A 53,321-nucleotide genomic window follows, 5' to 3' on the forward strand; every position below is an offset into this window, starting at 1 on the left:
GTGACGCTTTCCTTCTCTTGTGTGTAGGCCAGCCAAATGGTTTGGCGGTGGTGTGGGGTGAGGCGGGTGTTTTTGTGCATGTTCATGTTTCAGTATTCTCCTGGAAATACTGTAAACAACGCTACTGGTTTCTATAGTGATTTAAACCAGTACAGCGTTGCCTCGCCTTGCCGTACTATCTGTACTGTCTGCGGCTCGTCGCCTTGTCCTGATTTTTGTTAATTCACTATACATAAAGGCTACATGAGACCAGAGATAAATGGTTTCAGGTAGCCTTTTTGTATTCCAACCGTGCTGTTTATTCCACCACAATCTGCGGGAAGCGGTTGCTGAAGTCTTTGCCTTTGGCGGCCACGGCTAGGGCGGTTTGCCAGGCGGCTTCGGTGTAGATTTGGGCGATGGCGGGGTGGGCTGCCTGCATTTGGGCGGCGCTGCCGTTATCCATGGCTTCGCGCACGGGCAGGCTCAGGGGCAGCTGGCCCAGCAGCGGCACGCCGAGGCGTTCGGCCAGCGCTTTGCCGCCGTCTTGGCCGAAAATGGGCTCGTGGTGGCCGCAGCGGCTGCAAATGTGCACCGACATGTTTTCCAGCACGCCGAAAATGGGGATGTTGACTTTGCCGAACATATCCACGGCTTTGCGTGCGTCGATCAGAGCGATGTCTTGCGGGGTGGTGACCACGATGGCGCCGGTAACGGGGATTTTCTGCGACAGGGTGAGCTGGATGTCGCCGGTGCCGGGCGGCAGGTCGACAAACAGGTAGTCCACATTGTCCCATTCGCTTTGAAACAGCAGCTGCTGCAGGGCCTGGCTCACCATGGGGCCGCGCCACACCACGGCTTGGTCGGTGTCGACCAGAAAGCCGATAGACATCACTTGGATGCCTTCGGCCGAGCGCACGGGGATGAAATGTTTGTTTTCCTGCTGCGGCTTGCGCTCGGGCACGCCGAGCATGGTGGGCTGGCTGGGGCCGTAGAGGTCGGCATCGAGGATGCCCACGCGCGCGCCCATGTTGTGCAGCGCCACGGCGAGGTTGGCGGCAGTGGTGGATTTGCCCACGCCGCCTTTGCCGGAGGCAACGGCGATGATGTTTTTCACGCCGCTGATGGTACGCACGCCGGGCTGGACTTTGCGGGCAGTGATTTCGCTGCGGATGTTGGTTTGCACGTTTTGGGTGCAACCGGCTTCGGCCAGCGCGGCGGCGATGTTTTGCTTGAGCCGGTCGGCAATGTGGCCGACGGGAAAGCCGAAGCAAAGTTCGATTTGCAGGTCGCCGGCGGTTGGTTCGATGGCTTGCAGGGCATGGCTGCTGCCGATGGTGAGGCTGCTGTTGGGGATGGCGACGGCCTCGATGGCGGCGCGCAGGGCATTATCGTTGTGCATGATGTTTTCCTTGAGGTGTGTGGATTGGGGAAACAGGCTACCTGAAAACGGGAAATGCCGTTTCAGGTAGCCTGTTTGGCTGGTGTGCTAGCGGGTTGGCTACGAGAACAGCCGTTTGGCCAGCTCGCTGCCGGGCTCGATGCCGACCCGTTTCATCTCGTCTTGCCGCGCCACCACATAACTGCGGATTTCTTTCAGCCATTGGGTGGAAAGCTCTTCGAGTTTGTCGTTGACCAAATCCAGGCCGAGCATGCTGGAAAGCTTAACGGCGATATCCATGAAGCGGTTGAAGTTTTTCTCGCCGTCGGGGATGTGCGGGGCATCGAACAGCATGCTGATGCCGCGATAATTTTGGGTGGAGAGCAGGGTGGCGGTGAAGGCGCTGTTGTCGAGGGTGGAGATGGCAAACAGCGGCTCGCCTTTGGCATCGTTCAGGTAGAACATACCGTCGTGGGAAAGTTCGAAGCCTTGGCGTTCTATGGCGTTGCGCAATTCCACGCCGCTCACGTTGTTGCGGGACACCAAATGGATGGCGATGGTTTGATCCACGCGGGCGCACAGATCGTCCAGCGGGCGGGCGATGGAGAGGAAGGTGTCGATGTCGGTGAGCAGCAGGCCGCCGTCCATTTTTTCGGCAAAGGCGTTGGCCTGTTCGCCGAATTGTTCCAAATCGGCAATGCTGGCCAAACCATTGCGGCTGATGGCTTGCAGGCCGATCACGAAGCCTTGGTAGTACACGCTGGGAATCGGCTCGGCGATTTGGAAGCGGTCGTCCATGGTGCAACCGGCGATGCGGAAGCGGTGGCGGCTGGAAAGGCGCGGCATGGCGTGCAATTCCTGCGGCTCTTTCAGGGAAATGTAGCAAAGGTAGTCGAAGCGGCTGTCGAACCAGGGCAGCTGTTGTTTGGCCAAGTCCTGCAAATCGAGCAGCAGCTTGCGTTTGGCGGGCGCTTGGGTTTGCGAGGGCGCGGCGGCCGGAACGGGCTGAAAGTTGAAAGCGGGGGTTTCGTCGGCGGGCTCGCTGGAGCGGTTGAATTTAACAAAGGCCGGCTGCAGGCGCGGGGCGGCTTCTGCTTCGGCAGCGGGAGCTTGCTGCTGGCCGTCGCGCACGGAATGGGTGTGGCTTTCCATCAGCGCGTCTTTATCGGCATGGCCGAATTGGGCGCGGATGGAGTCGCGGTATTTCTTTTCCTGATAGGTGTTGTACAGCAATACGCCGAACACGGGGGCGAAAATAAGGATGGCAATAATCAGAATGGTGTTGGTGCTCATTGATACTTCCGAATGGGAGCTGTCGAAACAGCGGAATTATATAGCGAAAAGGCTTTCTTTCCCATAGACGGCCGTTTCAAACCCGGCCATATTGTGTTGGCTCGGTTTGATTTGAACGATTACTGGGGCATTAGTGGGAGTAAGGCTACCTGAAAAATACGCGCTCCTGCTGCGGCAACGGCTTCCGGTTTATTTGCCTTCATCCTGCCCGCGCTCTTTTTCTTCGCGTTCTTTTTCTTCCAGCTTCTGCTGTTTGGCGGTGAGCTCGGGCAGCTCGAAGTGGATGTTCAGGCCGTTGGGCTGCACATTGGCGGCGCTGATGCGGCCGTTGTGTTTGCCGATTACATGGCGGGCAATGGCCAGGCCAAGGCCGGTGCCGGGTTTGTGCGCGCCGCTGTCGGCGCGGTAGAAGGCGGTGAAGATGTGCGGCAGCTGGCGTTCGTCCACGCCTGGGCCGTTGTCGGCAATGTCGATGTACCAATGGTGTTTGTGGCCGGAGAGGCGGATCTGGATTTTGCTGCCTTCGGGGCTGTAGGCCATGGCATTGCGCAATACGTTGTCGAAGGCGCGGTAGAGGTAGCCCTCGTTGGCGGAAACGGTGGCATCGGCATCGGCCGGGTCATAGGCAAAATCGATTTGCTGATTGTTCTGCACGGCGATGGCGCGGCAGTCTTCCACCAGGTTTTCCAAGAAGGGCACGAGCTTGAGTGGGTCTTTTTCCATTTCCACGTTGGCGGTTTCCAAACGGGAGAGGGTGAGCAGCTCGCCCACGAGTTTGTCCATGCGGGTGAGCTCGGATTCGAGGCGCTTGATGTTTTGTTCCTGTTTGTGCGGCTGCACTTGCAGCAGGGCAAGCAGAGCCTGCATACGCGCCAGCGGGGAGCGCATTTCGTGCGAAACGTGGTGCAGCAGGTGGCGTTCGCGTTCCACCAGTTTTTGCAGGCGGCCGGCCATGTGGTCGAACTGGACGGCGAGTTTGGCCAGTTCGTCGCGTCGGCCGAGCAGCTGGTGGGAAATACGGGTTTCGAGGTCGCCTTCGGCCAGGCGGCTCATGCCGCGCTCCAGCGTGCGGATGGGTTGGGAAATATTGCGGGCAAGGATATAGGCCAGAAGCAGGCCGACGATGATGATGAAGCTGAGGATGATGAGCTCGTGCCACACCGGCGCCATTTCCACGCCGGGAATCATCAGCGGGGAAGGCAGGCGGGTGGGCTGTTGTTTGTCCCAATCGGCCAGCATGAAGATATATTCTTCGCCCAAGGGGTCGTAGGCCACGCGCACGGCGCGTGTGTTGGGGTATTCGGCGGCGAATTTGCGGGCGGCCAAGATGCGCGCGGGCTCTACCTGACGCTGGAAAATATCGGTTTTGCTGTCGCCGGAAATCACGAGGATGTTGTCGAACGTGGGGGTGTTGTTCCAGTCTTGCAGGGTTTCGCGCACGCCGGAGAGGCCGCGGGTTTGAAACACGGTAACGGTGCTGTTGAGCAGGCCGGTTTCGAAGGCGCGCTGCTGTTTGAAACGGCTTTCGGCCACTCTGTCTTGCACCAGCCAGAAGGAGAAGCTGGCCACGAAAATGGCGGCGATGATGACGAAGAAGAAGGTGAGGAAAATCCGCTGGAACAGTTTCATGAATATGCTTTGGCGGGAAAGTTTGCCCGGCCGCAAAACAATGCCGCCGTCAGTCGGTTTAGGCTTGGCGGCGGCCGTTGGGTGGGGGCAAATGAAGGAACGGTGTTTTCAGGTAGCCTTTATCCCGTTCGATGGAGGCTACCTGAAAGCGTAAGCTTCAAAAATAAAATCGAAATATCAGTTTTTCACAAACAGATAACCCAGGCCGCGCACGGTTTGGATGAGCGAGGCGTCGCCCAGTTTGTGGCGGATGCTGGAGATGTGCACGTCGATACTGCGGTCGAACTTGGCCAGCTTGCGGTCGAGCGCTTCAAGCGAGAGGGTTTCTTTGTTCACCACCTGGCCGGCATGGCGCATCAGCACTTCCAACAGGTTGAATTCGGTGCTGGTGAGCTCCAGCGGGGCATCGTTGATGGTGGCTTGGCGCTTGGCCGGATAGAGGGTAACGTCGCTCACGGAAATCACGTTGGGCGTGCTGTTGTCCGGCTCGGCCAAGCGGGTGCGGCGCAGGATAGCGTTGATGCGCGCCAAGAGTTCGCGCGGCTGGCAGGGCTTGGGCACGTAGTCGTCGGCGCCCATTTCCAAGCCGATGATGCGGTCGATGTCGTCGCCTTTGGCAGTAAGCATGATGATGGGGGTTTTGCTCTGCTGGCGCACGGTTTTGAGCACGTCCAGCCCGCTGAGCTTGGGCATCATGGAATCCAGCACCACCACGTTGTAGTTGCCGTTGAGAATTTCGTTCACGCCGGCTTCGCCGTCGGGCACGCTGCTGACTTCCAGCCCTTCGGCGCTCAGGTATTCGGTTAAGAGCTCGGTGAGCAGGGCGTCGTCGTCTACCAATAAAACACGGTTCATGCTTACTCCTTAGTATTTTATGTGCCGTTGCGGCACGGAAATTTTGCCGCCGGGCATGCCCGGCAATTTGGCCAACCAACATGGTTCTTTCCAGCTCAGGCAGCTGGGATTAGGCTGGTTGGCCGTTGAATTTCAAGCGTCTTAACACTTTGCCTGATACGAGCGAACAAGCCAAATTCTTTTGCGTATCTTTGCGTAAGCCGGGTGGGATATCACGGATGTTACGCTTGTTTAAGCCGGACGGGAAATTTGGCTAAGCGAAGGCATTGGTTTGGCTGCGTTGAAGCCCGCGTTTTCAGGTAGCCTTTCCCGCCAAGTCAAACCCCACTGCCGCTGCGCGACGCCGGGCGGCTGCCGCTGTTGCCGGCAGGGGCGGAAGCATTGCCGCAAGTGAGGTTGCCGGCGGCCTGGGGCATGGTTTGCACATACAGCTGGCACTGTTCGCGCAGGGGCTGCACCACTTCGGGCGCGGCGCGGAAAGCAGCGGCGGTGCTGAGCAGACCGGGCATTTGTTTGGGGTAGTAGCGCCCCATGTTCACCAGCCAATCGGCGGCTTCGCGCGGGCGGCCTTCCTGCTCCAAATAGAAGGCGCGCACGGCGGTGTTGGCATAGGGGCGGAACAGGCTGGCGCGCAAAGCAGCATCGCGCCCCCACTCCGGCAACGGGCGCAGCCAATCCACTTTGCGGATTAAGCCCATCTGTGCGTAGTATTTGAGGAAATAGTGTTTGCCTTCCAGCTCGCGCAGGGTATCCACTTGTTTGTATTGCGGGTAGCTTTCGGTGGGATTGGCATAGGCGAATACCAGGCGGTGGTAGGCAAAGCCGTATTGCACAATGATAACGGACGCCAGCGCGGCAAAGGCCATGCCGAAGCGTTGCGGCCACTTGCCCGCCTGCGCGATATACCAGCCGGGCGCTTTGGCCGGGGTGAGGCTCATCATCACGGCAAACGGCGTGAGGAAATACACATACCACAGCGGATACTCCAGCAGGCTGTGGCACAACGATACGGTCATCAAGGCCAGCATCAGCGCCGAAGATGCGCCCAATCCCTTTTTCAGGTAGCCCTTGGCCACCGCCAACCAGCCGCCGAACACCAAGATGGCGCCCGCCACACCCATCTCGGCCAAAATTTCCAGCATACTGTTGTGGCTGTGGGTGAACAACACGCCCACGTCATAATTGCGAAACGCCGAGCCGCGCATGACCAGCGCGAAACTCTCGTGCGCATAGCCCTGCCAGCCCACGCCCAGCCACGGATGCTCCATAAACACCATCCACGCCTTCGCCCATTCCGAAGCGCGCCCCGGGCTGGCCGCATCGCCCGACACCAAACGCCCCACGCCCGAAGACTGCACATCAGGCGCCAGCCACGTATCCACCAGCCAAGGCATAATCAACTGCGCCGCCAACACACCCAAAACCAACAGCCCTGTCAGCGCGCACCAACGGCGCAGCGGGCGGCCGCCCAACACATACAGCAGCGGCATCAGCAGCAGCAACGCCCCCACATACACCATAATCGTGCGCGAAGTAATCACCCCGATTACTTGCAGCAAAAACACCGCCAGCGCCAACGCAATCAGCCCCGGCAGCCGCCGCCTGCTCCACAGGTAGCCCAGCGCCAGCACGCCCCACATCATGTAGTGCCCCAAATGATTGCGCTGCCCCACCTGGCCGAACACAAAATACTTCTGCGGCGCGCGCATCAGCCCCGGCAGCCAAGACGTGTGGCCGATAAACTGAAACACGCACACCAAGCCCTGCAACACCGCCCCGCAAAGCAGCGCCCAGGCAAAAATCTCCGCCACCCTGTCTTGCCCCAGCCGGGCTACCTGAAGCCGGCAAGCCCAAGCCAGCAGCGCCATCACGCAAAACACCGCCGCCGTCAAATCCGACATTTCCGGATACGGCAGCCGCAAAATCCGCGCCTGCACCAGCCAAAATCCCGCCAGCAGCACAAAAAACACCATCGCCCCCGGCAGCCGTGCGCGCGCCGGATTGCGCCACAGCGTGAGCAAGGCAAACAAAGCGGCAAACAGCAGCGAGCCGCTCTCAATAAACCAGCCCCCCTGCGGCCCCGTGCGCCACGACGACAAAAACGGCACCACCGCCATCAGCGCCATGCCCAGCCACACCACCCAGCTTTCCTTAAACCGTTCCCACATCATGCCTGCTCCCGTTTGCCTGAGCGCAGAAAACCCAGCGCCGATACAAAAAACAACACAGCCGAGGCCAAAGCCGCCGCCGCACAAACCCGGCTCGCCGGCTGCGCGTCAAACAACCGCACCACCGCCTCCGCCGCATAAAACAGCACCAACATCCCGCCCAGCAGGAAAGTTTGCCGGTTGCGCCGCAACACCCCCGGCAACAGCAGGCACAAAGGCAGCACCTTCAAAGCCAGCCAAGAGCCGCCCGGGCGCAGCGGCGCCAGCCACAGCTCCCAAGCCAGGGAAAGGAAAATCAGCGCAAACAGGCTGCACACAGCCGCGCGGTAGGCAAAAGATGGCGAAATCGGCATTGCTTGTTCGAATTAAAAGAGAATCGGGTTGAATGAATAAAGAGGCTACCTGAAACCGGCAGGCACGATGCCGCGCCCGTCCGTTTCGGCAGAAATTATAGCCAAAGCAATCATGTTTTCATACAAACGGCAGATACAAAAACTGCCCGAAATCCGCCTCCTCGCCCGAGGAGCGATAGAGAGGGTGGCAAACCGCAGCTTGGTTTTCATTTCTTTAGCGCTGAATTTTTCAGGTAGCCTGATGGACGCAGGCTGTTGGCGATAAATCGGATTTGTTGCGCGGGCCGGTTGGCACATTCTATTGGCAGGGGCGGCGCTGGCTCGGATTTTGTTGATTAGTCATTTTGTAGTCTCCGACTAAGATTGGATGGGATTAAAACTTTAATTGCAAAGGTAACTGTTCTCTGCTCGAACTCGCTTTCCCCAGCAGGGCAACGCATACCCCTGCCCCAAGGGTTTGGATTCTGCTCAAATTTGGAATAGCCTAATTCCGGCACAAAGGCATACATGGTTTTCTCAGCCATCAGTTCATTGGTTTTTGTATCGATAACCTTGATGGTTGTTCCCGCTATCCAATGTTTGCGGTTTTCCCAGGAAATATCGTTTTCATAGGTAACGGCATAGCGGGCACGGGGATGGGGATTCAGTTGTTTATCCTCAACCCACTCCTGATTTACCTTGTAAATGCTGTACCGAATAATTGAATTATCTTTCTGTAAAACGTCGGCATAGATATATCTTGGAAAGCTAAGATTAGAGCGGAGAAGAAATTCCTCAATATATCCCTCTCGCTTCGACTCACTCTCTACCGCCGCATCCTCCCACATCTGGTCTTTCAGCGGGTTGTAGCTATTATCCTGATACTTTTCATCATCCCCGCGCACTTTCAGCAGCAGGATGCCGTCCACATTGTCCGCCGTACGGTAGATCTTCTCGCCGGCGTTTTGGCACAGCTGGTCAAAGCGGGCTTTGGCGGGCTCATAGTATTGCTTGCGCCATGCTGCGCGTTCGGCTCTCGCCTGCTGCAATTCCTGCCGCCGCTGCGCATCCCGCTCTTTTTGCAAAAAATACGGGATAACGAGGAATACAAACAGCACAATCAGCGCGGGAACGGGCACCAGCCAGCGGTGTTTCTGCATCCACTGCGGTTTGAGGTGGTAGCACACCACTGAGGCAATGATTGCTATCATGATGGCAGCCACGATGCCGATAACTTCCAAAACATTAAACAGGGAATAGAGGAATTGGCCGAGATCGCGCGAGGTGAACATGGGGTAGGGTGTCCTTTGCTTAATTTGGCTGGGTTTTGAATCGGTCTGCCTATAAGTCTGCCTGAAAAGTTTTCGGCATGTGTGGGAGGTGCTTTCTGATTGCAGACTTGGCTTTTAAGTTTTCACTTTGCTGAAGTTTCTTATTTTCAGGTAGCCTCTTCCGCACTTGTACCCATCAAACAAAAACATCGCTGTGCGCAGCATGAAGGCCATGCTGGCGGCAGCGGTGTTGCTGTTGGTACGGCGGTACGGCGTGTTCGCGGGGGGAATCCATCTGCGCTCCGGATTGGGTCGTATCGGTTGATGTGCGGTATGGTAGCTTGGTGGCAAAATGTATTTTGGTTTTCCCTTCGCTTGCCGCAATGGAAAGGCTACCTGAAAATGCAAACGAAGGGCTTGGCGGCGCTAAAGCCGATGTTTTAGCTTCGCAGAAGCTCAGCCTTGGCCTCGCCAAGATTTCGCTTTCAGGTAGCCTCATCCGCTTCCGTGGCTTCCGCCGCATCCGCATTCGGCTTAAACAGTCGGCACATCAGCAAACCCGCCTCATACAGCGCAATCAGCGGTACCGCCAGCAGAAACTGCGAAATCACGTCCGGCGGCGTTACAATCCCCGCCACCACAAATGCCACCACCACCACATAAGGCCGCGCCGTTTTCAGTGCCGCGAGCGACACCGCCCCCATCCGATACAGCAGCACCACCAACACCGGCAGCTCAAACGCCATACCGAAGGCCACAAACATGCCCAGCACGAAGGAAAGGTAGCGGTCGATGTCCGTCATCATGCTCACCCCTTCCGGGGTGGCTGAGGCAAACACTTTAAACACCAGCGGGAACACCAAAAAATAGCAAAACGCCATCCCCGCAAAAAACAGCCCCACGCTCGAGAGCAACAGCGGCAGCACCAGCCTTTTCTCGTGCCGGTAGAGCGCCGGCGCCACAAACGCCCACAGCTGGTAGAGCGTATGCGGCAGCGACACCAAAAACGCCGCCATCAGCGCCACCTTCAGCGGCACAAACACCGGCGCAATCACATCAATCGCCTGCATATGCGCCCCCGGCGGCAGGCTCGCCATCAAAGGCTTGGCCACCAGCGCATACAGCCGGTTGGCAAACGGCACCGCCGCAAACAGGCACAGCAGCAACACCGCCGCCACCCACATCAGGCGGCGGCGCAATTCCTTCAAATGTTCCACCAAGGGCTGCGCGTTCATCTGCCCCCTCCCGCTTGTTTACGCACCCGCAAACGCGGCCGCACCCGCACGCGCAGCTGCAGCTTGCGCCGGGTTGCGCGCGCGCGCTGCCCCAGCGAAGGCGTGTGGAAGCCCGGCGCAGTCGGCGCATCCCGCAGGGCGGGCAGGCCGTCTTCGTCCAAGCCGAAATCCGCCGGCGTGCGCTGCGGCGGCAAACTCTCCCAGGCCGGCACATCCGGCGCGGCCGAAGAGCGCAGATACTGCATTTCCTGGCGCAACTCGTTGGCCGTATCCGACAGCGTTTCCTGCATCCGGCGCAAATCGGCCATATCCGCATGCTGCGCCAGCTCCGCCTTCAGGCTGCCGGCCAAGCGTTGGAGCTTGCCCGCCATCCGCCCGGCAGCCCGCGCCGCCTGCGGCAGCCGCTCCGGCCCGAGCACCACCAGCGCCACCAGCGCCGCCAGCAGCATCTCGCTGAACGCGAAATCAAACATCGCCTATTCGCCCGGCTTCTCTTCTTTGTGTTCAACAATCTGCTTGGGCGCAGCCGTTTCGCTCTCGCCCTCGCTGCCTTCGTTTAAGCCCTTTTTAAAATCGTGAATCGCCCCGCCGAGGTCTTTGCCCACATTGCGCAGCTTCTTCGTGCCGAAAATCAGCACCACCACAATCAAAATCACCAGCCAATGCCAGCCGCTAGAAATACCCATCATTCTTTCCTTTCCATTCAACGGCAGCACACATGAGGCTACCTGAAACCGGCGCGGCAGGTTTCGCCAAAACGTTGTTTCCGGCCGAATTAAACAGCCCGCCGCCAATCTGCAAACAGCCGCGATTGTAACAGCGGGCGCGGCAAACCGAAAGAACGGCGCGGCGGGCGGATGAGATGGCGGCGCGGCAGCACGCAAGCTGCGGGTGTCGGGCAAGCCATGCTGTGCCAATTTCAGGTAGCCCTTGTTAGGGCGGCGGGCAGGTATCAGGCTTATTCCGTCGGAACGGTTTTATCCTGCCAGCCTGAATGAGGCTACCTGAAAACGGGAGGCAAACCAAAAACTGACTTGGCCGCACCGCCATGTATTCCCGCCAAGCCCGCCGTTGCCATTTCAGGTAGCCTTCCGCCGCGCCGCCAAACCCGGCCGTTCGCTATATAATGCCGATTCTTTCTTCTTGCTTACTCCCGCCCGCGCTATGCTCCACCTTTATTCTTCCAACCGCCTCGAATTCCTTGCCGAAACCGCCGTTGCGCTGATGCAGGCCGCGCCACCGGAAGCGGTGTTTGCGCCGGAGGAAATCGTGGTGCAGAGCCAGGGGATGCGCCGTTATCTCAACCACTATTTGGCCGAGCGCAGCGGCATTGCAGCCAATTTGAATTTCAGCTTGCCGGCGGCATTGAGCTGGCAGCTCACGCGCCGCTTCCTGTCGGATGCGCCGCGCCTGAACCCGTTTGCGCCGGAAGTGTTGCGCTGGCGGCTGCTGCCGTTGTTGGAAAGCGCCGATTCGGCTCTGCCCGCAGTGTTGCAGGGCTACCTGAAAAGCAGCACGGCGGCGGCTTATCATTTGGCGGGGCGGCTGGCGGACGTGTTCGACCAATATTTGGTGTACCGTCCGCACTGGCTCGCGCAATGGGAGCAGGGCAAACTCAACGGCTTGGGCGCGGACGAAGCCTGGCAGGCTGCGTTGTGGCGCACGCTCGCTGCCGACACCCCCGCCGCCCACCGCGCCGCGCAACACGAACGGCTGCTGGCCGCGCTGAATCCGGCGCGCTTGCCGCAGCGTTATTTGGCGTTCGGCATTTCCACGCTGGCGCCGGTGTATCTGGATTTGTTGCAGGCCTTGGCCGAGCACACCGATGTGCACCTGTTTGCGGTTAATCCCAGCCAGCAATACTGGGGCGACATCCAAAGCCCGAAACGGCTGGCCGCGCAGGCCGAACCCGCAGCCGAAGGAGCCGGCCACCCGCTGCTCTCTTCGCTGGGTAAACAGGGGCGCGACTTTTTCGACCGCCTGGCCGTGAGCACCCGCGCCATGGAGCAGGTGGAACTCTTCCCCGCGCTGCCCGAATCGCCCAGCCTGCTGCAACGCCTGCAAGCCGATATCCAGCTGTTGAGGCTACCTGAAAAAGGCAGCGCGCAGATGGACGGCAGCATCGTGATCCAAGCCGCCCACAGCCCCTTGCGCGAGCTGCAAATCCTTAAAGAACACCTATTGCGCCGTTTGGCGGACAAGCCCGAGCTGCAGCCGCACCACATCGCCGTGCTCACCCCCGCTGTGGAAGACTACCTGCCCTTCATCCACGCCGTGTTCGGCGAAGCCGCGCCCGGCAGCCGCGCCCTGCCGTATTCCGTGGCCGACGTGCGCCTCAGCCGCAGCCAGCCTTTGATGCTGCTGGCCGAGCAGCTCATCGCCCTGATGCAGAGCCGATTCGAAACCGAACGCCTGCTGCCCCTGCTCGATGCCCAAGCGGTGCGCCGCCATTGGCAGATTGACGAAACCGATGCCGAATTCCTACGCCGCAGCGTGGCCGAACTCAACGTGCATTGGGGCGCGGATGCCGAAATGCGCGCCGAGCACGGCGGCAGCGGCAAAGCCTTCACTTGGCAGCAGGCCGCAGAACGCAGCGTGCTGGGCTGGCTGCTGCCCGAGAGCGAAGATACGCTGTGGCAGGGCGTGCACCCCTGGCCGGCCGATTTGGCCCGCCAGCCTGCCCAAGCCGCCTGGTTTGTGCTGCTGGGCAAACTGCGCGAGCACCACCGCCGCTGGCAAAGCCCCGCGTCCATCGAAGGCTGGATCGAACGTTTCCGCGCCCTCCTGGCCGATGCCGCGGGCGATACCCCCGCCGAAGCCGACCAAGCCGCCTGGCAGCAAATCAGCCAGGCCTTGGCCGCCTGGCAGGAAGAAGCCGCGCTGACAGGCTATGCCGCGGCTCTGCCGCCCGACACCGCCTGTCAGCACCTGAGCCGCTTCTTCGGCCAAAGCAGCGAAGCCGCCTTTTTGCGCGGCGGCATCACCTTCTGCAGCATGGTGCCCATGCGCAGCCTGCCGTTCGACACCGTTTGCCTGCTCGGCCTGAACGACGGCAAATACCCGCGCCAAACCCCCGCCCCCGCCTTCGATCTCATCGCCCGCCATCCCCAATCCGGCGACCGATCCCGCCGCGACGACGACCGCTACCTGTTCCTCGAATCCCTGCTCAGCGCCCGCAGCCACCTCTATCTGTCCTACATCGGCCGCGACCACCTCAAAGACGAAGCCCAAGCCCCCTCGCCGCTGCTGAGCGAACTCATCGACACGCTGGCGCAAATGGCCGGCCAGAGCAGCGCCGATTTCGCCGCCGCCCATGTGCGCCAACACCCCCTGCAAGCCTTTTCCACCCGCTACTTTGCCCCGCAACAGGATGGGGAAAGTTCGGCCGAATTTAGCAAAAACGGGCTTTCAGGTGGCCTATCCGGCCTCCGCCAAGACTACGCCCAAGCCCTCAACCAACCCGCCGCCGAAGCCGCCCCTTTTATCGGCGATACCCTGCCCGAAGCCGACACCGAGCCCGCCATATCGCTCGACAGTTTCCTAAACTTCTGGAACAACCCCGTGCGCCATTGGCTGCGCCGCGCCCTGCAATGGCAGCGCCCCTATGCCGACCGCCCCGCCGATTCCGCCGAGCCCTACGCCATCGAGCGCTCCGACGAAGTGAAACAGCGCTACCTCGACGCCCGCCGCCACCGCGAAGACTTCGCCCAAACCGAAGCCAAGTTGCAGGCCGACAGCCTCCTGCCCGCCGGCCTGCTCGGCGAAATCCTGCAAGAGCCCGAACGCACCGCCGCCAAGCAGCTCGATTCCGTACTGCTCGCCAGCTCGCGCGAGCCAGATTTCCCCTTCCGCTTCGCGCACGGCGGCCACACCCTCGTCGGTAGCCTCACCCGCCTGCACCAGCACGGCCAAATCTTCTACCGCGCCGCCGAACTCAAAGCCCCCGCCGAAATCGGCCTGTGGCTGCAACACCTGGTGTATTGCGCCGTTCACCCCCAAGCGCAAGCCACCCACCTCGTCTCCCTCGACAGCCCGCAAACCCTGCCGCCGCTGCCGCAAGCGGAAGCCGCCGAGCAACTTACCCGCTGGCTCGACTACTACCTGCTCGGCCAACAACAGCCGCTGCCCTTCTTCCCCCGCACCAGCCTGGCCGCCGCCAAAGCCTGCACCGCCGAAGACCTCGCCGCCCAAAGGCTACCTGAAAAAGCCCTCGCCGCCGCCCGCGGCAAATACCGCGACAGCCGCGACTACCCCGGCCAAAACCAAGACCCCGAAGTCGCCCAAGTGTACGGCCGCGATGAAGATGAGCCGATTAACAGCCCCCTGTTCGCCCGCCTCGTTTTAGCGCTGCTCGCCCCGCTATATTTGCGCTTGGCCGCAGAAGAAGGCACAGACAAAAAGGCCGGTTAAACAGGCAGGCGGCACCGGGAACACACCGCGCCAAAACAGAGGCTGCCTGGAATTGGCTTAGCCGCATTAGGCTGGCAAACAAGTTTCAGGTAGCCTCACTGAAAATTGCGGCATAATATAATACGCTGTATTTATATCGAATTTTTCAATTTGCGCGCAAGCTGTTAAAAAATTTTCTCATCCATGCCAAATTTCTATTGACAACGCCACCCCTCCTCTCTAAAATGCGCGCTTCCTTTCCCCGATAGCTCAGTCGGTAGAGCGACGGACTGTTAATCCGCAGGTCGCTGGTTCGAGCCCAGCTCGGGGAGCCAAGGGTCGTTAGCTCAGTCGGTAGAGCAGCGGACTTTTAATCCGTTGGTCGAGCGTTCGAATCGCTCACGACCCACCAAATTTCAAAAAGCCTAAACATCCCGTTTAGGCTTTTTCTTTATCCTCTGCCCATCATGCCCTTTCGCCACACCCTCCCCGCCCGCCGTTTATCCGTTGCTCCGATGTTGGATAGGATGGATATTTAAAAAATATTATATAAGTATCAGCTATATAAATTTTATAGAAATAAAATGGTGCAAATATGGCACATCTACACGGCTATTTTTTGGCTTGGTAAAACTGGTATAGTTTGCGCAGGGCTTCGGGGCGGGTGCCGCCGATTTCTTCCAGCATGGTTTTGAAATTATTGATTGTTTCAGAATCTGCGCGGATGAGGATTTGGGCGAGTTCGCCGCGCTCGAGTTTTTCACGCTGCCATTTGGCGGTTGTGGCTTTACGGAGGGCTTTGCTGTGTTTGGTGTTGGCGTTTGACATGGTTTTTTCTTTCGGGTAAAGTGATTGCAGAAAGGTGGTTGGGAATGGGCGGCGTTGCCGCCGCCCTTTGGTTAATCACACAGTTTTATTAGTAGGCTGGGTAGCTGATTACTAGTAAAACCACCAAGATTAGGAATCTTATCATCTTCATCACCTCCTTTCTTTTTCGGATTTCCCGCTGTTCCCGCAGCGGGATTTCTTTATTCCTAATCGTTGGAGTAATTATAGGATAACCTATAATAAAAGTCAAGCGTTTTCTTCAGTTTTTGTAAAAAGTATCCGGTTCTGCAACAAAAAAACAGGCTGCGTTTGCAGCCTGTTTGTGCTTTTCAATCTCCTTCAGGCGGAGCGGGAAGCGGTTGCCAGTGTGTAATATCCGAATACATAAAACCATACCACTTTTGCTCTTCTTTAGGTTTTTCGCGGTCATAACATAATCTGATTTTATCCACACATTGAACTAATTTGCCTCTCCAGTTTCTGCACACTAAAACAAATTCATCAATTTCAGGCAGCCTGTCCTCCACGCTTATCCAGTCGGATTGTGCGGCTTTGGCTTGCCAGCCTTCCCATTTGTACTGCGTGCCGAGGCGGCTGTATTCGTCGCCTACTCGTTCCGTCTGCGGATTGGTTGGATATAGCTCGGCCATCCACGCCTCAAACGCCAGGCGCTCTTGTTCGATTCTTTCGGGTGTCATGCTTGCTCCTTGATTTGGTTTACTTGCTGAATGCGCTCACCTATCCAGTGCATCACCGGCACGGCCATACTGTTGCCGATGGCTTTGTAGCGCGGCCCGTCTGGGCAGTCGGCGGCTGGTTTGCCACGCCAAGGTATTTGCGTGTGCCCGGCGGGAAAACCCTGTAGGCGCTCGCACTCGGTAGGTGTAAATCGGCGCACCTGGAAGCCGTCGGAAACGGCGTGCCGGTCGGTGGCGGTGAGGGTGTAGGCGGTGCCGTCTTGGATGGCGCCCATGCCGTTGCCGCCACTTGTTCCGTTTGGGTCTTTGCCTATGATGTTGCCGTTGATGCAGACAACATTAGTATTACCACTGTGCTGGCAATCGAGTGCAAATGCGCGGTTGTCGGTGCAGGGGTCTTGCCGGCCATGTACTACTAACAGGGTTTCACTACCGCCCTGCTGTGCACCGCCGCTGGCTTTTAGTGTGCCGCCGGTAGCGCTTTGGCGATACGTGCCAAAGCTGCCTTCAATAAAGGCGGCAGGGTTTTCTTGCGGCGCTCCGCCCTGTCCAGGATGCCATTGCAGGCTCTCGCGCTCAAATAGTACCGCTGCGGCACGTTGCCAGCTTCCAGCACAGCCGACAACGAAGATGCGGCGGCGGCGCTGTGGCACTCCGAAGTATTGAGCGTCAAGAATGCGGTAGGCGAACCCATACCCGAGTTCTGCCAGCCCGTTGAGGAAGGTGGCGAAATCCCGCCCCCGGTTTGACGACAGAACGCCGGGGACGTTCTCCCATACCAGCCACTCGGGGCGATATTGGTTAGCAATGGCAAGATAGGTAAGCATGAGGTTGCCACGAGGGTCTGCCAATCCGCGCCGCAATCCGGCAACACTGAAGGATTGGCAGGGTGTTCCTCCGACAAGAAGGTTAATTGGCTCATTCGGCCACTCCTTAAATTTGGACATATCGCCGCGATTGGGGACGTGCGGCCAATGGTGTTTTAAGACGGCGGCGGGAAACGGCTCGATTTCGGCAAACCATGCGGGCTGCCAGCCGAGCGGCTCCCACGCCACGGATGCGGCTTCGATTCCGCTGCACAGGCTGCCGTAGTGCATTTCAGGTAGCCTTTTCAAAAATCTGATAGCGACCGTCAGGCAGGCGTTCGGCTTCTCCGCGCGCCACCATCTCTTCGAAGTGGGCTGTGAATTTGATGGCAACGGCTGCGATGCACGCCTGCATAGCTATATCTATAGCGGTGCGCAGGTCGGGCTGCTTGAGGTTGATGACGTTGCCTAGTGTGATATCGATGTCGTCTTGTGCGGCCAGCCAGTCGATACGCTCGGTGTCGGGATGGGGGGTGAGCTCCAAATCGGCGGGATTTGCTAAGGTGTTATAGTTACCACGGCTATTCATAATGTAAGCGAAATGTTCCGATGTGTTAATGACTACACACACGCCTAGGCTCGCATCTCGTACAATGTCGCCGAATTTAAATTGCTGTGTCATGGTTGCTCCTTGTTTATCGGTTGCCCAGTGATCAGGCTCCGCGTCACGTCTTTGCCTGCCGCTGCCTTTTCTTTGTTGTTAAAAATCTCTTCGAAGATGACAAATAGTCTGCCTGATTGGGTTTTTCCGTATTTGCGCTCTAGGTAGGTTGGTGAGCTTATGATGGCGTCGATGGCATCACGCAGGCTGTCATATTCGCCGGAGCACCAACCCGGCAACATAACTTTGCCGATGGTATTTTCCTGGTCGGCAAGCCAATCCAGCCGGGCGGTATCGGCCCAGCCTTGATCTATGCTGGGGTGGGTTTCGAGGGTGTCGGCTTCGAGGTCGATTATGCGGTTGCTCGGCAAAAATACGGCTTCGAGGTTGCCGGCGGCGCGGGTGATGTGGGCGCTCTCCGCAATCTCAAGCAAGCGGATCAGGCAGCGGCGGCAAATGTCGAGGGATTCTTTTTGCAGGGATACGGGGGTGTCGTCGTGCAGGATGTTGAGGAGGTTGCCTGCGCCGATGTGTTCCCATTCGCCATCTTCGCCGCCTTCGGCGGGCGGGATGCTGCCTGCGTTGATAGCATCTACGGCAAAAGCTAGGTCGCATAAAGCATTAATATCTTCGGGGGTAGCTCGGGCGATTTTCATTTTTCAGTCTTCATATTGTGCATTTTCATCCATGTTTCGGCGGCCTGTTCGCGGCTGGATTCCAGCCAGGCGGCGAGGTCGGAAACGTTTACAAAAAAAGTCGTTTTTTGGGATTTGTCCGCCTGGAAAACCGGAAAGGGCAGGGTTTGCACTTTGGCGCGGCGGCGGGCTACCTCTATGCTCAGGTGCGGCATAAAGTCGGCGCAGGCGGTTTCGAGGGAGATAACCGGGGCGCGGTAGCGCAGGGCGAGCATAAAGCCGGTGTCGATGGTGGGATTCATCTTTTGCCTCGTTATTTGTAGGGCGTGTTTTGGATTTCGGCGATTTTTGCTTCCCGTCGCTGCAAGGCGGCGGGGCTGATGGCTTGGTATTTGTTGCAAGCCGGGGTTTTGTAGGGCAGCGAGCGCCAGCTTTCGCCGTGGGCGCAGGCTGCCATCCAGTGGCGCAGCATGGGTACGGGTTTGATTTCGCCGCTGCTGCTTTTGTAGGTGGTTTGCCAGTGGCGGCAGGTTAGGCAGGTTTTATCCATCGCTATTCGCCCCGGTAGTGATACTGTATGGTGCGGGCTACCGGCAGGCGGTGGTTGGCTTTGTTGCGGATGTCGGCATCGGCGGCGTAGAGGCTCTCGACGTAGGTATGAATGGCGGCGGTGTCGCTCTGCTTAAAGGTTTTTTCGGACACTACGTCTATTTCGCCTGGGCGCGGTTTGCGGGTGCTCCAGCTGTGCGGGGCGTTTTCGGCCGGCAGGTATCCCATGAGTTCGGCTTGGATGGTTACGGTGTTTTTGTGGTGGTTGTAGAGATAGCGCAGGTTCATTTCCCGCTCTCCGGCTCGTACACCACCCCACGCATAACTTGGTAATCGTCCATTTCTTCGTACTGTTTGGCCGCTGCCGCTGCGGCGGCTTCGGCCTGCAGGTCTTTTGCGGCGATGATTTCGGCGCTGGTGGGCTCGCTGGCGGTGTTTTGCGCGGCGAGCTGCAGATAGGGGTCGTGCGCGTCGATATTGGGCACGGCGGCCAGTGCGGTTGCGGCGATGGCGGCGCAAATCAGTTTGAGGATAACGGGTTTCATGATTTAGTCCCGGGTTGTTTTGTTTTAAAATCAGTTGATTGCTTGGTTTTAGTCCCTGCCTTGCGGCAGGCTGCCTGAAATAGGTTTGGTGCAGGTCTCCGGCTCCGTATTTGGGTGTTGCGATAAGGCCGGTCTTTGCTTTTTCCGTGGCCTGCTGCCGCTGTTTGCCCACCTGCGGCTTGGGCATGGGCACTACCACATGATTACAACAATAGGATGCAGGCTGCCTGCAGCAGCACGATGGCCTGCGTGATAATGGCTAGGGTGATAAGGGTAAGCTGTACGGTGTTTTCGTTCATTTTTTTTGCTCCTTGGCATGGGGCAGGCGGCTGTGATGCGCGGTTAAGGGAGAGACCGCTCCGCCGTTGTTGGCGGCAACCGCCTGCCCGATGCCGCCTGAATCAGGCGGCGGGAAGGTTTAGGCCGGTTTGCCGTTATAAATCGGCAGTTCTGGCAGGGCTTCGCGCAGGGCTTTGGCGATGTCTTGGGTGGCCAGCTCCATTACGCGGTGCAGCTGTTGCAGCTCGTACCACAGGATCAGGCCGCCGTTGTTTTTGTCGATCCTGAATTTGAGCAGCGCCTCGACAAAGTAGGTTTTGCCGCCCAAAAACGGGGTAAAGGCCACGCCGAATTTCTCAAAGGCTTTCAGGGTGGTATCGGTTTTGCCGGCGTCTTCGGACTGAAACACAAAATTCATGCGGCCGTCTTGCTCGCGGTAGCCTTGCTTAAAGGTGGTTTTCTCGGTGTATTCGAGGTTTAGGGCAAAATCCAACACTTCAGAGCCGGTGGGGTATTTGGCTGCCGGGTCGTCGGGGTTGGAGCTCACGATGTCGCGGGCGTTGTTGGTGAGTACGCCGGCAAACTGGATTTGATTCAGTTTTTCGCCGTCGTAATATTTCCACGCGTGGGCGGCAGGCGTTTCTACCGGGCTGTAGTCGATACCAAAATCCTTAAAGCCGCTGGCTTCTGCGGTGTCGCCGTTGAGCAGGGCGCGGATTTGGATGTTGCCATTTAAAAAGTCGGCATTGATATAGATTTCTGTGCCTTCGGTTTGATGTTTTTTGACGTAGGCGATTAGGCTGTCTAAGTCGTGGGCGTTGGCAAAGCCTTTTTTACGGTCGGGGGTGGCGCGGTATCTAGGCATGGTGTCAAAAGACCAATCGCCGTTTTCGGCCGGGGCAAACACTACCGGCGTGCCGTCGGGCATGGCGGCGATAAAGGGTTTTTGTGCCGCGTCCAGTGCGGTGCGGATGATGTTGTTTTGGTTTTCCATAGTCGGATTTCCTGTTTTAGGGTTGGTAAATGGCACTTATTTGGTGCCGGTGAGTTTGATTACTTTGGTGGATTCGCCCGTGCCCTGCAGGTCGAGCTTGGCTTGGGCGGGGTCTTCGGTGGTGAGGTTGCCTTCGGGGGTGGCGAATACGATGCCGCCCTCACGTTTTTCTTTCGGCAGCTTGCTGGCGATGTCGTGGCTGATGCGCACGGTGCCGTCTTTGATGTTTTGCGAATCAATCGTCAGCTTGAGCGTGACCGTGGCGCGTTTGCCGTGCGACAGGCAGGCGGCTACGGCGGCGCTGATGGCTTCGCCCAGCTCGGTATCGAGCAGGCCGCTGTTGATGGCGCGCAGCATCTTGGTGGCAGGGATGATTTTTTTATCTTGGTTCATGATGGTCTCCATATGAGAGGGTTAGGCGGCGGGATTGCCGTGTTTTTCAGCTACAGCGTTGAGCCAGTCTTTAGCGGCTTGGATTGCCGCCGCCAGCTCGTTGTCGCCGAGTTCGTGGTAACAAATTTCGTACTCCAGCCATGTTACCTTTGGCCGTAGTTCGATGCAGGCATATAGGATGAGTGAGCCATAGCGGCTGTTGTATTCCACATCCACCGCTAAGATGCCGTTGCCCGTGAGTTGCTGCGCCAATTTGAGCAGGTCAGCCAGCGTGGGTTTGGCTTCAGCGGGCGGGGTGTCGTCGCGCACGGCTTCGGCGATGTAGGCGTTCGGCCAGCGGCGTTTGATGACGTCGTGGGCGGCGGCTTTGTGGTCGGTGGTGACGGTGCTGCCGGTTTCGATAACGCAGCTGCCGTCGGCGTATTCGGTGAGGGTGGCGGCTTGTACGTCTTCGCCGCCGTGGCTGGGCAGCATGATGGGGTAGGTTTTCACTTGGTTTCCTTTTTAGGTAGCCTGCCCGGGCGGGCAGGCGGCTTTTTTAGTGGATAATGGGCTCGATAAAGTAGGTGCAGGATAGGTTGCGGGCTTCGGCGCAGGCTGCCACGCGGTCTGAACAAATGATGCGGTTGCCGTCGAGCATCTCGATTAGGTAGTGCGGGCGGCGGCGGAAGTTGCAAACCTGTTTGAAGATACGGCCAACGGTGCAATCTCGATGAGCGTTGGCGATGCTGGAATCCATAACGTTTGCAATGTGGATGGTGGATGACATTTGATTTGCTCCATGTGTTGTTGATTTGTTAGAGCGAATATTAGCGTAACGCTAATATATAAGCAATAGCGAAACGCCAACTATTTTATAGCGTTTTGATTTACAAAGTAATATTTTTTAGCGTTTTGCACAAAACAAGCATAAAAAAGAGGCTACCTGAAATTTCAGGTAGCCTTTATTGAGGGAAACGGCGTTATCGGAATTGTTTAAAACCCCAGCTTCCCTTTATTTTCCCAATAATATGAATATTATCCGCATCTTCCGGGCGAACTTCTTCATCGCGGTATTTGGGGTTATCGCTTATTATCAGTAAAACGCCGGTCGAGGTCATTTGCAGGCGTTTGGCTCTTCTGCCCGCTGGAGTATGGATGACATAAAGCCCGTCCCCATCAAAATAATCAATCCCAGTATCTACAAATAGGATTTCATCGGACTCTATTGTGCCGCTCATCGAGTCTCCTGTGCCAGTAATGATATGGATGCGTGATATTGCACCGCCAAAATGTGCTTTTGCCCAGGATTCAGCTACAGCCACAAAATCAACAATCTCAACGGGGGAGTCATCTAATGTTCCTACGCCCATTTTGGCTTCAACATTTAACACGCTGAATTTAATATATCCTTCCGGCACAATATAACCATCACCTAACATCATTACGCTATCCAACGGCTGATCGAACCACGCGCGCGGCTTGCCGGTGGCAATTTCTATCTCGCGCGCTGTTTCAGACTTGAGCGATCGCGGCTTGCCGGTTCGAGAATCAGGGGTGGCATTCAGCCATTGGCTGATTTGAGAGGCTGATTTGTTGATGGCTTCGCTCAATTTGCCTTGTCCGCCGTATTCGTCAATTAGCATTTGCAGGCGTTGGCGGTAGGTTTCTTCGATGGTTTTCATAAATTTTCCCTTTCCAATGTTAGATTTTAGCAATTTGCTAAATTTATACTATATGCGAAACGCTTGCTTTTTGTTTAGCGTTTCGCTAAACTACAAAAAACATTGGAGATGAAAATGAATTTAAATGAGTACCTAAAGCGCGGTGGGCGTGGTTCGTTGGTCGCACTGGCTGAAAAAATCGATGCCCCTGCGCCGGATGTGAGCCGCTGGGCTTCAGGCCGCCGACCTGTGCCGCCCGCCCGCTGCGCTGCAATTGAAGCCGCCACTGATGGGCAGGTAACACGTAAAGACCTGCGCCCGGATGACTGGCAAGAGATTTGGCCGGAGCTGGCCGCCTAGTTTCCTCTTTCTTCGGCACTCCCTCCCTTGTGCCGGGGTTTTCGGCGGCTTTCTATTCTTCTTTTCCGCCGTTTTTTATACCGCCTGCCGCTGTGTACGCAGGGGCAGGCTTTTTTTACGCCTTTTTCAGGCTACCTGAAAGCTGTGTTATGAGCCAATCTATTGATTTTGCCACTATTTCAAGTGCCGCTTTGAGTTCGGTGGACAATCTGCTGGCGGAATGGCTGCCTTCCGGCCGCTATGACGGGCATGAGTTTGTGGCGCTCAATCCCACGCGCGCGGATAAAAAGCTGGGCAGCTTCCGCATCAACACCTGCAGCGGGCAGTGGGCGGATTTTGCCACGGGCGACAAGGGCGGGGATTTAATCGACCTGTACGCTTACCTCTACAGCTGCAATACGGCGCAGGCGGCGCGCTCGATTGCCGAGCGTTTGAGCCTGGGCAATTTTGCGCCGGTGCAAAAGGTGGCGCTGGATGGCGGCAATGCGGCCAAGCCGGGCAAAAACGCGCGTTGGCAGCCAATTGTGCCGGTGCCGGAATTCGCGCTGAAAACGATGAATTTCCGCCATTCGTTCCGCCAAGGCGAACGAGCCGAGCCGGTGTTTACTTCGGTGTTCCGCGATGGCGAAGGGCAGGTGCTCGGCGCGGTGGCGCGATTTATCAAGTCGGACGGCAGCAAAATCGATCTGCCCTACACGTTTTGCGAAAACTTGGATACGCACGAAAAAATGTGGCGCTGGCGCGGCTGGCAGGGTTTGCGCCCGCTGTACGGTTTGGACGCGCTGGCGGCCGACCCTGTGCAGCCGGTGTTGGTAGTGGAAGGCGAAAAGTGCAAAAACGCGGCGGATGCGGCGCAGCCGGGCTATGCGGTGATTACCTGGCACGGCGGCGCGGGCAACTGGGACAAGACGGATTGGTCAGCGGTGCAAAACCGGCGCGTGATTCTGTGGCCGGACTGCGATTCACAGCGCGAAAAGCTGACTGCCGCCGAGCGCAAGGCGGGCGCGGATGCGGAGAGCAAGCCGTATCTGGACAAATACGCGCAGCCGGGTATGGCGGCGATGCTGGGCATTGCCGAGCGGCTGACGGCGCAGGGCTGCAAGGTGGCGTTTGTGCGCACGCCTGAGCCGGGCGTGTGGCCGGCGGGCTACGATATTGCCGATGCGCTAGCCGACCGTGGGCAGGTTATCGATGCACTGGCGGCGTTGAGTTGGCAGCATTTGACGGATTACACTGCCGAATATACCGAGGTGTTGGCGGCGGCGCAGGCTTCGGGCTACCTGAAACAGGCTGCCCCGCCTCCCGCACCCGCCACGGAGGGCGAGTCGCCGGAAGGTGAGGCACGCGAAACCACGGGGGGCGGCGGGGAAAATATGCCTGAAACCGCCGAAACACCGGAGGGAGAGAGCCGCTATCAGGAAAACTTTGACCGGCTGAAACGGGAATTTTCCCTCATCGAAGGCAAGAGCCGCGCCGTGAGCAGAAAAACGGGCGTGGAATACAGCCGCAAGGCGCTGACCGACCATTTTTGCAAAAAATCGGTGGATAACTGGTTTAATTGGGGGCGCGCGCCGGTGATGACTCAATACGAGGTCAATAAGCTCAAGCGCGACCGGGCGGCGTTTCAGGTAGCCCAAGACAACGACCTGAAAGATATGATGGCGCGCTATGTGTATTTGGACGGCAGCTCCAGCATTTGGGACAACCAACTGTGGCGCATGATTGACCAGGGCTCGGCCAAGCTGGCGATGGGCAGCCAGTTTAAGATTTGGCAAGACAGCCCGGCGCGCATCGTTAAGCGTTTCGACCGCGTGGTGTTCGAGCCGGGGCGGGATTTGTCGGACGAGTACATCAATATCTATCGCGGGCTGCCGCTGGCGGACAAGGTGCAGTTTCCGCGCCCGCGCGAGGAAATGCCGACTTGGTGGCTGGATGTGTTGGATTTGTACCCGGGCTGTCGCGCCATCCAAAAGCTGATTGCGCATTTGTGCAACCATGATTTGCAGATGATGGAGTTTGTGTATAACTGGCTGGCTTATCCGCTGCAGCACCCGGGCGCGAAGCTGACTACTTCGCTGGTGATGCACGGCGATGTGCACGGCGCGGGGAAGTCGTTGCTGTTTGAGGAGATTATCAAGCCGATGTACGGCGATTACGCGGCCACGCTGGGGCAGTCGGATTTGGAGAGTAACTACACGGGCAACCGCTCGGGCAAGCTGTTTATTGTCTTCGAGGAGGTTTTTAATACCAAACAAAAATACGACCAAACCGGCGCCATGAAGCACATGATCACCGGCAAAACGATGCGCATCGAACGCAAGTTTGTGGATTCCTACGAAGAGGCCAACCACATCAACTGCGTATTTTTATCCAACGAGGCGCAGCCGTTTAAGATTGAGGAAAACGACCGCCGCTACTTTGTGATTTGGCCAAAAAACAGGCTACCTGAAAGCCTGCGTGCGGAATTGGAGGTGGAGCTGGGCGCAGACGGGATACTGCAGTTTTTTATGTTGCTGTTGTCTTTGCCGCTCACTATCAATTACACTAGGCAGCCTGCCGACGACCCCACGCAGCCGGACGTGGTGGAGGTGATCGAAGAGGGCGGCCCGCGTTTTGACCCGCACACCAAACCGCCGATGACGGAAGCCAAGGCCAACGTAATCAATTATGGGCGGTATGGGTGGCAGACGTTTTATATGGAGTGGGAGCGCGGCGAAATCGAAAATATCCCCTACTGCGCGGCGATTACCGGCGATGTGTGGGATTTGTATTTATGGTGGTGCACCAAAAACAACGAGCGGCAGATTTCCAAATCCAAATTCCTGCAGCACATTGCCAGTAAGATGCCAAGGGCGCGGCGGTGGTGGCGTTTGCCCAACAGCCCGCGCCCGGAGGAAAAGATGCAGGATAATATCTTCCTCCCGCCCGGCACCCGCCCGCCGCAGGGCACGCCCGAAATGGACTTTATCGGCCCGCAGGTGCTTAGATTCCAGCAGGCGGTACAAGACCTGCGAAACCCGAAAGGCTACTAAAAGCTGCACAACTGCACAAAAATGCACTTTTGCCCCTCCCTGCAAATCCACGCTGGGCGGGGCTTTGTGCACTTTGTGCAGTGTGTGCAGCGTTTTTTTCGCGCACGCGTACGCGCGTTATATATAGGCGTATTTACTCCTACTCTGCCCGCCTTTTTATTTTTTTTCTCCATGCGTGTGAAAATATACTGCACATACTGCACAAAGTGCACAAATGCCCACCAGATAAGGCTTTCAGCGATTTTCAAAACTGCATAAATATGCACTTTGTGCAAAACTTATAAACACAGGATTTTTTACCGCTTTATCTGTTGTTTTATCGCGGTTTTTAGTAAAATAGCGGCACAATAAAAAAGCGGCAGAGGGCTGCCGCGTAAGAGGTAACAAAAGGGGCATGAGTATCATGCTGTGTTTGATTTTTCCGAGGATGCAAAAGATGCGCTGATGCGCGAATGGGCAAACTGGACACGCCAGCCTTTGAAGGCCGGGGTTGGCTATAAGCCGAGCAGTTTGAATTTGTTGATGGCTGGGGGTACGCCCGGCGGTGGAGGTTTTCACTCCTCCGTTTTATCCTACGGCACGGATTGCGATGCTGTGTTTGTGCTGATTGATGCGGCGGTGCGGCGCTTGCCGGTTATCCCGCGTGCGGTAATCAAGCGTTATTACCAACAAGTGGGCACGGCAGATCAGATGGCAAACGATTTGGGCATATCGAAAAAATATATGTACAAAACGCTTTACGCCACGCTTGATACCATTTTCTCGGGGCGCAAACTGCAAAATATTTTGTCCGCCGCTTGACAGTTTACGGAAACTGGGGGCAAAATAATATGCAAGCATGGGTTAAGTTGTATATAGCCCATGTATCCTTGATGCAAAAATAGAATGTTTCCAATCCGCCCTGTGTAAAAACAGGGCGGTTTTGGTTTGTTGGGAGTGCGCCGTGTTTGTTGTGTCCGCCCGTGTTAAAGCCGATACTGCCACGGCGCATCTCAATGCGCTGGAGCGCAAGCAGCTGCCGTTTGCATATTCGCTGGCGGTAAACCGCACGGCAAAACTGGTTAAGCTGGCGGAAATCGACAAAATGCGGGCAGTATTTGACCGCCCCACGCCCTACACGCTCAATAGCCTATACGTTAAACCCGGCACGAAAGCCAACCCATCGGCTTACGTTTGGCTTAAGTACGATACCTTCAAAGGCACACCGGCAGAAAAATACCTGCTGCCGCAAATCGATGGCGGCAGCCGTAGCCACAAGCGCTTCGAGCGAGCGCTGCAAGGAGTGGGGGCAATGCCGAAAGGCTATTACTGCATACCGGGCAAATTCGCGCAGATGGATAATTACGGCAACTGGAGCCGTGGGCAGATTATAAAAATCCTGTCCTATTTTCGTGCCTTCCCAGAAAGGGGCTACCGCGCAAATATGACCGATGCCGCCCGCCGCCGTTTGGCACGAGGTACAAAAAAGAAACGCGGCTATACCTTCGTGGCTATCGGTAAACACCAAGGCCGCCGCCGGCCCGGCATCTACCAAATCTTGGCAGACGGCAAACACTGGCGGCCCATTGCTCTGTTTGTTCGTCGGGCTGGGTACAGTAAACGCTTCCCTTACTTCGAGACGGCGGAACATACGATTGATCGTGAGTTCCCCGAGCAGATGCGCAAGGCCATCGAGGCTGCCATAAAATCGGCGCGCTGAAATAAAAGGTACTCCGCCGGCCGGCCGAAACGCGGGTAATTCGAACCACGATTTTTGTGAAGCGGGAGGGTGCTATAGCTTCCTTCCTCCCTTTTGACTGTGGTGGTAAGGGGTTATTTGATTCTGCCGTTTGGCTTGTTTGCCAGCGGTTTTTTTATTGGTGAGGCTACCTGAAAAGGGTGGTGTGTTGAATTTGCCCGTGTACTTATGCGGGCTTTTTTATGGAGTGTGTTTCAGGCAGCCTGTGGAAATACCGGGTTAAGACGAAATCATATATTGAGCATAGTCGGTTATTCATCCGCAGGCTGCCTGAAACACATTAAGGGGCGGCTTATGTTGGTAAACAAGCGTGAGCTGTCAGAAATCTTGGGTATCACGGAACGCTCGCTGACCGAATGGCAGAAAGACGGCCTGCCGGTGGCATCATTTGCCGATTTGCGCGGGCAGGCCAACGAATACGACACCAAGGCCGTTATCGGTTGGCTGATTCAGCGCGAACTACAGCGGATCAACCGAGAAAAGCCGCGCGACAGGTTGGACAGGCTGAAAGCCGACGCCATCGAACTTGAGATAAAAGAGCGTACCGGTGAGCTGGCCCCGGCGGCATTGTTTGAGCGGGCTTGGGCGGATCACATCACCGCCGCCCGCACCGAATTTTTAACCCTGCCTGAAACACTGGCCTCTGAATTGAGCGCGATTGTCGGGCAGCCGATAGACAGCGAACTCATCACCGCCCATGTGGAGCGGGCGCTGGAAAAACTGGCGAATTACGGAGCAGAAGATGCAGAACTCGGCGGCGATGATGCAGCAGAATATGGCGGACACGGTGCGCCGGGTGCTGCGTGAGGCGTGTAGCAAATGGGCTCCGCCCGTCAAAATGCGCATTCGCGATTGGGCGAATAAATACCGTTATCTCTCCAGCGTTGAGGCTGCCCGCCCAGGTAAATATGTTTTGGGTGTTACACCCTACCTCGAATGGGAAAACGGCCCATTGGATGCGCTGGACGATCCGAATGTGTCGGTGGTGTGCTGCATGAAATCGGCACAAGTAGCCTGGACAAGCGGCGTGCTCGGCAACTTGCTGGGGCGCACCATCGCCACCGCCCCATGCCCGATTTTGGTTTTATTCCCAAAAGAAGGCGCGGCGAAGGAATACATGGATGAAAAATTCATGCCGATGGTGGAAGCCACCCCGGTTTTGCGCGAAAAAATCGACATCCGCGTGCGGGCGCAGGGGCAGCGGCAGCTGTTTAAGAAATTCGCCGGCGGCTTTCTGAAGCTGGTGGGGTCGAACTCTCCGGCCAGCGTGAAATCCAGCCCTGTGCCCTTGGTGTGCGTGGAAGAGCCGGACGACTGTAATTTAAACCTGCGCGGCCAAGGCGACAGCATCAAACTGGCCAAAGAGCGCACCAAAACCTTTGCCAAACCGAAAATCGTCATCGGTGGCACGCCCACGGTGGCCGGGGTGAGCACCATCGAAGCCGAGATGGAATTGAGCGACAAGCGCGTGGGCATGATTCCGTGCCACGAATGCGGCGAAGCCCATGTGCTCAATTTTGACTACCTGCAATGCGACCAAGACCCGAACGGCAACCATCCCGTATTCGGCAAATTCTTGCCGGAAACCGCCTACTACGTTTGCCCGCATTGCGGCTGCGTGTGGAACGACGTGCAGAAAAACCGCAACGTGAAGCGCGGCTGGTGGCAGGCCACGGCGCCGTTTCATGGTACGGCCGGGTTTTATCTGAACGAGCTGTACAGCCCCTTCCCCGGCTCGGTGCTTGCCGAGCTTATGAAAAAATGGCTCACCGCCAAACACGAAGAGGAAGCCGGCGACATTGCGCCGATGATTACCTTCGTTAATTCCAGCAAGGGGCTGCCGTTTGAGGTGTTGGGCGACGGCCCGCAGGGCGACGAGCTGGCGGCGCGCGCGCTGGATTACGCCGAAAACACCGTGCCGCTGGGTGGGCTGATTTTGACAATGGGGGTGGACGTGCAGCACGACCGCCTGGCTTACATCATCCGCGCCTGGGGGCGGGGAGAGGAAAGCTGGCTGGTATCATGGGGCGAAATCTACGGCAACACACCCGACATCAAATCAGACGTATGGCTGGCGCTGGCGGAAAAAATCTACAAACACACCTACCGCCATGCCAACGGCGCCGCGATGCGTATTTTGGCGGTGGGCATCGACAGTTCGGACGGGCAGACCTCGGATGCGGTGTACAACTTTGTGCGCCACTACCGCCGCCACAACGGCGTGAACCTGATGGCCATCAAAGGCAGCAGCAACGAGGATAAGGAGATTTTCACCCGCCCGCGCGACATCGACCTGAAACACCGCAACACCAAAGCCGACCGGCGCGGGGTGCAGGTGTACAGCGTGGGCGTGAGCAAAGCCAAAGACCTCATCATCGGCGAACACGGGCGCGTCAGCCTTACCGGCAACGGCCCCGGCCGCCTGCACAACTACAAAGAGGTGCGTGCCGACTACTACGAGCAGCTGTTGAGCGAGGTTAAAGTGCCCAGCCGCTTAAACCGGCACAAAAAAGTGTGGCAAAAAAAGGTGGGGGTGCGCAACGAGGCGCTGGACTGTGAGGTTTACGCCCTGCACGCCGCCCGCAGCCTGAAAACGCACAGTATGTCCGAAGTACAGTGGGCGATGTACGAAAAAGCGGTGTTGCAACCGGCGCTGTTTGCCGAAACGCCCGCCGAAATGGAAAAAGAGCCTGAAGCCACATCTCCCGCTCCGGCCATTACCCGCCGCCGTGGCGGTAACTTTACGCAAAAATGGTGAGTAAATGACCGACTACGAAAAACAGCAGCTGGAACAACAGCTGGCATTCGCGCAGCAGGTGTATGCCGACCTGAAGGCAGCCTACCAAAGCCATGCCGCCAGCGGCCGCGCCTTTACCCACAGCTACAAAATCAAAGACCGCGAAATGACGTTTAATTCGCTGGCCGACCTGCTCAAGGCGCTGCGCTGGTGGGAGCAGGAAATCCTGCGGCTGGAAATCGCGTTGGGCAAACGGCCCGGCCGCGCCCGCCGCATCATCACGAGGTTTGCCGAATGAAACCACACAATCCGACCGCGCCAAAGCGCGGTTTTTTTTCGCGCCTGTTCCGGCGCGGCGGCCAAAACCAGCCAGCCCGGCGCGAACGCCATTATGCGGCGGTGCGGCCGAACGGCCCCTTGGCCGATGTGCGGCTGAATAATGCTGCCGCCGATGCGCTGGCGCGTTCCGACCTCGACAGGCTGCGCTCGCTCTCACGCAAACAGGCGCGCGATAACGACTATATGCTGCGTTTCCTGCAGATGGTGGGCAACCACGTGGTGGGAAGGGACGGCTTTTCGCTGCAGATGCAGGTGCAGATGGACAACGGCTCGGCGATGGACAACCAAGCCAACCGCGCCATCGAAGAGGCATTTGCCGCTTGGGCGCGGCGCGGTGTGTGCGAGGTGAGCGGGCTGTACTCGTTTACCGACCTGCAACGGCTGATGGTGCGCAGCGTGGCGCGCGACGGCGAAGTGTTGGTGCGCCATGTGTACGGCTCCGACAACGGGCACGGCTACGCCCTGCAGCTGTTGGACATCGACCGGCTGGACACCCAGCTCAACCGTGATAAGCAAAACGGCAAAAACGCTATCCGCATGGGGGTGGAGATTAACGACTGGGGGCGGCCGGTGGCTTATTGGCTGCGGCGGCAACACCCGGGCGATTACACCGTGGCTACCGCATTATTGGATAACGAGCGGATACCGGCGGCGGAAATCAGCCACCTGTATCTGCACGACCGCCCGGAACAGCGGCGCGGTTTCCCCTGGACAACCTCGGCGCTGATCAGCCTGCACAACCTCGGCGGCTACCAAGAGGCGGCGATTATCGCGGCACGGGTGGGCGCTTCCAAGATGGGCTTTTTCCAGCAAAAAGAGGACATCGACAGCTTCCAAAACCCGATTGACGGCCAAGCGGTGGACAACGGGCACGGCGGGCAGGACATCATCGACTACGCCGACCCCGGTACCTTTCACAGCCTGCCCAACGGCTACGAGTTCGTGCCGTTCAACCCGGACTACCCGCACGCCAACTACGATTCGTTCGTCAAAACCTGCCTGCGCAGCGTGGCGGGCGGTTTGGGCGTGAGCTACCACAATCTGGCAAATGATTTGGAGGGGGTTAATTTCTCCAGCATCCGCAGCGGGGTGTTGGAGGAGCGCGACCAATGGATGGCGCTGCAAAACTGGTATATCGACAGCTTTTTATGCGATGTGTTCGAGCGTTGGCTGGCGTGTGCCCTGCTGGCCGGAGCGATTACCTCGCCGACTGGCAAGCCGCTGCCCGCCGCCAAGCTGGACAAGTTTAAACGCTACCGCTGGCAAGGCCGCCGCTGGGCATGGGTCGACCCGCTCAAGGACATCCAATCGCAAGAGGCCGCTATCGCGCTGCGCGTTAAATCGCGTCGGGCGGTGTGCGACGAGCTGGGGGTAGATTTTGACGAGACCTTGCAACAAATTCAGCAGGAAACGGATTTGCTGCGGCAGATGGGCTTAACCGAAACGCCGCCGACCCAACCGGCGGCCAATGATGAGGATAAAGGCGATGAGCAAAACAACCGGGACTAATTCCCGCGCGCCCGATACGGCGCAGATGCAGCAGCTGCAGCGCAGCATGAGTTTTGAGCGGCAAACGGTGGATGCGGACAAGCGCACGGTGGAAGTGGCGTTTTCCAGCGAGGAACCGGTGCAGCGTTGGTTTGGCGAAGAAATTTTGAGCCACGAACCGGGCGCTTGCGATTTGAGCCGCCTCAACGGCGGCGCGGCGGTGCTGTTTAACCACAAATGGGACGACCTGATCGGCGTGGTGGAAAAAGCGTGGGTGGATGCGGATAAAAAAGGCCGCGCCCTAGTGCGCTTCGGCAATTCCGCCAGGGCGCAGGAGAAGTTTCAGGATGTGCAGGACGGCATCCTGCGCCACATCTCGGTAGGCTACCAAATCCGCGCCCTGAATTGCGAAAACCCCGATGCCAAAGCCGATGAGGAGCCGCGCTACCGCGCCACCGATTGGCTGCCGTATGAAATCTCGTTTGTAACCGTGCCGGCCGATACCTCGGTGGGGGTGGGGCGCACGTTACCCGAACCGCCGCAGACGGCCTCTGCACAACCTGAAAACTCCGATAAAGGAAAGCGTAATATGAACCAAGAAAACGAAAACACCGTACCGGCCGTTGCTGCCGGTGCACCTGCCGACACTGGCGCTGCCGAACGCGGCGCACAAGACGAGCGCAAACGCGTGGCCGAATTGCTGGCCATCGGCCGCGCCTATGCCGCACACGGCGGCATCGAAGCCGCCGAACAGGTGATTAAGGACGGCGGCGATGAAGCACAGTTGCGCGCCGCGATTATGGAGAAAATGCGCACCCAGCCCACCGCCACGGCAAACGACATCGGCATGAGCGATAACGAGCAGCGCGAATACAGCCTGCTGCGCGCCATGAACGCCGCCGCGACCGGCAAATGGGACGAGGCCGGGCTGGAACGCGAAGTATCCGAAGCCATCGGCAAACAACAGGGGCGCACCGCTACCGGCTTTTTCATCCCCACCGACTTACTGGCCGCCGCCGGCAGCCGTGCTTACAGCAAGGGCACGCCCGCCAACGGCGGCTATACCGTAGCCAACGATTTGCGCCCGGATTTGTTTATCGATTTGTTGCGCAACCGTTTGGCGGTGGCCCAGCTGGGCGCTACCGTGCTGGACGGCTTGGTGGGCGACATCACCATCCCGAAACAGCTCACCGGCAACAGCGTGAGCTGGGTAGATGAAAACGGCGAAGATTCCGGCAGCAACGCCACCTTCGGACAAATCGCGCTGAAACCGAAAACCGTTACCGCCAACACCGAATTAAGCCGCCGCTTTATGCTGCAAAGCTCGCTATCCGCCGAACAGTTCGCCCGCAACGAGCTGATTAACGCGATGATGCTCGGCATCGACTTGGCGGCCATCACCGGCAGCGGCAGCAACAACCAGCCCACCGGCATCTTGAACACAACCGGCATCGGCGCGGTAGCCATCGGCACCAACGGCGGCGAGCTGGAGTGGAAACACATTGTGGCGCTGGAAACCGCGATTGCCGCCGAAAACGCCGATTTGGGCAACCTGGCCTACCTCACCAACACCAAGGTACGCGGCCACCTGAAAACCAAGCTCAAGGCCGCCAACGTACCGGGCTACATCTGGCAGGACGGCGACACCCCGCTCAACGGCTACCGCTGCGCGGTGTCCAACCAAGTGCCGAGCAACCTCACCAAGGGCACGGCCACCAAATGCTCCCCGCTGATGTTCGGCAACTGGGCGGACTTGCTGATTGCCCACTGGGGCGTGCTGGACGTGATTGTCGACCCGTACACCCAGAGCAAAAAAGGTGCGTTGGTGATTACTGTGTTGCAGGATGTGGATATTGCGGTGCGCCACGCCGAATCCTTTGCCGCCATCAAGGACGTGGTGGTTTAACCCAGCAACAGGCTACCTGAAAAAATCAGGTAGCCTGAATTTTAGGAGGCCATGATGCCCGAGCAAAAAACACTATTGATTATGGCGCTGCGCAGCCTGTTTGTCGGCTCGCAGTTTGTGGCAGAGGATGAGGCGGCAGAAGTGCCGGAAACCGAAGCCCGCGAACTGATCCGCAACGGCTGGGCGGTGGAAACCGAACCGGAAGAAACCGATCCGGGCAAACCGAAGCGCGGCGGCAAGAGAAAGGATGCCACCCAGCAGCCGCCTGTTGCCCCGCCCGCTCCGCCTAGCGGAGAAGGCAATAGCGAAACCCCGCCGCCGGCAGGTAGCGGCGAACAACAGCCGAATGGCGAAAGCAACCCATCAGCTAACAGCGATAACGGGGAGCAGCCGCCGGCAGGCAGTGGTGAGCTGAATGTTTAACGAGCCGCTGGCGGTGTTTGTGAACCCTGCCGATTTTGGCGAAACCGCGCTGCTCGACGGGCAGCCGGTACGCTGCATTTTCGACCGCGAATACGCCGCAGATAACGGCTACGGCATCTCGGCGGGCAATGCCGACCCGTATTTAATCTGTCTTTCCGCCGAGCTGCCGGACACGGTGGCGGAAGCGGAAATACAGGTGCGGGGCATTGCCTACCGGGTTGCCGAAGTGCAGGCGGACGGCACCGGCATCACCGTTTTACAGTTGAGGGCAAAAAATGAGCCGGCACCAACTTACTGACATCCGCGCCGCCGCCGTGGCGCTGCTGGGGACTAAATTTAGACGGGTATATCCCTATCGTTGGGTCGCGCCCGCGCAAAACAAACTGCCGTGCGTGGTGGTATCGGTGGCATCCCGCAGCAGCAGCGTATTTAACGCCGCGCCGCTGGAACTGCGGCACGAAGCGCAGCTGGCCGTTACCTGTATTGTGCAGGGCAACGACAAAACCGAAGACGTGGCGGAGGAAATGACTGCGCTGGCGGAAAAACTGTTTTACGCCAACCCCACGCTCGGCGGCGAGCTGGGCGAAGATTTGCTGCCGCTGTCGCTCACCATCGAAGCCGAAGACCAAGGCGAATACGTGAGCGTGTTTTACACCCAGCTGTGGCAGGCGGTGTGGTACGAACAGGCCGGCGATTATGTGGGCGATGAAAACCACCACCCGCAGGCGCATATCGGCCCGCCGCTGCTCACCGAAGCCGCGCTGGCCACGCATTGGCAACTGTATGGCAGCAATCCCGAGATTGACGCCGAAGACAACATCCCGAAAAGCTGAAAGGGGCTTTTATGACTACGTTTTATGTGCGACCGGTTGGCGATTACCTAATCACCGACCCGGCCACCGGCGAGCCGCTGCCGAAAGACGGCGCGCAGGTGGAAAAAAACAACTACTGGCTGCGCCGCCTGAATGCGGGCGAAGTAGAGGCAGTGGCCGGCAAAGACAAAGAGGCTAACAAATGACGATTGCATTTAATGAGATTCCCGGCAACCTGCGCGCGCCGGGCAGCCGCACCGAATTTAACAACGAGCTGGCCAAAAAAGGCGCAAATATCAAGCCTTATCGCGCCTTGCTGATTGCACCCGCCACCGGCGGCAGCGCAGAAGCAGGCAAGGCCGTGCCGATTACCCGCCTGGAGCAGGCTGCCGGGATGTTTGGCGCGGGCAGCCTGATGTATTGGGCGGCCAAAGGCTGGTTTGACAACAAAGGCGGCGACATCGAGACCTTCGCCCTGCCTTTAGCCAACACCTCCGGCTCGGCGGCCAGCGGCAAAATCCAAATTGCCGGTACGGTGCAGGATGGCGGCGTGGTGTATCTCTACATCGGCGGACAGGCAGTCAAGCTGGCGGTAAAAGCCAACGATGGCGCGGCGGCCGTGGCTACCGCGCTGGCCGCCGCCGTGAATGCCGCCGCCGATTTGCCGGTGAGTGCGCAGGCAGATGCCGGCGCAGTAACGCTGACGGCCAAAAACAAGGGTTTGCCCGGCAATGAGATTGACCTGCGGCTCAACTATTATCCGCGCGACGAGCAAACGCCAACCGGCCTCACTATTTCCATCACCGCAATGGCCGGCGGCGCGGGCACGCCGGATTTGGCAGCCGCCTTGGCCGGGCTGGGTGATAAACAGTTCGACGTGATGGTGATGCCGTTTACCGATGCCGCCAGCCTGAAGGCAGTGGAAGACGAATTGGCTTCCCGTTGGGGGCCGATGCGCGCCATCGGCGGTTTGGTGTTTGTCGCCAAAGCTGACAACTACGCCGGGCTCACCACGCTGGGCAACGGGCGCAACAGCCCGTTTTCGGTAATCGGCGGCTTGCCCGGCGTGCCGAATTTGCCGGTACAGCTGGCGGCAGCGACTGCCGCACAGGCCGCGTTTGCCGCGCAAAACGACCCGGCGCGCCCGTTTCAGACTTTGGAGCTCAAAGGCATCCTGCCGCCCGCCGACAGCGCCCAGCTTACCCTGCAGGAGCGCAACCTGCTGCTGTATAACGGCATCTCCACCTACCGCACCAACGCGGGCGGTGCAGTGATGATCGATATGCTGATCAGTACCTACAAAGTGGGCAAACTGGGGCAGGCTGATGAGAGCTATCTGCTGATTAACACGGTGTGGACATTGAGCTATCTGCGCTACGACTGGGACACCTACATTCAGCAAAAATACCCACGGCACAAGCTGGCGGATGACGGCAACAAATTCCCATCCGGCCAGCCGATTATGACCCCATCCGGCATGAAGGCCGAAATGGTGGCGCGCGCGCAGATTTGGCAGGCATTGGGCTTGGTGGAAAACATCGACCAGTTCACCGCCGACAGCTACGCCGAACGCAACATCGGCAACCCAACCCGCCTCGATACATTCATGGTGCCCGACCTCGTGAACCCGTGGATTATCACCGGCAACGTGATTGCGTTTATCGTTTAACCCCTAATGCTCCGCAGGCTACCTGAAAGCCTGCGGGGTTTGGAGCAAATATCATGGCAAAATCAAACCGCCGTGCTGGCGTGATTTTTTTCAAAGTCAATGGCAACCAGCTGGATGCCAAAGGCAACTTTACCTACAACTTGGGCAAAGGCAAGCGTGAGGCGATTATCGGCGCGGACGGCGTGCACGGTTACAAAGAGACCCCGCAAACGCCGTTTATCGAGGGCGAAATCACCGACCGCCCCGATTTGAAACTGGCCGATTTAACCAGCATCGACAATGCCACCGTTACCCTGCAGTTAGCCAGCGGCAAAACTGTGGTGCTTTCCGATGCCTGGTATGCCGGCGAGGGCACGGGCAACACCGAAGAGGCTAATATTGGCGTACGCTTCGAGAGTAAATACGAAGCGCAGGAAATCTAAAGGAAAACAAGCAAATGGATAAACTTATTATTCAGTTGAGCAGCCCGATCCAGTTCGGGCGCGAGGAAATCAGCGAACTGGACATCCGCCGCCCGACCGGCCGGGATTTGATGGGCTTGGAGATTAAATTCAGCCCGGACAGCTTGATTTTGGATGCCAAAACCCTGTTTGCGCTGGTGGGCAAACTAACCAACATCCCGCCAAACGTGCTGGCGCAGATGGATAGCGCAGATGCCTTTGTGTTGAGCGCGGAGATGCAGGGTTTTTTGCTATCTGGCCGCCAGACTGGGCAGACTACGCCGCAGTAGTGGCCTACACCTTCAAAGGCAGCGCCGGCGACGTGCTGGCGCTGGATATTGACGAGCTGCAGTGGTGGTATGAGCGGGCGTGCTGGATTCGGGAACAGTTGGAAGAGTAAAATATCTGGGCTTATTTACAAGGAGAACCCGATGAAATATTTACCCGTGTTATTGGTTACGCTGCTGACTGCCTGCGGCGGCTCGGAAAAACCTGCCGAACCTGCCGCTGCTTCAGTGGCGGCGTCCGCTCCAGTATCCGCCAGCTCGGCGCAAGCCGAGCGAACCTTTACCCCAGTGCCGGACATTAAGCCAGTATGGCAGATAATGGATATTGCCGGACAGCCGCAGGCGGCGGTGGAAAAAATACTGGGCCAGCCGCAGGGCGCTTGCGAAAACAATAAATACGGCAAAAGCTGCGAATACCAGACGCCACCGGCTGAATGGAGTATCACGTATATCAATGGCCGGGCTGATTGGATTTTGCTACGTGACCCGCGCATTGATAACGCTTTAACCTCGCCCGTATGGCTTGGATTGCCGTATGAGACACCGACAACAGCGGCACCGGCACTTTTGGGATGGAGCAACTACCCCGGATTGTTGGATTTTGCCGCGCACGTCAGTATGGACAACAAAGCGCTGGAATATATTTATATTAAGGTTAGAACACCTTAATTATTAGATGTTTACATAACGCAGAGCCTGCCGCTCTGCGTTTTTTTATGCCTGGAGTAAATGATGGCAAGGCCAAAAACCGAGATAGAAGTAACCGTACAAGACCGGGCCAGCCGCGCATTACGTACCATCCGCGAACGCTTGGGCACGTTAAACAACGGGCGCGTGGGGCGGGCGATGGCGCAGGTAGCGCGGGCAACTGATCAGGCCACTGCCACCCTGAAACATTATGCGGCGGCCGGTGCGGTGCTGGCGGCGGGTAGTGCGTTTATGGTTAAAGGGGTGGTGGATACGGCCAGCGAATTTGAACGCTACCGCACGGTGCTGGAAACCATCGAAGGCAGCAGTGAAAAAGCTAGGCAGTCGATGACATGGGTAAGCGAGTTCGCGGCAAAAACACCCTACGAACTCAACGAGGTAAACGAAGCCTTTGTGAAGCTGAAATCCTACGGCCTCGACCCGATTAAAGACGGGCTGCTGACTACGCTGGGCGATACCTCCGCCGGTATGGGTAAGCCGCTGATGCAGACGGTGGAGGCGATTGCCGACGCCATGACCGGGCAAAACGAGCGCCTGAAAGAGTTTGGGATTAAAGCCTCAGCGCAGGGCAACCGCATCATCTACGAATACACCGACAAAAGCGGCCGCCAGATGCGGGCAATGGCAGACAAGAACAACCGCGAACAAATCCGCGCCACCCTGCAGACCATCTGGAACGAAAAATATGGCGGGGCGATGGATAAGCTGTCCAATACTTGGGGCGGCATGATGTCCAACCTATCGGACAATTGGGAGCGCTTTAAGCTGATGATCGCCGATTCGGGCGTGTTTAGTTATTTGCAAGATAAATTGCGCGGGCTGCTGGAAAAAATCGATGCGATGGCACAAGACGGCAGCCTGCAGAAACTGGCCGAAACCATCGGCAAAAACTTGGTAACCGCCTTTGAAAAAGCCTGGGAGTTCGGTACCAAGCTATACGATAAATTCAACGAAATCAACGATTACTTAGGCGGTTTTGGTAACACAATGCTGGTGGTGGCGGCGATTCTATCCCTGCCGCTGGTAGCGGCGTTTGTGAATGTGGCGTGGGCGGTAGGCTCGCTGGCGGTAGCGCTGATTGGGGCGCTACCGGCGATTTGGGGTTTTACCGCTGCGCTGCTGGCGAATCCGCTCACGTGGATTATCGGGCTGGTGGCGGCGTTTGCCGGTTTGGTATATGTGATATGGCGCAACTGGGACGGCATCGGCGCTTATTTCAGCCGGTTGTGGGATGAGGTGTCGGGCGCGTTTGCTGAGGCGTGGGAATGGATTAAGGAACTGTGCGCTTCGGCTTTTGATGCGATTGGCAGCCTGTTTCTCAATTTTACGCCGGTGGGCTGGATGATTCAGTCGATGTCGGCGGTGTGGGGCTACCTGAAAGGGGTGTGGCCGCAAATCAGGCAAACCTTTGTTGCCGCGCTTGCCGCCATCGGCGGGGTGTTGTCCGGCTTCTCGCCGCTCAACCTGATGCGTGGCGGCTTTGAAGCATTGAAAGGCTATATCGCCGGGGTGTGGGATTGGATACGCGAAAAGCTGCAGTGGGCATTGGACAAGCTGGAATCGCTGGGCAACACGGCGCGTTCGGTGTTCGGCGGCGGCGATGGCGCGGCGGCTCCGGTGGCCTTCTCCGGCAAACCGGCGGCGGCGCTGCCTGGGCGCGGCGGCGGCTTGGGCAAGGTGGCGGTACACATCGACCACAGCAATGTGCCGCGCGGTACGCGGATGCAGGCTCGGGCCAGCAACGGCGTGCAGTTGAGCACCAAGCAAGGCTACAGCCTGGCAACTTAGGAGTAAAAAATGGCGTGGAAAGACAGGCTGCGGCCGGCTTCGTTTCGGCAGGCGGCATTCGGCGTGGAGGCGCACAGCAGCGAGCAGGGTCGGCGGGTGGTGGTACACGAATACCCCGGCCGCGACAAGCCCTACGTGGAAGACCTCGGCGCAAAGGCGCGGGGCTTTACACTGCGCGGCTTTGTGGTGGGCAAGGACTACCAGCAAGCCCGTGATGCGCTGCTGGATGCGGCCAACGCGCCCGGGCCCGGCCAGTTGGTGCACCCGTATTTCGGCGCGCTGCGCGTGGTATGCACGGCGGTAAGCGTGAGCGAGAGCGGCGAAGCCGGCGGCATGGCGGTGTTTGATTTAACCTTTGTGGAGGCGGGCGAGAGCCGCTATCCGGCGGCGGAATCCGACCCGGCAGGCAGCCTGTTGGATGCGGCGGATACGCTGGACGGGCAGCTGGTCGAAGCCTTCGGCAAGTGGTTTGATTTGGACGGCCTGCCGGATTTTTTAAGCCGCGACAATCTGCAGGCGCTCACCGAGCGCATTCAGCGGCTGTCCACGGTGGGCGGCCTGCTGGATTTGTCCAAACAATCGCCGTTTTTGCGGCAGGTGCGGCAGTTGTTGGATGCGGTGGGCGAGCTATCGGCCTCTCCGGCGGTGTTGGGCAGCCGCATCATCGGGCTGTTTACCGATTTAACCGGCAGCTTCAGCCAGCCTTTGGGCGGCATCATGGGGCTGGCGCGGGCATTTCGCGGTGGGAAGCGCGAAGTATCGCGCGGGCTGCCGGCTAACCCCACGCCGTATCAGCGCGCCGAATCCAACCGGCAGGCGGTGCAGGTGTTGTTTGAGGCTGCGGCGCTGAATGCGGCGGCGGCTACGGCAGTGGTACGGCCGGATGACATCACCATCGAGCTGCCGCAGCCGGGCGGTAATTTCGGCAGTGGCGGCAATCAGCAGCCCAGCCGCATTGCCCCCAAAGCCGCCGCCACCCCGCTGTTTGAATCGCTGGATGAAGCCGTGGCGCTGCGCCGCCTGTTGTTGGCGTGGTTGGATGAGCTCGCGCCGCAGCTGCCGGATTCGGCGTTTTCGGCGTCGCAGGATTTGCGTGCCGCCATCGTGCAGGCGTTGCCGGACACGGAAAACGAACTGCCGCGCCTGGTGGATTACACCCCGCAGCGGCCGCTGCCGGTGGTGGTATTGGCTTATCGTTTGCACGGCGATGCGCGGCGCAGCAGCGAGATTTTGCGCCACAACCCGGTCGCGCATCCGGGCTTTATGCCGGTGCACCCGCTGCGGGTGTTGTCGGATTAAGGAGCAGTAAATGGCTATTGAGCTGTTGGTAAACGGCGTTTTGTACGGCGGCTGGACGAGCGTATCCATCAGCCGCAGCATCGGCACCGCCGCCGGTGCATTTAACATCGAGTGCACCGAAAACGTGGGCGGCGAGGCAATACATTGGCCGATCCGCCCGAACGACGAATGCGAGGTGCGGGTGGCCGGGCAGGTGGTGATTAAGGGTTATATCGACAAAACCACGCTCGATGTATCGGACAGCAGCCACGGTATTGCCGTGTCCGGCCGCGATAAAACCGGCGATTTGGTGGATTGCGCCGCCGCCGTGAAGCAATGGCGTAATGTGTCGATTTTGGACTTGGCTAAAGAGCTGTGCGCGCCGTTTGGTATCGAGGTGGTATTGGAAACCGAGCCGGGCAAGCCGCTGGCGGTGTTTAAAACCGAGCCGGGCGAAACGGTATTTAAAGCCTTGGAACGGGCGGCGAAAATCGCCGGTATTTTGCTGGTACAGGCACGCGGCGCATTGGTTTTGACCCATGCCGGGGCGCAGCAGGCGGCTACGCCGCTGGTTTTGGGCGGCAACATCAAATCCGGCACGGCCGATTACGATTATTCGGAGCGGTTTTCGGAATACACCATCACCGGCCAACGGGCGGGCAAAGACAACGACCATGGCAAAGCGGCGGCTCATGTGCGCTCGGCGGTGCGCGATGAGGCCATCAAGCGCCACCGGCCGTTTGCCAAATCCGCCGACGGACAGGCTACGCCAGAGATGGCGCAGCGGCAGGCGGAATGGGAAAAGCAGGTGCGCGAAGCGAAAAGCACCCAGCTATCCTGCACGGTGGCCGGCTGGACGCAGCACGATGGCGCGCTGTGGGACATCAACCAACGGGCACAAGTGGAAGCGGCTACGCTGGCAGTACAGGGCGAATTGCTGATTTCGGCGGTCGAGTATGGCTACGATGATTCGGGCGAGATAACCAAAATCGAGCTAATCCGCCCGGAAGCGCTGCTGCCCTCGCCCGAAGCAGCGGAAAAAGCCAACCGCAACACCGCCGCCAAACCGGCTGCCGGCAAAGGCCGCCAACGCGGCGGCAAGCGTGCTCGGCAGGGCAAGGGGCAAAATGCGGTATCCGGCGATGTGCTGGTGATCAAACCCGATGCGCAAGGCAATTACAAACCCGGAAACTTTGAAAGAGGAAAATCATAATGCAGGCGCTGAAAAACATGATCGGCAGGGCGATTTTAAATTTAATCAACGATGCCGCCGCCACCCAAACCGTTACATTGGAGGCGCAGGCTGGCGATGTGCACGACGAGGTGGAGCTGTTTCAGCCGTTCGGTTTTTCGGCGCACCCGCCGGTGGGCAGCGAGGCGGTGGTGGTATTCGTGGCGGGCAACCACGACCACCCGATTGCGCTGTGCGCCGAACACAAGGGCACGCGCCGCAATAATCTGGCCGAGGGCGAAGCGGCGGTTTACAACCTATGGGGGCATCACATCACGCTGTACAAAGACAAATGCGTGATAGAAACCCCGGTGTTTGAGGTTAATGCCGAAACATCCGCCACCATCAAAGCACCGAAAATCACGCTAGACGGCGAAGTGAGCGGCACCAAATCGGCGGTGTTTGCCCAAGATGTGAAAGACCAAGGCGGCAGATTTAGCATGGGTTGGATGCGTGCGCTGTTTAACCGCCACACCCACCACGAAAACGACGGTGGCGGCAATACCGACCAGCCGAACGAACAAATGGAGTAAGCACTATGCTGGGACTGATGCCTCAAGCAGACGGCGGCAGCCGCCTGTTGTTTGCCGGGGTGGATTGGCTGAAATCGGCAGTATGGATGAGCTTGGGCACCGACCGCCGCGCCGAAAACGACGATGTACTGCCCGGCGGCGACGGCGACAAGCGCGGCTGGTGGGGCGACAGTTTCCGCCCGCGCCGTATCGGCTCGCGGTTGTGGCTGCTGGAACGGCAGAAAATTACTGCCGATACCTTACTGCGGGCGGAGGAATACGCCGCCGAGGCGCTCGCCTGGCTCACGGAAAAGAAAATCGCAGCGGCGGTGCGGGTGCGGGCGGAACGGCACACGCTCACTTGTGCAATGTTGTATATCGAAATCGAAAAAGACGGCGGAGAAATCCGCCGTTTTGATTATTTGTGGAGCGTAAATCATGGCGTTTGAACGACCAAGCCTGCCGGAATTGTGCCGGCGGGTGGAATTGGACATCAGCAGCCGCCTCTCGCCCTACCCGCATCCGCAGGAAGGCGATGTGGCGGCAGTATTCGGTGCGGCTTTGGGGGCGGCATCGCACCTCTTGCACGGGCATTTGGATTGGATTGCCCAACAGATGCTGCCGATCACCGCCGCAGGCGATGAGCTCGACCGCCACGCCCGCACCTGGCTTACCGTGCCGCGCAAGCCAGCCGCGTTTGCCAGCGGGCAGGCCACTGTGTCCGGCAGCCTGCCTTTGGTGGGTGATGAGCTGCGGCGTGAAGACGGCGTGCGCTATTCGGTGCGCGCTGTTGCCGGAAATACAGTGTTGCTGGATGCGTTGGAGCCGGGCCCGGCAGGCAACGCCAGCGCCGGGGCAGTGTTGCGCTACAGCGGCGGCACGGCCACGGTGGATAGTGGCGGGCTCTCCGGCGGCGCGGCGGCAGAAAGCGACGAAGAGCTGCGCGAACGCTTGCTGCAGCGCATCCGCAACCCGCCGATGGGCGGTAGTGTGGCGGACTATATCCGCTGGGCGCTCGAGGTGCCGGGTATTGCCCGCGCCTGGGTTAAGCCAAACAGCGGCGAGATTAACCACGTGGTGGTATATGTGGCAGGCGGCGACAGCATCGTGCCCAACAGTACGCTGCTGGATGCGGTGCGGCAGCATTTAGAGCTGCTGCGCCCGGTAACGGCGCGGGTGTCGGTTGTTGCTCCGCGCCTGAAAACCGTGGCGCACCGCATCAAGGTTTATCCCGATACCGCCGCCGTGCGGCAGGCGGTGGAGAGCTCGCTGCGCCTGTTTTATCGGCGCGAAGCCTCGCTGGGCTCGGTTATCCGCCTCTCCCGCATCAGTGAGGCGGTTAGTTTGGCGGCGGGCGAAACGCACCATATGCTGCTTGCGCCCACAGCGGATGTGGTGTGTGAGCAAGACGAAATCGCGGTGCTGGGAGGTATCTCGTGGACTTAAGCATCAGGCAGGCTGCCTACCGCAGCCAACTTACCGCGCTGCTGCCCCCCGGCCGTGCCTGGGCAACCGAATCCGACCCGGCGCTGGCCGATTTTATTGCTGCGCTGGCATTAGAGCTGGCCCGTATTGAGCAACGCGCCACCGAACTGCTGGCGGAAGCCACGCCATACGGTGCATACGAAACGTTGCCGGAATGGGAAGCTACCGCCGGGCTGCCGGATGAATGCAGCGCAGCGGCCGCCGGCGATATTCAGGCGCGGCGCATGGCGCTGGTGGCGCGGCTGGCCGGTGGCGGTGCGCAAAGTAAGGCGTTTTATTTGCACCTGTTGCGCGTATCGGGACAGCCGCAGGCGGAAATTACCGAGTTTTTCCCGGCCACCTGCAATGATGACTGCAACGCCGCGCTGTACTCCGACAACGACAGCTATTGTTGGGCGGTATCGCTGCACGGCAGCGGAGACCACCGCCCGGCTAATTGCAACGATGATTGCAACAGCCCGCTGCAGCTGTATCAAAGCAGCGCCATTGAGTGCGTGCTCAACAAGCTCAAACCAGCACACACTTATCTAATTTTTAAATATGTTTAGGAGCGATTGATTATGCAGCGGATTTCTACTTCTTCAGCCGTTGCCGACCTGTTCGGCAGCGGCAAATCCGGCTTTAGAAACGGCGATTTACCGCGTGGGGTGCTGCCTACGGCGTTTAACGCCGAATGGTGCAACCATGTGCAGGAGGAGATTTGTAATGTGATCGAGGGTGCCGGCGTGGCACTCAATCCCGATAAGCGCGACCAGCTGCTTGCTGCCCTGAAAAAGCTGATTGACGAGCAGGCAGGCGGCAAAGGCCTGCCAGTTGGCGCAGTCATCGGATTTCCGCGCGCGGTTACCAGCCCCGAAGGCTACCTGAAAGCCGACGGCAGCACCTTTAATCAAGCCACCTATCCCGACCTGCACCGTGTATTGGGCGGCAACAAGCTGCCCAATCTCACACGCTCCGACATCGGCATGACCGCCTATTTTCCGTTTGACGACATCCCGGACGGCTGGATTAAGTACGACGAGATTGCTGTCAAGGTAACGCAGTCCGCCTATCCCGAGCTCTACCGCAAGCTGGTGGCGCAGTACGGCTCAATCGATGCCGTGCCCAAGGCTGACGACCGCTTTATCCGCAATGCTTCAGGTAGCCTCACAGTCGGCACGCAACAGGGCGACGCCATACGGAATATTAAGGGTACGTTTTCGATGCTTGAATCTCGCGGCACAGAAACAACCGGGGCGTTTAACAAACAAAGCGCCACGCTGACCCCGAGTTCATTTCGCTCTCCGGGGCAGGGTGCGAACTTTGTGCTGGAATTTGATGCCGCCCGCTCTGTGCCCACGGCGGATGAAGTGCGCCCTAAAGCCATCGCAATGGTGCTGTGCATCAAGGCTAAAAACAGCCTGGACGACGTGGTGCTGTGGATTAAGGCTTACGGCAAGGTGACCAACGCCGGTGTGCTGGATGCCTCTACATTGGCCGCCGGGCTGCAAAACAAGTCCGACAAGGGGCACACCCACCGCGCCGCCGAAATCAGCGACTTTGCCGAGGCGGTGGCCGCGCTCACCGTGCACCAAAAAATCGGCACGTTTGATATTTGCAAGCTGCCGGACGGCACGCAAATCGAATCTGGCACGGTACGCATCCAAAACCACAACAACAACCCGACAGCCCGTGTGCTGACATGGCCGCTGGCCTTTATCAGCGCCCCGGTGGTGGTCGCCACCCTGTCCGCCCCGGAAGGCAACGCGCGCGATATTTGGGTAACCATTGACAGCAGGCAGAGCAACCAGTCGGCTGTGTACTACTGGTTGCACGAGCAGATTTATAACACCCCGGATGTGACGGTTAATTTTGTCGCCATCGGGCGTTGGAAATAGGAGCAGATGATGACTGTGTATTACTACCAAAACGGATTTTTGCACACCGACGGCATGCCGCCGGAAGGCGCGGTCGCCCTCACCGCTGCCGAGCATGAGGCGCTGGTTGTCGGACAATGTACCGGACAAATCGTAATGCCCGGCAAAAACGGCAAGCCTGTATTGGCTGACCCAGCGCCCTGTCCCTCCAGCACTTGGGATGGCGAGCAATGGCATATCGACCCAGCTTGCGCCGCCCAGCTTAAGGCAGAGCAGCAGGATGAAATGTGGGAGCGCATCAAGGCCAAGCGCTACGACAACCTGCGGCACGGGGTGTTTGTCAAAAGCGTAGGCAAGTGGTTTTACACCAACAATGAGAGCCGCACCCAATACATCCTGCTGCGCACCATGAAAACGCTACCGCCGAATCTGAAGTGGAAAACGATGGAAAACGATTTTGTCCTCATGACCCGCGAGCTGCTGGATGAAATGACTACGCAGATGGTGGTGGATGAACAGGCTGATTTTGCCAATGCCGAACGCCATAAAGCCGCCATGCTCAAAGCCGAAAACCCGCTGGAATACGATTATTCAGACGGCTGGACAGTCAATTATGAACAGCCCGCCGCCGAGCTTGAGGAGGTTGCCAAATGAGCCAGCGTCCGATTTATCTCGCCTTGTACAAAGGCCGCCGTGACGGCTCCGGCTGGCGCGTATGGTGCGCCCGAGCCACCGACTGGTTCACCCGTGTTTTGACACGCGGGCGGTACTCACATTGCGAGCTTGCCGTCAAGCTACCTGAAACGGCAGACGGGCAGGAATACGCGTGCTACTCCGCCAGTATCCGTGACAAGGGCGTGCGCAGGAAAACCATGCCGCTGCCGTCTGCCAAGTGGGATTTGATTGCGCTGCCGGATAGCGTTGGCGAGCGATTGCATGGTTTATGGGAGGCAACCCAAGGCCAAGGCTACGACCTGCCCGGTGCGTTCGGCGTGGTGTTCGGGCTACCTGAAAACCGCCGCCGTTGGTTTTGCAGCGAGTGGGTGGGCAAGGCGTTGGGGTTGTCCGAAAGCTGGCGGTTTTCGCCGAATGATTTAGCCGCTATTTTTAAAGGAGAGCATCATGTTTGAGCGAGCGAAAACTTGGTATAACCGTTTGACTTCCTGCCGCTTTTGCAGATATGTGAAAGCGGCTTTGTCTTGGGCGTGGAATCTGCGCTTTTTGCCGGATTCGGCGCGGCGCTGGGTGTTTGGCACGGGCACGCGGGCGCTGCAAATCGTCAATATCGGCTTTTTGCTGGTTTGGGCTTGGGTGTTTGGCGTAAACGGTTTTGGCTCGCTGCCGCTGTGGACGGGGCTCACTAAATTGCCGCGCTGGTTTGTGGTGCTCATGCTGTTGCTGCTGGCGCTGCTGTCGGCGTGGTCGATGTGGAGCAGCAGCCCGCGCAGTCATGCGGTGGGGGTGGGTGCGCTGCGGATTACGCCGCTGATTTGGCTGCTGCTGGCAACCAGTTTTTGGGTGCGGCATACGCTGGCGGCACAGGTGGTGGGCTATGTATTCGGCATTTGGAGCTTGGCGGTTTGGCTGGTGGGCGAGCATTTGCAGGATATGTTGCGTGATGAGAGACAGGCCGCGCAGACGGCCGGAAAGAAGGCATCGTGAATGATTTGCTTGCGGGATTTTTTGCCAGCAAAACACTGCTGGCGGTGGTGGGCGCGTTTGTCGGCTCGCTGCGGGTGTCGATGCGTGCCAAAGATAAAAGCACCTCGGCCAAGTGCGGCGACCTGATTGCGGCGCTGTTTTTGTCGCTGGCAGTGGTGGACGACCTCACGCCCAAGGATATGCCGCGCTTGGCATTGATGGTGGGGATACTGGCCGGGACGATGTGCGATGTGCTGCTGGATTCGGCACGCGCGCTCTCGCCCGATACGGCGGGCGGTATCTTGGATTTTGTGCTGGGCAAGCTGGGCTACCACCGCCAGCCAGCCGCCGAGAAGCCGCCGGTGGTGGTGGCGGATGATGACGAGCCGCCACCGCCACCGGAATAGTTTTGACGACCGCCGCCTCTGCCCGCTGTATCCGAGTACGCGGCGGTTATTACTTCAGGCTACCTGAAAACCAGTTATTAAGTAATCCTTTATAACTGGCATAAGGCTACCTGAAATGCAAAAATTAAACCGTTTTAAAACAATGGTATATATTTTAATTAGGTGGATTTACACCTATTTTGCGCGTTTTGAGGCTACCTGAAAAATCAAAGATTTATGTTTCTGCCCGCCATTGTGCGGGCTTTTTTGTTGGAGGTTAAAAATGACGAAACAAACCGAATTGCCGTGGATTGCCAAGGCGAAAAGCTATCTTGGATTGCGTGAGATACCGGGCCCGCAGCACAACCCGGAAATCCTGCGCTGGCTGGTGAAGTTTGGCGGCTACAACGGCGAAGAGAAAGCCTGGTGGAAAAACGACGAGGTGGCTTGGTGCGGGTGTTTTGTTGGCGTGTGCTTGGGCGAAGCTGATCGCTTTGTCGTGCCGCAATGGTATCGCGCGGGCGCGTGGGCGGATGAACACTACCTTACCCGCTTATCCAAGCCGGCCTATGGCTGCCTGGCAGTCAAAAAACGTACCGGCGGCAATCATGTGATGTTTATCGTGGGCAAAGACAGACAAGGCCGCCTGATGGGTTTGGGCGGCAACCAAGGCAACCGCGTGAGCATCATCCCGTTTAATGCGGCGGAATTGAGCTTTTGGTGGCCGAGCTACTGGCGCGATAAGCAGTGCGTTAAATCCGAGCCAGCGGCCATCCGCTACGAGCTGCCGATAGTAGATGCCACCGGCAAACAGGGCGAAAGCGAGGCATAGTATGGCGGATGAGTGCACAGCCGACTGGGTGCGCCGCATGATTGCCGAGCAAGAGGCGGCGCTGGCAGATGCTAAAGTCATCGGCGATGCCTATGCCGCCCAGCACGCGGAGCACGAATTGCGTAACTACCGGCAGTTTTTGGCGCGGCTGGAACAGGCTGCCTGAAAAGCGAAACCCCGCAAACTGGGCTGGTTTGCGGGGTTTCTGTATTCAACCTTTGAGCGGAAAGATTGAAAACTGTATGAATGATAAACGATTTACTTTCAAAATGCTAGGAGTATTTTTGATGGAAGCAATGAATGTGAGTCCAAAAGAAGTGCGTAAAACCTTCTGGCACGTTGTGGGCGGCTTGATATTGCTGATTTTGGCTTTCAGGCTGCCTGAAATTTTGGCCGTATTGTTGAGGTAAGAAACGATGTGGATAGTTAAATATTGGAAACCGCTTGCCATTGCCGCCCTGCTGGCGGCGGTGATTGGCGGTGAATATTGGTATGGCAGGCAACGCTATCAGGCGGGCTACGATGCGGCCACGGCGGCCATCACTGCCAAGATGATAGAGCAGCATCAGCAGCATCAAAAGACCGCCCGGGCGGCGAGTGTGGAATATCAACAAACCAAGTCCGAACGGGACGAGAAAGTGAGAGTACAGCGTGAAGTGGTACAAAAAATTATCGAGCGGCCTGTGTATATTGACGATTGTACTGATGCAAGCGGGGTGTCAGTCCTCAACGCCGCCATTGCCGAACGCCGTTGAGCCACCTGCCGACTTAGCTACGCCCTGTCCAAGGCTACCTGAATTATCCGGCACAACGGGCAAGGTGATGCTGCCGTGGGCGCTGGAGGTGGTGCATCTGTATAACGACTGCGCCGCCCGGCATGATGGCCTGATAAAGGCGTGGCCGAAATAGGACAAGCCCGAACGGGTAAGCAATCCTTACTGGTTCGGGCTTTGTTTTATGCCTGTCCGATATGCTCCAACAGCCGCAGCCATTTGGTGTATGGCATATCGGCGTGGTTGGGTGCGCCGACAGGTGTTTCCCAACGGGATACGGCCACCCAGTTTTTTGTGCCGGTGATGTCGGCTGCCTGTTGCAGGGTGAGATTGTATTGTTCTCGCAGGGCTTTGAGGTTGGCTGGCGTGTAGCCCAACTCGGGATTGTCAATCATGCGATTACCTGTTATTTGGATTGGTACGGCGATTTGTACAAGCGCATATCAAATGCCATCTGCTCCTCTAAGCTGGCGGGGCGTTTGAAATTAAGCATCTCTGGGTCATCTATTTTGTCCATCAACTCAGCTACGCTAGGGTTGTTGATGGGCATTTCGCGGCGCTGGGTAATCAGTCCAAGCGCTTTAAGCGGATTGTGCGTGGCATACCGCGCCACATTGCTTGGGATTTGTGCCTTATCCTTGTAGATGACTAGGAGTAAGTCCGCAATCCACTCAATGGCTTTTAACCGCACCGCTTTTATTGGCTCGCTACCCGTCAAATGGGCTGGGATTAGCGCGAAAACTTCAGTGGGTGCCACTACTGCCACCTCCGCGCCCGATTGATGTAGCTCAGCCAACACCCTACTGGCTTCAGTTGCCGCATCCTGCGGGGTTAGGCCGCAACGCACACCGCGCTTGGTGTCGTTTTCGGAAAACAGGTCGTAAATATAACCTTTTCCGCGTTGCTCAATAATCATGGTTGTTTTCATTTTTTACTCCAAAATGACAAGTTACCGCCGTTCCCCGGCGGTATGGGTTGCCGCCCATTTGGGCGGCGCGTGAATTTAGGCGATGATGATATTTTGCAATGCTTCTTTGTGCCAGTTGCCGTTAAAGCCTTTTAGCCTATCTATGTAGTGTTTGGCATCGGTATGGGCAAAAAACGCATCGAATTGGTTTTGGATTTTAGCCGTCCAGCCATCAAGGGCTGACTCCATGCGGGGGTCGGTGGTATCTACGCCTTGAGGTAATTTCAGCCCGTAAAGGTTATCCGCATCAAGCCAAAAAGCCGTAACGGAATCCAAGATATCATTAGCCCAAGCCACTTGTTTTTCTGAGCCTGACAATACTGCCGGGCGGTTAATGCTAATCGGCAACATAGCGAATCGGTTATTGCTGCCAAAATCGCGAATTTCGTATTTCATTTTTTTATCCTTTACTTGGTTAGTCCAAATCGCTCCCTGATTTGGTAGGGTGGCTGGCCTTGTTGCCTGTCCATGTGTGTATTATGTATCTTTTAAGGATACATTGCAAGCGTTATTTTGAGATTTTATAGTTAATTTGTGTAAATGATACGCCACCGGCTCCACCGGTGGCTTTGCTTTGGGTGTGCGAAATGATTAAGCAAGAATTTGCCGGCGCAACGCTCTACTTGGGCGATTGCGCCGGCCTTTTGCCGGCGGTATTGGCTGAAAACAAGGTGGACGCGCTGATTTCCGACCCGCCATATGAGCTTTCTGCCGCCGGTGGCGGAATCGGCAGACAACGGCAATACATGGCCGACATCGACCGGCATTTGGACGGCGGTTTTGATGTAGGCTTGCTCGGACAATTTGAAAACTGGTTTGTGTTTTGCACCAAGGCGCAGCTGGTGGATTTGTTCGCGCAGGCGGAAAGACAAAATTTGCGCTGGCAGCTGCTCACCTGGAACAAGAAAAATCCTACCCCGCTTACTTGTAACAACTACCTGCCGGACACGGAATACATGGTGCACGCCTTTAAAAAACACGTTTGGGAGAGCAAAACCCGTTTTGTGGTGGGCAACGTGGAGAAAAATCCCTTTGACCATCCCACAGTAAAGCCGCTGTATGTGATGTACAAGGCCATTGCCAGCGCATCCGCGCCGGGCGATTTGGTGCTTGACCCGTTTATGGGCACAGGCAGCACTGGCGTAGCAGCTTTGCAGCGCGGTCGGCGCTTTATCGGTATCGAGCGCGAGCCGAAATATTTTGATATTGCCTGCCAGCGCATCGAGCACGCGTTGGCGCAAGGGCAGTTGTTTTGATTTCAGGCTACCTGAAAAAAGGCTACCTGAAAATTATGGCTTGACCGCCGCGCAGGCATTGGCGATGGCCTCGGCAAAGTCCAGCCTGTCGCCCCGACGCCGCAGATTGACGTAGCGCTGTAGGCTGCTCCAGCTGTCGTGCAGGGTGGTGCGCTGGATTTGCGGGATGGTGGCGCCGTCTTCTGCCAGCCGCGTTGCACCTTCGTGGCGCAGGTCGTGGAAGCGCAAATCTCGGATGTCCAGCACTTTGCAGGCGCGGGTGAATTGGGCGCTGATGGTGGTGGCTTTGAGCGGCACAAGGCTGCCCGGGCGTCCGCCGAGTCGCGCCATGCCACGCTGCACGTTATCTTGCAGCAGCTCGTCGATTACCTGCAGCGCCGCCGGGCTGATAACAAATGATTTATCGTTGCCCCGGCTGCCGTCTGGGTGTTTTACATCGTGGATCAGCCATTCGCCGTGCTCACGGTCAAAATCGGCCAGCATCATGCGGCATATCTCATCTTGCCGGCGGCAGGTGTAAATTGCCAGCCACATAATCAGGTGCATGGGTACGGCGGTTGTTTTCCGCCCGGCATACGCCTGATAAAAATGGTTGGTTAGGCTCTGCAACTCTTCGCTGCTCGGTAGGCGGTTGCGGATGGTAGGGCGGTCAACTATCCTCCCCCTTTCCAGCCCCTCGAGGGCAAAATCAATCTCTTGCCAGCTAACCTTTAGATTCCAAACATAAAATGCGTGTTTGATTACCACGCGGATATACTGTATATCCTGCAAAATAGTGGGCGGTTTTACCGGCTTTAATCCTAATTCCGGCAGG

At 57.9% G+C, this 53,321-nt stretch carries 66 protein-coding genes, 2 tRNA genes and 2 pseudogenes (1 of these 70 running past the window's edge); 40 read left to right on the forward strand and 30 right to left on the reverse strand.

Annotated features, from left to right (window positions below; genetic code table 11):
* The 7 genes and pseudogenes from A7Q00_RS14015 to A7Q00_RS03490 all read right to left on the reverse strand — a co-directional run.
* A pseudogene (locus A7Q00_RS14015) lies at positions 1-86 on the reverse strand (IS481 family transposase); the annotation flags it as partial.
* A 212-nt stretch (positions 87-298) separates the two neighbouring features.
* Complete coding sequence (gene apbC, locus A7Q00_RS03465) at positions 299-1,381, reverse strand: iron-sulfur cluster carrier protein ApbC (RefSeq protein WP_064089247.1); 1,083 nt, start codon at positions 1,379-1,381, stop codon at positions 299-301.
* A gap of 99 nt (positions 1,382-1,480) precedes the next feature.
* Positions 1,481-2,653, reverse strand: coding sequence for a cell division protein ZipA C-terminal FtsZ-binding domain-containing protein (locus A7Q00_RS03470; protein ID WP_064089248.1), 1,173 nt, complete (start codon positions 2,651-2,653; stop codon positions 1,481-1,483).
* A 189-nt stretch (positions 2,654-2,842) separates the two neighbouring features.
* Positions 2,843-4,282 carry a sensor histidine kinase gene (locus A7Q00_RS03475; RefSeq protein ID WP_064089249.1) on the reverse strand — a complete coding sequence of 480 codons (1,440 nt, stop codon included), beginning with the start codon at positions 4,280-4,282 and terminating at the stop codon, positions 2,843-2,845.
* Between the two features lie 177 nt (positions 4,283-4,459).
* Positions 4,460-5,137, reverse strand: a complete 678-nt coding sequence (locus A7Q00_RS03480; protein WP_064089250.1) for a response regulator transcription factor — start codon at positions 5,135-5,137, stop codon at positions 4,460-4,462.
* Between the two features lie 317 nt (positions 5,138-5,454).
* Complete coding sequence (locus tag A7Q00_RS03485; protein WP_064089251.1) at positions 5,455-7,308, reverse strand: PglL family O-oligosaccharyltransferase; 1,854 nt, start codon at positions 7,306-7,308, stop codon at positions 5,455-5,457.
* Complete coding sequence (locus A7Q00_RS03490) at positions 7,305-7,652, reverse strand: DUF2069 domain-containing protein (RefSeq protein ID WP_425387496.1); 348 nt, start codon at positions 7,650-7,652, stop codon at positions 7,305-7,307. Before A7Q00_RS03490 ends, A7Q00_RS03485 begins: the two co-directional genes overlap by 4 nt.
* Before the next feature lie 118 nt (positions 7,653-7,770).
* Here A7Q00_RS03490 and A7Q00_RS13345 point away from each other — a divergent pair, with 118 nt between their 5' ends.
* On the forward strand, positions 7,771-7,923 hold the full coding sequence (locus A7Q00_RS13345; protein ID WP_156503717.1) for a hypothetical protein: 153 nt from the start codon (positions 7,771-7,773) through the stop codon (positions 7,921-7,923).
* A gap of 70 nt (positions 7,924-7,993) precedes the next feature.
* Here A7Q00_RS13345 and A7Q00_RS03495 read toward each other — a convergent pair whose 3' ends face one another.
* On the reverse strand, positions 7,994-8,929 hold the full coding sequence (locus A7Q00_RS03495) for a hypothetical protein (protein WP_064089253.1): 936 nt from the start codon (positions 8,927-8,929) through the stop codon (positions 7,994-7,996).
* Between the two features lie 99 nt (positions 8,930-9,028).
* Between A7Q00_RS03495 and A7Q00_RS13350 the strand changes: the two genes are divergently transcribed.
* Positions 9,029-9,352 (forward strand): hypothetical protein, encoded by a 324-nt coding sequence (locus tag A7Q00_RS13350; protein ID WP_156503718.1) that lies wholly within the window; start codon positions 9,029-9,031, stop codon positions 9,350-9,352.
* 41 nt (positions 9,353-9,393) lie between these two features.
* On the opposite strand, the gene tatC is transcribed toward A7Q00_RS13350, so the two are convergent.
* The 3 genes from tatC to tatA are packed head-to-tail and all read right to left on the reverse strand — an operon-like array spanning position 9,394 to position 10,829.
* Complete coding sequence (gene tatC, locus A7Q00_RS03500; RefSeq protein ID WP_064089254.1) at positions 9,394-10,143, reverse strand: twin-arginine translocase subunit TatC; 750 nt, start codon at positions 10,141-10,143, stop codon at positions 9,394-9,396.
* Positions 10,140-10,616 (reverse strand): Sec-independent protein translocase protein TatB, encoded by a 477-nt coding sequence (gene tatB / locus A7Q00_RS03505; RefSeq protein WP_064089255.1) that lies wholly within the window; start codon positions 10,614-10,616, stop codon positions 10,140-10,142. The genes tatC and tatB overlap by 4 nt, the downstream gene beginning before the upstream one ends.
* Before the next feature lie 3 nt (positions 10,617-10,619).
* Positions 10,620-10,829: a Sec-independent protein translocase subunit TatA gene (gene tatA / locus A7Q00_RS03510; RefSeq protein ID WP_023887973.1), complete on the reverse strand. Its 210-nt coding sequence runs from the start codon at positions 10,827-10,829 to the stop codon at positions 10,620-10,622.
* A gap of 478 nt (positions 10,830-11,307) precedes the next feature.
* On the opposite strand from tatA, the gene recC reads away from it, so the two are divergent.
* From recC to A7Q00_RS03525, 3 genes are all read left to right on the forward strand, one after another.
* A complete protein-coding gene (gene recC, locus A7Q00_RS03515; protein ID WP_064089303.1) occupies positions 11,308-14,553 on the forward strand; it encodes an exodeoxyribonuclease V subunit gamma in 3,246 nt (1,081 codons plus the stop codon).
* A 238-nt stretch (positions 14,554-14,791) separates the two neighbouring features.
* A tRNA-Asn gene (locus tag A7Q00_RS03520) sits at positions 14,792-14,867 on the forward strand.
* Between the two features lies 1 nt (position 14,868).
* Positions 14,869-14,944, forward strand: a tRNA-Lys gene (locus A7Q00_RS03525).
* 200 nt (positions 14,945-15,144) lie between these two features.
* Here the strand turns inward: A7Q00_RS03525 and A7Q00_RS03530 are convergent.
* From A7Q00_RS03530 to A7Q00_RS14020, 14 genes are all read right to left on the reverse strand, one after another.
* Complete coding sequence (locus A7Q00_RS03530; RefSeq protein ID WP_064089256.1) at positions 15,145-15,360, reverse strand: hypothetical protein; 216 nt, start codon at positions 15,358-15,360, stop codon at positions 15,145-15,147.
* 329 nt (positions 15,361-15,689) lie between these two features.
* Positions 15,690-16,058: a DUF551 domain-containing protein gene (locus tag A7Q00_RS03535; protein ID WP_064089257.1), complete on the reverse strand. Its 369-nt coding sequence runs from the start codon at positions 16,056-16,058 to the stop codon at positions 15,690-15,692.
* The gene (locus A7Q00_RS03540; RefSeq protein ID WP_064089258.1) at positions 16,055-17,155 is read right to left on the reverse strand and encodes a DNA cytosine methyltransferase; all 1,101 of its coding nucleotides are present in this window, start codon (positions 17,153-17,155) and stop codon (positions 16,055-16,057) included. The genes A7Q00_RS03535 and A7Q00_RS03540 overlap by 4 nt, the downstream gene beginning before the upstream one ends.
* Before the next feature lies 1 nt (position 17,156).
* Positions 17,157-17,453, reverse strand: a complete 297-nt coding sequence (locus A7Q00_RS03545) for a hypothetical protein (RefSeq protein WP_156503719.1) — start codon at positions 17,451-17,453, stop codon at positions 17,157-17,159.
* An 89-nt stretch (positions 17,454-17,542) separates the two neighbouring features.
* Positions 17,543-18,181: a hypothetical protein gene (locus tag A7Q00_RS03550; protein WP_064089260.1), complete on the reverse strand. Its 639-nt coding sequence runs from the start codon at positions 18,179-18,181 to the stop codon at positions 17,543-17,545.
* Complete coding sequence (locus A7Q00_RS03555; RefSeq protein ID WP_064089261.1) at positions 18,178-18,462, reverse strand: pyocin activator PrtN family protein; 285 nt, start codon at positions 18,460-18,462, stop codon at positions 18,178-18,180. The genes A7Q00_RS03550 and A7Q00_RS03555 overlap by 4 nt, the downstream gene beginning before the upstream one ends.
* Before the next feature lie 11 nt (positions 18,463-18,473).
* Positions 18,474-18,710, reverse strand: a complete 237-nt coding sequence (locus tag A7Q00_RS03560) for a hypothetical protein (RefSeq protein WP_064089262.1) — start codon at positions 18,708-18,710, stop codon at positions 18,474-18,476.
* Positions 18,711-18,712: 2 nt separating this feature from the next.
* Positions 18,713-18,997: a hypothetical protein gene (locus A7Q00_RS03565; protein ID WP_064089263.1), complete on the reverse strand. Its 285-nt coding sequence runs from the start codon at positions 18,995-18,997 to the stop codon at positions 18,713-18,715.
* On the reverse strand, positions 18,994-19,254 hold the full coding sequence (locus A7Q00_RS03570) for a hypothetical protein (RefSeq protein ID WP_064089264.1): 261 nt from the start codon (positions 19,252-19,254) through the stop codon (positions 18,994-18,996). Before A7Q00_RS03570 ends, A7Q00_RS03565 begins: the two co-directional genes overlap by 4 nt.
* Before the next feature lie 418 nt (positions 19,255-19,672).
* Entirely contained in the window at positions 19,673-20,527 is an 855-nt protein-coding gene (locus A7Q00_RS03575) for a DUF2303 family protein (RefSeq protein WP_064089265.1), read from the reverse strand.
* A gap of 36 nt (positions 20,528-20,563) precedes the next feature.
* On the reverse strand, positions 20,564-20,920 hold the full coding sequence (locus A7Q00_RS03580) for a hypothetical protein (RefSeq protein ID WP_245637516.1): 357 nt from the start codon (positions 20,918-20,920) through the stop codon (positions 20,564-20,566).
* A 21-nt stretch (positions 20,921-20,941) separates the two neighbouring features.
* Complete coding sequence (locus tag A7Q00_RS03585; protein WP_064089267.1) at positions 20,942-21,412, reverse strand: hypothetical protein; 471 nt, start codon at positions 21,410-21,412, stop codon at positions 20,942-20,944.
* Between the two features lie 46 nt (positions 21,413-21,458).
* Entirely contained in the window at positions 21,459-21,689 is a 231-nt protein-coding gene (locus A7Q00_RS03590) for a hypothetical protein (protein WP_064089268.1), read from the reverse strand.
* Positions 21,690-21,882: 193 nt separating this feature from the next.
* A complete protein-coding gene (locus A7Q00_RS14020) occupies positions 21,883-22,584 on the reverse strand; it encodes a LexA family transcriptional regulator (protein WP_245637517.1) in 702 nt (233 codons plus the stop codon).
* 114 nt (positions 22,585-22,698) lie between these two features.
* Between A7Q00_RS14020 and A7Q00_RS03600 the strand changes: the two genes are divergently transcribed.
* Both A7Q00_RS03600 and A7Q00_RS03605 read left to right on the forward strand, forming a co-directional pair.
* A complete protein-coding gene (locus A7Q00_RS03600) occupies positions 22,699-22,923 on the forward strand; it encodes a transcriptional regulator (protein ID WP_064089269.1) in 225 nt (74 codons plus the stop codon).
* A 149-nt stretch (positions 22,924-23,072) separates the two neighbouring features.
* Positions 23,073-25,955, forward strand: a complete 2,883-nt coding sequence (locus A7Q00_RS03605) for a DUF5906 domain-containing protein (RefSeq protein WP_156503720.1) — start codon at positions 23,073-23,075, stop codon at positions 25,953-25,955.
* Between the two features lie 234 nt (positions 25,956-26,189).
* Here the strand turns inward: A7Q00_RS03605 and A7Q00_RS13355 are convergent, their stop codons facing one another.
* Positions 26,190-26,351: a hypothetical protein gene (locus A7Q00_RS13355; RefSeq protein WP_156503721.1), complete on the reverse strand. Its 162-nt coding sequence runs from the start codon at positions 26,349-26,351 to the stop codon at positions 26,190-26,192.
* Between the two features lie 12 nt (positions 26,352-26,363).
* On the opposite strand from A7Q00_RS13355, the gene A7Q00_RS03610 reads away from it, so the two are divergent.
* From A7Q00_RS03610 to A7Q00_RS13855, 32 genes and pseudogenes are all read left to right on the forward strand, one after another.
* Positions 26,364-26,756 (forward strand): hypothetical protein, encoded by a 393-nt coding sequence (locus A7Q00_RS03610; RefSeq protein ID WP_064089270.1) that lies wholly within the window; start codon positions 26,364-26,366, stop codon positions 26,754-26,756.
* 142 nt (positions 26,757-26,898) lie between these two features.
* Positions 26,899-27,654, forward strand: a complete 756-nt coding sequence (locus A7Q00_RS03615) for a hypothetical protein (protein WP_064089271.1) — start codon at positions 26,899-26,901, stop codon at positions 27,652-27,654.
* A 333-nt stretch (positions 27,655-27,987) separates the two neighbouring features.
* Entirely contained in the window at positions 27,988-28,500 is a 513-nt protein-coding gene (locus tag A7Q00_RS03620) for a terminase small subunit (protein WP_064089272.1), read from the forward strand.
* Positions 28,436-30,451, forward strand: coding sequence for a phage terminase large subunit family protein (locus tag A7Q00_RS03625; protein WP_064089273.1), 2,016 nt, complete (start codon positions 28,436-28,438; stop codon positions 30,449-30,451). The genes A7Q00_RS03620 and A7Q00_RS03625 overlap by 65 nt, the downstream gene beginning before the upstream one ends.
* Positions 30,452-30,455: 4 nt before the next feature.
* The gene (locus tag A7Q00_RS03630) at positions 30,456-30,728 is read left to right on the forward strand and encodes a hypothetical protein (RefSeq protein ID WP_064089274.1); all 273 of its coding nucleotides are present in this window, start codon (positions 30,456-30,458) and stop codon (positions 30,726-30,728) included.
* On the forward strand, positions 30,725-32,278 hold the full coding sequence (locus A7Q00_RS03635) for a phage portal protein (RefSeq protein WP_064089275.1): 1,554 nt from the start codon (positions 30,725-30,727) through the stop codon (positions 32,276-32,278). Before A7Q00_RS03630 ends, A7Q00_RS03635 begins: the two co-directional genes overlap by 4 nt.
* Positions 32,256-34,163: a phage major capsid protein gene (locus A7Q00_RS03640; RefSeq protein ID WP_064089276.1), complete on the forward strand. Its 1,908-nt coding sequence runs from the start codon at positions 32,256-32,258 to the stop codon at positions 34,161-34,163. Before A7Q00_RS03635 ends, A7Q00_RS03640 begins: the two co-directional genes overlap by 23 nt.
* A gap of 51 nt (positions 34,164-34,214) precedes the next feature.
* A complete protein-coding gene (locus A7Q00_RS03645) occupies positions 34,215-34,586 on the forward strand; it encodes a hypothetical protein (RefSeq protein WP_156503722.1) in 372 nt (123 codons plus the stop codon).
* The gene (locus A7Q00_RS03650) at positions 34,579-34,884 is read left to right on the forward strand and encodes a head-tail joining protein (RefSeq protein WP_049258256.1); all 306 of its coding nucleotides are present in this window, start codon (positions 34,579-34,581) and stop codon (positions 34,882-34,884) included. Before A7Q00_RS03645 ends, A7Q00_RS03650 begins: the two co-directional genes overlap by 8 nt.
* Positions 34,862-35,419, forward strand: coding sequence for a hypothetical protein (locus A7Q00_RS03655; protein WP_064089278.1), 558 nt, complete (start codon positions 34,862-34,864; stop codon positions 35,417-35,419). The genes A7Q00_RS03650 and A7Q00_RS03655 overlap by 23 nt, the downstream gene beginning before the upstream one ends.
* 11 nt (positions 35,420-35,430) lie before the next feature.
* Positions 35,431-35,604, forward strand: a complete 174-nt coding sequence (locus tag A7Q00_RS12730; protein WP_082887733.1) for a DUF2635 domain-containing protein — start codon at positions 35,431-35,433, stop codon at positions 35,602-35,604.
* Complete coding sequence (locus tag A7Q00_RS03660; RefSeq protein ID WP_064089279.1) at positions 35,601-37,067, forward strand: phage tail sheath subtilisin-like domain-containing protein; 1,467 nt, start codon at positions 35,601-35,603, stop codon at positions 37,065-37,067. Before A7Q00_RS12730 ends, A7Q00_RS03660 begins: the two co-directional genes overlap by 4 nt.
* 53 nt (positions 37,068-37,120) lie before the next feature.
* Entirely contained in the window at positions 37,121-37,489 is a 369-nt protein-coding gene (locus A7Q00_RS03665) for a phage tail tube protein (RefSeq protein WP_049258259.1), read from the forward strand.
* Positions 37,490-37,503: 14 nt separating this feature from the next.
* The gene (locus tag A7Q00_RS03670; RefSeq protein ID WP_049258260.1) at positions 37,504-37,797 is read left to right on the forward strand and encodes a phage tail assembly protein; all 294 of its coding nucleotides are present in this window, start codon (positions 37,504-37,506) and stop codon (positions 37,795-37,797) included.
* 141 nt (positions 37,798-37,938) lie between these two features.
* A complete protein-coding gene (locus A7Q00_RS03675; protein WP_064089280.1) occupies positions 37,939-38,463 on the forward strand; it encodes a hypothetical protein in 525 nt (174 codons plus the stop codon).
* A gap of 60 nt (positions 38,464-38,523) precedes the next feature.
* Positions 38,524-40,290: a tape measure protein gene (locus A7Q00_RS03680; RefSeq protein WP_156503723.1), complete on the forward strand. Its 1,767-nt coding sequence runs from the start codon at positions 38,524-38,526 to the stop codon at positions 40,288-40,290.
* A gap of 9 nt (positions 40,291-40,299) precedes the next feature.
* Positions 40,300-41,589 carry a DNA circularization protein gene (locus A7Q00_RS03685; protein WP_064089282.1) on the forward strand — a complete coding sequence of 430 codons (1,290 nt, stop codon included), beginning with the start codon at positions 40,300-40,302 and terminating at the stop codon, positions 41,587-41,589.
* Between the two features lie 10 nt (positions 41,590-41,599).
* The gene (locus A7Q00_RS03690) at positions 41,600-42,781 is read left to right on the forward strand and encodes a phage baseplate assembly protein (RefSeq protein WP_064089283.1); all 1,182 of its coding nucleotides are present in this window, start codon (positions 41,600-41,602) and stop codon (positions 42,779-42,781) included.
* A complete protein-coding gene (locus A7Q00_RS03695; protein WP_064089284.1) occupies positions 42,781-43,332 on the forward strand; it encodes a phage baseplate assembly protein V in 552 nt (183 codons plus the stop codon). The genes A7Q00_RS03690 and A7Q00_RS03695 overlap by 1 nt, the downstream gene beginning before the upstream one ends.
* A 5-nt stretch (positions 43,333-43,337) precedes the next feature.
* Positions 43,338-43,760, forward strand: coding sequence for a phage GP46 family protein (locus A7Q00_RS03700; RefSeq protein ID WP_064089285.1), 423 nt, complete (start codon positions 43,338-43,340; stop codon positions 43,758-43,760).
* Entirely contained in the window at positions 43,750-44,757 is a 1,008-nt protein-coding gene (locus A7Q00_RS03705; RefSeq protein ID WP_064089286.1) for a baseplate J/gp47 family protein, read from the forward strand. Before A7Q00_RS03700 ends, A7Q00_RS03705 begins: the two co-directional genes overlap by 11 nt.
* On the forward strand, positions 44,748-45,344 hold the full coding sequence (locus A7Q00_RS03710) for a YmfQ family protein (protein WP_082887734.1): 597 nt from the start codon (positions 44,748-44,750) through the stop codon (positions 45,342-45,344). The genes A7Q00_RS03705 and A7Q00_RS03710 overlap by 10 nt, the downstream gene beginning before the upstream one ends.
* 255 nt (positions 45,345-45,599) lie before the next feature.
* Positions 45,600-45,917: pseudogene (locus tag A7Q00_RS14280) on the forward strand (tail fiber protein); the annotation flags it as partial.
* A gap of 762 nt (positions 45,918-46,679) precedes the next feature.
* Positions 46,680-47,306 carry a DUF4376 domain-containing protein gene (locus tag A7Q00_RS03720; RefSeq protein ID WP_245637518.1) on the forward strand — a complete coding sequence of 209 codons (627 nt, stop codon included), beginning with the start codon at positions 46,680-46,682 and terminating at the stop codon, positions 47,304-47,306.
* Positions 47,303-47,782 carry a hypothetical protein gene (locus tag A7Q00_RS03725; RefSeq protein ID WP_064089289.1) on the forward strand — a complete coding sequence of 160 codons (480 nt, stop codon included), beginning with the start codon at positions 47,303-47,305 and terminating at the stop codon, positions 47,780-47,782. Before A7Q00_RS03720 ends, A7Q00_RS03725 begins: the two co-directional genes overlap by 4 nt.
* Complete coding sequence (locus A7Q00_RS03730) at positions 47,775-48,314, forward strand: hypothetical protein (RefSeq protein WP_064089290.1); 540 nt, start codon at positions 47,775-47,777, stop codon at positions 48,312-48,314. Before A7Q00_RS03725 ends, A7Q00_RS03730 begins: the two co-directional genes overlap by 8 nt.
* Positions 48,311-48,700 carry a hypothetical protein gene (locus A7Q00_RS03735; RefSeq protein ID WP_064089291.1) on the forward strand — a complete coding sequence of 130 codons (390 nt, stop codon included), beginning with the start codon at positions 48,311-48,313 and terminating at the stop codon, positions 48,698-48,700. The genes A7Q00_RS03730 and A7Q00_RS03735 overlap by 4 nt, the downstream gene beginning before the upstream one ends.
* A 262-nt stretch (positions 48,701-48,962) precedes the next feature.
* Positions 48,963-49,511: a TIGR02594 family protein gene (locus tag A7Q00_RS03740; RefSeq protein WP_064089292.1), complete on the forward strand. Its 549-nt coding sequence runs from the start codon at positions 48,963-48,965 to the stop codon at positions 49,509-49,511.
* Position 49,512: 1 nt separating this feature from the next.
* On the forward strand, positions 49,513-49,677 hold the full coding sequence (locus A7Q00_RS13360; protein WP_156503724.1) for a hypothetical protein: 165 nt from the start codon (positions 49,513-49,515) through the stop codon (positions 49,675-49,677).
* Between the two features lie 76 nt (positions 49,678-49,753).
* Positions 49,754-49,921: a photosystem I reaction center subunit PsaK gene (locus A7Q00_RS12735; RefSeq protein ID WP_082887735.1), complete on the forward strand. Its 168-nt coding sequence runs from the start codon at positions 49,754-49,756 to the stop codon at positions 49,919-49,921.
* A gap of 6 nt (positions 49,922-49,927) precedes the next feature.
* The gene (locus A7Q00_RS03745) at positions 49,928-50,266 is read left to right on the forward strand and encodes a hypothetical protein (protein ID WP_064089293.1); all 339 of its coding nucleotides are present in this window, start codon (positions 49,928-49,930) and stop codon (positions 50,264-50,266) included.
* Positions 50,250-50,420 (forward strand): hypothetical protein, encoded by a 171-nt coding sequence (locus A7Q00_RS13855; protein WP_168166235.1) that lies wholly within the window; start codon positions 50,250-50,252, stop codon positions 50,418-50,420. Before A7Q00_RS03745 ends, A7Q00_RS13855 begins: the two co-directional genes overlap by 17 nt.
* Before the next feature lie 46 nt (positions 50,421-50,466).
* On the opposite strand, the gene A7Q00_RS03750 is transcribed toward A7Q00_RS13855, so the two are convergent.
* From A7Q00_RS03750 to A7Q00_RS03760, 3 genes are all read right to left on the reverse strand, one after another.
* Complete coding sequence (locus tag A7Q00_RS03750) at positions 50,467-50,679, reverse strand: transcriptional regulator (protein WP_064089294.1); 213 nt, start codon at positions 50,677-50,679, stop codon at positions 50,467-50,469.
* 11 nt (positions 50,680-50,690) lie between these two features.
* The gene (locus A7Q00_RS03755) at positions 50,691-51,212 is read right to left on the reverse strand and encodes a hypothetical protein (RefSeq protein ID WP_156503725.1); all 522 of its coding nucleotides are present in this window, start codon (positions 51,210-51,212) and stop codon (positions 50,691-50,693) included.
* Positions 51,213-51,287: 75 nt separating this feature from the next.
* Positions 51,288-51,647, reverse strand: coding sequence for a hypothetical protein (locus A7Q00_RS03760; protein WP_064089296.1), 360 nt, complete (start codon positions 51,645-51,647; stop codon positions 51,288-51,290).
* 191 nt (positions 51,648-51,838) lie between these two features.
* Here A7Q00_RS03760 and A7Q00_RS14025 point away from each other — a divergent pair, with 191 nt between their 5' ends.
* Positions 51,839-52,507: a DNA-methyltransferase gene (locus A7Q00_RS14025; protein ID WP_064089307.1), complete on the forward strand. Its 669-nt coding sequence runs from the start codon at positions 51,839-51,841 to the stop codon at positions 52,505-52,507.
* A 33-nt stretch (positions 52,508-52,540) separates the two neighbouring features.
* Here the strand turns inward: A7Q00_RS14025 and A7Q00_RS03770 are convergent, their stop codons facing one another.
* On the reverse strand, positions 52,541-53,321 hold the 3' portion of the coding sequence (locus A7Q00_RS03770; protein ID WP_064089297.1) for a tyrosine-type recombinase/integrase. It continues 371 nt past the right edge of the window; the window shows 781 of its 1,152 coding nt (coding positions 372-1,152); its start codon lies off the right edge, out of view; it ends in the stop codon at positions 52,541-52,543.

It is taken from the genome of Eikenella halliae (genome assembly GCF_001648475.1).
Classification (GTDB): Bacteria; Pseudomonadota; Gammaproteobacteria; order Burkholderiales; family Neisseriaceae; genus Eikenella; species Eikenella halliae.

What these genes read in the sequence shown, in the direction of transcription:
- apbC (WP_064089247.1), bottom strand. Translation starts at nt 1,381, where the DNA reads ATGCACAACGATAATGCCCTGCGCGCCGCCATCGAGGCCGTCGCCATC.
- A7Q00_RS03470 (WP_064089248.1), bottom strand. Translation starts at nt 2,653, where the DNA reads ATGAGCACCAACACCATTCTGATTATTGCCATCCTTATTTTCGCCCCC.
- A7Q00_RS03475 (WP_064089249.1), bottom strand. Translation starts at nt 4,282, where the DNA reads ATGAAACTGTTCCAGCGGATTTTCCTCACCTTCTTCTTCGTCATCATC.
- A7Q00_RS03480 (WP_064089250.1), bottom strand. Translation starts at nt 5,137, where the DNA reads ATGAACCGTGTTTTATTGGTAGACGACGACGCCCTGCTCACCGAGCTC.
- A7Q00_RS03485 (WP_064089251.1), bottom strand. Translation starts at nt 7,308, where the DNA reads ATGATGTGGGAACGGTTTAAGGAAAGCTGGGTGGTGTGGCTGGGCATG.
- A7Q00_RS13345 (WP_156503717.1), top strand. Translation starts at nt 7,771, where the DNA reads ATGTTTTCATACAAACGGCAGATACAAAAACTGCCCGAAATCCGCCTC.
- A7Q00_RS03495 (WP_064089253.1), bottom strand. Translation starts at nt 8,929, where the DNA reads ATGTTCACCTCGCGCGATCTCGGCCAATTCCTCTATTCCCTGTTTAAT.
- tatC (WP_064089254.1), bottom strand. Translation starts at nt 10,143, where the DNA reads ATGAACGCGCAGCCCTTGGTGGAACATTTGAAGGAATTGCGCCGCCGC.
- tatB (WP_064089255.1), bottom strand. Translation starts at nt 10,616, where the DNA reads ATGTTTGATTTCGCGTTCAGCGAGATGCTGCTGGCGGCGCTGGTGGCG.
- tatA (WP_023887973.1), bottom strand. Translation starts at nt 10,829, where the DNA reads ATGGGTATTTCTAGCGGCTGGCATTGGCTGGTGATTTTGATTGTGGTG.
- recC (WP_064089303.1), top strand. Translation starts at nt 11,308, where the DNA reads ATGCTCCACCTTTATTCTTCCAACCGCCTCGAATTCCTTGCCGAAACC.
- A7Q00_RS03530 (WP_064089256.1), bottom strand. Translation starts at nt 15,360, where the DNA reads ATGTCAAACGCCAACACCAAACACAGCAAAGCCCTCCGTAAAGCCACA.
- A7Q00_RS03535 (WP_064089257.1), bottom strand. Translation starts at nt 16,058, where the DNA reads ATGACACCCGAAAGAATCGAACAAGAGCGCCTGGCGTTTGAGGCGTGG.
- A7Q00_RS03540 (WP_064089258.1), bottom strand. Translation starts at nt 17,155, where the DNA reads ATGCACTACGGCAGCCTGTGCAGCGGAATCGAAGCCGCATCCGTGGCG.
- A7Q00_RS03545 (WP_156503719.1), bottom strand. Translation starts at nt 17,453, where the DNA reads ATGAATAGCCGTGGTAACTATAACACCTTAGCAAATCCCGCCGATTTG.
- A7Q00_RS03550 (WP_064089260.1), bottom strand. Translation starts at nt 18,181, where the DNA reads ATGAAAATCGCCCGAGCTACCCCCGAAGATATTAATGCTTTATGCGAC.
- A7Q00_RS03555 (WP_064089261.1), bottom strand. Translation starts at nt 18,462, where the DNA reads ATGAATCCCACCATCGACACCGGCTTTATGCTCGCCCTGCGCTACCGC.
- A7Q00_RS03560 (WP_064089262.1), bottom strand. Translation starts at nt 18,710, where the DNA reads ATGGATAAAACCTGCCTAACCTGCCGCCACTGGCAAACCACCTACAAA.
- A7Q00_RS03565 (WP_064089263.1), bottom strand. Translation starts at nt 18,997, where the DNA reads ATGAACCTGCGCTATCTCTACAACCACCACAAAAACACCGTAACCATC.
- A7Q00_RS03570 (WP_064089264.1), bottom strand. Translation starts at nt 19,254, where the DNA reads ATGAAACCCGTTATCCTCAAACTGATTTGCGCCGCCATCGCCGCAACC.
- A7Q00_RS03575 (WP_064089265.1), bottom strand. Translation starts at nt 20,527, where the DNA reads ATGGAAAACCAAAACAACATCATCCGCACCGCACTGGACGCGGCACAA.
- A7Q00_RS03580 (WP_245637516.1), bottom strand. Translation starts at nt 20,920, where the DNA reads ATGAACCAAGATAAAAAAATCATCCCTGCCACCAAGATGCTGCGCGCC.
- A7Q00_RS03590 (WP_064089268.1), bottom strand. Translation starts at nt 21,689, where the DNA reads ATGTCATCCACCATCCACATTGCAAACGTTATGGATTCCAGCATCGCC.
- A7Q00_RS14020 (WP_245637517.1), bottom strand. Translation starts at nt 22,584, where the DNA reads ATGAAAACCATCGAAGAAACCTACCGCCAACGCCTGCAAATGCTAATT.
- A7Q00_RS03600 (WP_064089269.1), top strand. Translation starts at nt 22,699, where the DNA reads ATGAATTTAAATGAGTACCTAAAGCGCGGTGGGCGTGGTTCGTTGGTC.
- A7Q00_RS03605 (WP_156503720.1), top strand. Translation starts at nt 23,073, where the DNA reads ATGAGCCAATCTATTGATTTTGCCACTATTTCAAGTGCCGCTTTGAGT.
- A7Q00_RS13355 (WP_156503721.1), bottom strand. Translation starts at nt 26,351, where the DNA reads ATGCCCCTTTTGTTACCTCTTACGCGGCAGCCCTCTGCCGCTTTTTTA.
- A7Q00_RS03620 (WP_064089272.1), top strand. Translation starts at nt 27,988, where the DNA reads ATGTTGGTAAACAAGCGTGAGCTGTCAGAAATCTTGGGTATCACGGAA.
- A7Q00_RS03625 (WP_064089273.1), top strand. Translation starts at nt 28,436, where the DNA reads ATGCAGAACTCGGCGGCGATGATGCAGCAGAATATGGCGGACACGGTG.
- A7Q00_RS03630 (WP_064089274.1), top strand. Translation starts at nt 30,456, where the DNA reads ATGACCGACTACGAAAAACAGCAGCTGGAACAACAGCTGGCATTCGCG.
- A7Q00_RS03635 (WP_064089275.1), top strand. Translation starts at nt 30,725, where the DNA reads ATGAAACCACACAATCCGACCGCGCCAAAGCGCGGTTTTTTTTCGCGC.
- A7Q00_RS03640 (WP_064089276.1), top strand. Translation starts at nt 32,256, where the DNA reads ATGAGCAAAACAACCGGGACTAATTCCCGCGCGCCCGATACGGCGCAG.
- A7Q00_RS03645 (WP_156503722.1), top strand. Translation starts at nt 34,215, where the DNA reads ATGATGCCCGAGCAAAAAACACTATTGATTATGGCGCTGCGCAGCCTG.
- A7Q00_RS03650 (WP_049258256.1), top strand. Translation starts at nt 34,579, where the DNA reads ATGTTTAACGAGCCGCTGGCGGTGTTTGTGAACCCTGCCGATTTTGGC.
- A7Q00_RS03655 (WP_064089278.1), top strand. Translation starts at nt 34,862, where the DNA reads ATGAGCCGGCACCAACTTACTGACATCCGCGCCGCCGCCGTGGCGCTG.
- A7Q00_RS12730 (WP_082887733.1), top strand. Translation starts at nt 35,431, where the DNA reads ATGACTACGTTTTATGTGCGACCGGTTGGCGATTACCTAATCACCGAC.
- A7Q00_RS03660 (WP_064089279.1), top strand. Translation starts at nt 35,601, where the DNA reads ATGACGATTGCATTTAATGAGATTCCCGGCAACCTGCGCGCGCCGGGC.
- A7Q00_RS03665 (WP_049258259.1), top strand. Translation starts at nt 37,121, where the DNA reads ATGGCAAAATCAAACCGCCGTGCTGGCGTGATTTTTTTCAAAGTCAAT.
- A7Q00_RS03670 (WP_049258260.1), top strand. Translation starts at nt 37,504, where the DNA reads ATGGATAAACTTATTATTCAGTTGAGCAGCCCGATCCAGTTCGGGCGC.
- A7Q00_RS03675 (WP_064089280.1), top strand. Translation starts at nt 37,939, where the DNA reads ATGAAATATTTACCCGTGTTATTGGTTACGCTGCTGACTGCCTGCGGC.
- A7Q00_RS03680 (WP_156503723.1), top strand. Translation starts at nt 38,524, where the DNA reads ATGATGGCAAGGCCAAAAACCGAGATAGAAGTAACCGTACAAGACCGG.
- A7Q00_RS03685 (WP_064089282.1), top strand. Translation starts at nt 40,300, where the DNA reads ATGGCGTGGAAAGACAGGCTGCGGCCGGCTTCGTTTCGGCAGGCGGCA.
- A7Q00_RS03690 (WP_064089283.1), top strand. Translation starts at nt 41,600, where the DNA reads ATGGCTATTGAGCTGTTGGTAAACGGCGTTTTGTACGGCGGCTGGACG.
- A7Q00_RS03695 (WP_064089284.1), top strand. Translation starts at nt 42,781, where the DNA reads ATGCAGGCGCTGAAAAACATGATCGGCAGGGCGATTTTAAATTTAATC.
- A7Q00_RS03700 (WP_064089285.1), top strand. Translation starts at nt 43,338, where the DNA reads ATGCTGGGACTGATGCCTCAAGCAGACGGCGGCAGCCGCCTGTTGTTT.
- A7Q00_RS03705 (WP_064089286.1), top strand. Translation starts at nt 43,750, where the DNA reads ATGGCGTTTGAACGACCAAGCCTGCCGGAATTGTGCCGGCGGGTGGAA.
- A7Q00_RS03720 (WP_245637518.1), top strand. Translation starts at nt 46,680, where the DNA reads ATGATGACTGTGTATTACTACCAAAACGGATTTTTGCACACCGACGGC.
- A7Q00_RS03725 (WP_064089289.1), top strand. Translation starts at nt 47,303, where the DNA reads ATGAGCCAGCGTCCGATTTATCTCGCCTTGTACAAAGGCCGCCGTGAC.
- A7Q00_RS03730 (WP_064089290.1), top strand. Translation starts at nt 47,775, where the DNA reads ATGTTTGAGCGAGCGAAAACTTGGTATAACCGTTTGACTTCCTGCCGC.
- A7Q00_RS03740 (WP_064089292.1), top strand. Translation starts at nt 48,963, where the DNA reads ATGACGAAACAAACCGAATTGCCGTGGATTGCCAAGGCGAAAAGCTAT.
- A7Q00_RS13360 (WP_156503724.1), top strand. Translation starts at nt 49,513, where the DNA reads ATGGCGGATGAGTGCACAGCCGACTGGGTGCGCCGCATGATTGCCGAG.
- A7Q00_RS12735 (WP_082887735.1), top strand. Translation starts at nt 49,754, where the DNA reads ATGAATGATAAACGATTTACTTTCAAAATGCTAGGAGTATTTTTGATG.
- A7Q00_RS03745 (WP_064089293.1), top strand. Translation starts at nt 49,928, where the DNA reads ATGTGGATAGTTAAATATTGGAAACCGCTTGCCATTGCCGCCCTGCTG.
- A7Q00_RS03750 (WP_064089294.1), bottom strand. Translation starts at nt 50,679, where the DNA reads ATGATTGACAATCCCGAGTTGGGCTACACGCCAGCCAACCTCAAAGCC.
- A7Q00_RS03755 (WP_156503725.1), bottom strand. Translation starts at nt 51,212, where the DNA reads ATGAAAACAACCATGATTATTGAGCAACGCGGAAAAGGTTATATTTAC.
- A7Q00_RS03760 (WP_064089296.1), bottom strand. Translation starts at nt 51,647, where the DNA reads ATGAAATACGAAATTCGCGATTTTGGCAGCAATAACCGATTCGCTATG.
- A7Q00_RS14025 (WP_064089307.1), top strand. Translation starts at nt 51,839, where the DNA reads ATGATTAAGCAAGAATTTGCCGGCGCAACGCTCTACTTGGGCGATTGC.